The sequence below is a fragment of the Vibrio sp. 2130-1 genome (assembly GCF_033339515.1).
This window is the reverse complement of the sequence record NZ_JAWOUT010000004.1, coordinates 57,672-115,342: the sequence shown is the minus strand read 5'-3', so window position 1 is coordinate 115,342 and position 57,671 is coordinate 57,672. Positions and strand designations below refer to the sequence as shown.

Annotated in this window: 49 protein-coding genes (2 of these 49 cut by a window edge); 25 read left to right on the top strand and 24 right to left on the bottom strand. The window is 45.6% G+C overall.

The window, feature by feature from the left end:
• Positions 1–816 carry the end of a putative bifunctional diguanylate cyclase/phosphodiesterase gene (locus R7Q09_RS07290; protein ID WP_005375494.1) on the top strand. Its footprint begins 1,005 nt before the window's first position, so only the last 816 of its 1,821 coding nucleotides appear in the window; the start codon falls outside the window, past its left edge; it ends in the stop codon at positions 814–816.
• A gap of 106 nt (positions 817–922) precedes the next feature.
• On the opposite strand, the gene R7Q09_RS07285 is transcribed toward R7Q09_RS07290, so the two are convergent.
• A complete protein-coding gene (locus R7Q09_RS07285; RefSeq protein ID WP_064369150.1) occupies positions 923–2,206 on the bottom strand; it encodes a peptidoglycan DD-metalloendopeptidase family protein in 1,284 nt (427 codons plus the stop codon).
• Positions 2,207–2,329: 123 nt separating this feature from the next.
• Complete coding sequence (locus tag R7Q09_RS07280; RefSeq protein ID WP_318070695.1) at positions 2,330–2,959, bottom strand: hypothetical protein; 630 nt, start codon at positions 2,957–2,959, stop codon at positions 2,330–2,332.
• 200 nt (positions 2,960–3,159) lie between these two features.
• Between R7Q09_RS07280 and R7Q09_RS07275 the strand changes: the two genes are divergently transcribed.
• The 4 genes from R7Q09_RS07275 (at position 3,160) to R7Q09_RS07260 (ending at position 8,514) form a co-directional block, all read left to right on the top strand.
• Positions 3,160–3,561 carry a GFA family protein gene (locus R7Q09_RS07275; RefSeq protein ID WP_158173158.1) on the top strand — a complete coding sequence of 134 codons (402 nt, stop codon included), beginning with the start codon at positions 3,160–3,162 and terminating at the stop codon, positions 3,559–3,561.
• A 153-nt stretch (positions 3,562–3,714) separates the two neighbouring features.
• The gene (locus tag R7Q09_RS07270) at positions 3,715–4,386 is read left to right on the top strand and encodes a YoaK family protein (protein ID WP_005375484.1); all 672 of its coding nucleotides are present in this window, start codon (positions 3,715–3,717) and stop codon (positions 4,384–4,386) included.
• A gap of 455 nt (positions 4,387–4,841) precedes the next feature.
• On the top strand, positions 4,842–6,206 hold the full coding sequence (locus R7Q09_RS07265) for a YjiH family protein (RefSeq protein ID WP_017635848.1): 1,365 nt from the start codon (positions 4,842–4,844) through the stop codon (positions 6,204–6,206).
• 436 nt (positions 6,207–6,642) lie between these two features.
• Positions 6,643–8,514 carry a methyl-accepting chemotaxis protein gene (locus tag R7Q09_RS07260; protein ID WP_025768473.1) on the top strand — a complete coding sequence of 624 codons (1,872 nt, stop codon included), beginning with the start codon at positions 6,643–6,645 and terminating at the stop codon, positions 8,512–8,514.
• Positions 8,515–8,658: 144 nt separating this feature from the next.
• Here R7Q09_RS07260 and R7Q09_RS07255 read toward each other — a convergent pair whose 3' ends face one another.
• The 3 genes from R7Q09_RS07255 to R7Q09_RS07245 form a co-directional block, all read right to left on the bottom strand.
• Entirely contained in the window at positions 8,659–9,000 is a 342-nt protein-coding gene (locus R7Q09_RS07255) for a hypothetical protein (RefSeq protein WP_080276968.1), read from the bottom strand.
• Between the two features lie 232 nt (positions 9,001–9,232).
• Positions 9,233–10,390 carry an amino acid permease gene (locus tag R7Q09_RS07250; RefSeq protein WP_005385167.1) on the bottom strand — a complete coding sequence of 386 codons (1,158 nt, stop codon included), beginning with the start codon at positions 10,388–10,390 and terminating at the stop codon, positions 9,233–9,235.
• A gap of 723 nt (positions 10,391–11,113) precedes the next feature.
• Positions 11,114–11,425 (bottom strand): hypothetical protein, encoded by a 312-nt coding sequence (locus tag R7Q09_RS07245; protein WP_005375472.1) that lies wholly within the window; start codon positions 11,423–11,425, stop codon positions 11,114–11,116.
• 141 nt (positions 11,426–11,566) lie between these two features.
• Here R7Q09_RS07245 and R7Q09_RS07240 point away from each other — a divergent pair, with 141 nt between their 5' ends.
• A complete protein-coding gene (locus tag R7Q09_RS07240; protein WP_005375470.1) occupies positions 11,567–11,899 on the top strand; it encodes a helix-turn-helix transcriptional regulator in 333 nt (110 codons plus the stop codon).
• Positions 11,900–12,008: 109 nt separating this feature from the next.
• Here the strand turns inward: R7Q09_RS07240 and R7Q09_RS07235 are convergent, their stop codons facing one another.
• The 3 genes from R7Q09_RS07235 to R7Q09_RS07225 form a co-directional block, all read right to left on the bottom strand.
• A complete protein-coding gene (locus tag R7Q09_RS07235; protein ID WP_005375467.1) occupies positions 12,009–12,389 on the bottom strand; it encodes a hypothetical protein in 381 nt (126 codons plus the stop codon).
• A gap of 167 nt (positions 12,390–12,556) precedes the next feature.
• The gene (locus R7Q09_RS07230; RefSeq protein ID WP_017635842.1) at positions 12,557–12,943 is read right to left on the bottom strand and encodes a GlcG/HbpS family heme-binding protein; all 387 of its coding nucleotides are present in this window, start codon (positions 12,941–12,943) and stop codon (positions 12,557–12,559) included.
• A 9-nt stretch (positions 12,944–12,952) separates the two neighbouring features.
• Entirely contained in the window at positions 12,953–13,921 is a 969-nt protein-coding gene (locus R7Q09_RS07225) for an aldo/keto reductase family oxidoreductase (protein ID WP_262658782.1), read from the bottom strand.
• 141 nt (positions 13,922–14,062) lie between these two features.
• Here R7Q09_RS07225 and R7Q09_RS07220 point away from each other — a divergent pair, with 141 nt between their 5' ends.
• Positions 14,063–14,938 carry a LysR family transcriptional regulator gene (locus tag R7Q09_RS07220; protein WP_017635840.1) on the top strand — a complete coding sequence of 292 codons (876 nt, stop codon included), beginning with the start codon at positions 14,063–14,065 and terminating at the stop codon, positions 14,936–14,938.
• A gap of 9 nt (positions 14,939–14,947) precedes the next feature.
• Here the strand turns inward: R7Q09_RS07220 and R7Q09_RS07215 are convergent, their stop codons facing one another.
• Positions 14,948–16,705: an SgrR family transcriptional regulator gene (locus tag R7Q09_RS07215; protein ID WP_262658780.1), complete on the bottom strand. Its 1,758-nt coding sequence runs from the start codon at positions 16,703–16,705 to the stop codon at positions 14,948–14,950.
• Positions 16,706–17,270: 565 nt separating this feature from the next.
• Between R7Q09_RS07215 and R7Q09_RS07210 the strand changes: the two genes are divergently transcribed.
• Positions 17,271–17,810, top strand: a complete 540-nt coding sequence (locus tag R7Q09_RS07210) for a redoxin domain-containing protein (RefSeq protein WP_318070696.1) — start codon at positions 17,271–17,273, stop codon at positions 17,808–17,810.
• 513 nt (positions 17,811–18,323) lie between these two features.
• Entirely contained in the window at positions 18,324–19,013 is a 690-nt protein-coding gene (locus R7Q09_RS07205; RefSeq protein WP_262658779.1) for a hypothetical protein, read from the top strand.
• Positions 19,014–19,201: 188 nt separating this feature from the next.
• Here the strand turns inward: R7Q09_RS07205 and R7Q09_RS07200 are convergent, their stop codons facing one another.
• Together R7Q09_RS07200 and R7Q09_RS07195 are read right to left on the bottom strand one after the other, a co-directional pair.
• On the bottom strand, positions 19,202–19,567 hold the full coding sequence (locus R7Q09_RS07200; protein ID WP_005375456.1) for a winged helix-turn-helix transcriptional regulator: 366 nt from the start codon (positions 19,565–19,567) through the stop codon (positions 19,202–19,204).
• A 167-nt stretch (positions 19,568–19,734) separates the two neighbouring features.
• Positions 19,735–20,319: an NAD(P)H-dependent oxidoreductase gene (locus R7Q09_RS07195; protein WP_017635228.1), complete on the bottom strand. Its 585-nt coding sequence runs from the start codon at positions 20,317–20,319 to the stop codon at positions 19,735–19,737.
• 270 nt (positions 20,320–20,589) lie between these two features.
• Between R7Q09_RS07195 and R7Q09_RS07190 the strand changes: the two genes are divergently transcribed.
• Both R7Q09_RS07190 and arsB read left to right on the top strand, forming a co-directional pair.
• Positions 20,590–20,931: an ArsR/SmtB family transcription factor gene (locus tag R7Q09_RS07190; RefSeq protein ID WP_005375451.1), complete on the top strand. Its 342-nt coding sequence runs from the start codon at positions 20,590–20,592 to the stop codon at positions 20,929–20,931.
• Positions 20,932–21,016: 85 nt separating this feature from the next.
• Complete coding sequence (gene arsB / locus R7Q09_RS07185) at positions 21,017–22,072, top strand: ACR3 family arsenite efflux transporter (protein WP_318070697.1); 1,056 nt, start codon at positions 21,017–21,019, stop codon at positions 22,070–22,072.
• Positions 22,073–22,108: 36 nt separating this feature from the next.
• Here the strand turns inward: arsB and R7Q09_RS07180 are convergent, their stop codons facing one another.
• Positions 22,109–22,888, bottom strand: coding sequence for a helix-turn-helix domain-containing protein (locus R7Q09_RS07180; RefSeq protein WP_213876028.1), 780 nt, complete (start codon positions 22,886–22,888; stop codon positions 22,109–22,111).
• A gap of 19 nt (positions 22,889–22,907) precedes the next feature.
• Positions 22,908–23,441, bottom strand: coding sequence for a YbhB/YbcL family Raf kinase inhibitor-like protein (locus R7Q09_RS07175; protein ID WP_213876026.1), 534 nt, complete (start codon positions 23,439–23,441; stop codon positions 22,908–22,910).
• A 187-nt stretch (positions 23,442–23,628) separates the two neighbouring features.
• On the opposite strand from R7Q09_RS07175, the gene R7Q09_RS07170 reads away from it, so the two are divergent.
• Positions 23,629–24,420 carry a PhzF family phenazine biosynthesis protein gene (locus R7Q09_RS07170; protein WP_213876024.1) on the top strand — a complete coding sequence of 264 codons (792 nt, stop codon included), beginning with the start codon at positions 23,629–23,631 and terminating at the stop codon, positions 24,418–24,420.
• 117 nt (positions 24,421–24,537) lie between these two features.
• Here R7Q09_RS07170 and R7Q09_RS07165 read toward each other — a convergent pair whose 3' ends face one another.
• The 8 genes from R7Q09_RS07165 to R7Q09_RS07130 form a co-directional block, all read right to left on the bottom strand.
• Complete coding sequence (locus R7Q09_RS07165; protein ID WP_213876022.1) at positions 24,538–24,900, bottom strand: RidA family protein; 363 nt, start codon at positions 24,898–24,900, stop codon at positions 24,538–24,540.
• Positions 24,901–24,914: 14 nt separating this feature from the next.
• Positions 24,915–25,961, bottom strand: coding sequence for a lactonase family protein (locus R7Q09_RS07160; protein ID WP_213876020.1), 1,047 nt, complete (start codon positions 25,959–25,961; stop codon positions 24,915–24,917).
• 79 nt (positions 25,962–26,040) lie between these two features.
• Positions 26,041–28,494 carry a beta-N-acetylhexosaminidase gene (locus R7Q09_RS07155; protein WP_213876018.1) on the bottom strand — a complete coding sequence of 818 codons (2,454 nt, stop codon included), beginning with the start codon at positions 28,492–28,494 and terminating at the stop codon, positions 26,041–26,043.
• 356 nt (positions 28,495–28,850) lie between these two features.
• Positions 28,851–29,480, bottom strand: a complete 630-nt coding sequence (locus R7Q09_RS07150) for a bifunctional 4-hydroxy-2-oxoglutarate aldolase/2-dehydro-3-deoxy-phosphogluconate aldolase (RefSeq protein WP_105065785.1) — start codon at positions 29,478–29,480, stop codon at positions 28,851–28,853.
• Positions 29,481–29,496: 16 nt separating this feature from the next.
• Positions 29,497–30,441 (bottom strand): sugar kinase, encoded by a 945-nt coding sequence (locus R7Q09_RS07145; RefSeq protein WP_318070698.1) that lies wholly within the window; start codon positions 30,439–30,441, stop codon positions 29,497–29,499.
• 103 nt (positions 30,442–30,544) lie between these two features.
• Positions 30,545–32,068: a sodium:solute symporter family protein gene (locus R7Q09_RS07140; RefSeq protein ID WP_005435470.1), complete on the bottom strand. Its 1,524-nt coding sequence runs from the start codon at positions 32,066–32,068 to the stop codon at positions 30,545–30,547.
• A 234-nt stretch (positions 32,069–32,302) separates the two neighbouring features.
• Positions 32,303–32,695 (bottom strand): RidA family protein, encoded by a 393-nt coding sequence (locus R7Q09_RS07135; RefSeq protein WP_005425100.1) that lies wholly within the window; start codon positions 32,693–32,695, stop codon positions 32,303–32,305.
• Between the two features lie 51 nt (positions 32,696–32,746).
• Positions 32,747–34,192 carry an N-acyl-D-amino-acid deacylase family protein gene (locus R7Q09_RS07130; RefSeq protein WP_095760469.1) on the bottom strand — a complete coding sequence of 482 codons (1,446 nt, stop codon included), beginning with the start codon at positions 34,190–34,192 and terminating at the stop codon, positions 32,747–32,749.
• 179 nt (positions 34,193–34,371) lie between these two features.
• On the opposite strand from R7Q09_RS07130, the gene R7Q09_RS07125 reads away from it, so the two are divergent.
• From R7Q09_RS07125 to R7Q09_RS07100, 6 genes are all read left to right on the top strand, one after another.
• Positions 34,372–35,643, top strand: coding sequence for an amino acid deaminase (locus R7Q09_RS07125; RefSeq protein ID WP_318070699.1), 1,272 nt, complete (start codon positions 34,372–34,374; stop codon positions 35,641–35,643).
• A gap of 89 nt (positions 35,644–35,732) precedes the next feature.
• Positions 35,733–36,596 carry a MurR/RpiR family transcriptional regulator gene (locus R7Q09_RS07120; protein WP_005425077.1) on the top strand — a complete coding sequence of 288 codons (864 nt, stop codon included), beginning with the start codon at positions 35,733–35,735 and terminating at the stop codon, positions 36,594–36,596.
• Between the two features lie 421 nt (positions 36,597–37,017).
• Complete coding sequence (locus R7Q09_RS07115; protein ID WP_038895513.1) at positions 37,018–38,649, top strand: methyl-accepting chemotaxis protein; 1,632 nt, start codon at positions 37,018–37,020, stop codon at positions 38,647–38,649.
• Positions 38,650–39,014: 365 nt separating this feature from the next.
• On the top strand, positions 39,015–39,965 hold the full coding sequence (locus R7Q09_RS07110; RefSeq protein ID WP_411913105.1) for an HlyD family secretion protein: 951 nt from the start codon (positions 39,015–39,017) through the stop codon (positions 39,963–39,965).
• Between the two features lie 4 nt (positions 39,966–39,969).
• Positions 39,970–40,896 (top strand): ABC transporter ATP-binding protein, encoded by a 927-nt coding sequence (locus tag R7Q09_RS07105; protein ID WP_318070700.1) that lies wholly within the window; start codon positions 39,970–39,972, stop codon positions 40,894–40,896.
• Positions 40,896–41,993 (top strand): ABC transporter permease, encoded by a 1,098-nt coding sequence (locus R7Q09_RS07100; RefSeq protein WP_009706212.1) that lies wholly within the window; start codon positions 40,896–40,898, stop codon positions 41,991–41,993. The genes R7Q09_RS07105 and R7Q09_RS07100 overlap by 1 nt, the downstream gene beginning before the upstream one ends.
• A gap of 76 nt (positions 41,994–42,069) precedes the next feature.
• Here R7Q09_RS07100 and R7Q09_RS07095 read toward each other — a convergent pair whose 3' ends face one another.
• The 3 genes from R7Q09_RS07095 to fdhF form a co-directional block, all read right to left on the bottom strand.
• A complete protein-coding gene (locus tag R7Q09_RS07095) occupies positions 42,070–42,441 on the bottom strand; it encodes a hypothetical protein (protein WP_027726579.1) in 372 nt (123 codons plus the stop codon).
• A 192-nt stretch (positions 42,442–42,633) separates the two neighbouring features.
• Positions 42,634–43,560: an endonuclease/exonuclease/phosphatase family protein gene (locus R7Q09_RS07090; RefSeq protein WP_213969327.1), complete on the bottom strand. Its 927-nt coding sequence runs from the start codon at positions 43,558–43,560 to the stop codon at positions 42,634–42,636.
• Between the two features lie 93 nt (positions 43,561–43,653).
• A complete protein-coding gene (fdhF, locus tag R7Q09_RS07085; RefSeq protein WP_318070701.1) occupies positions 43,654–47,892 on the bottom strand; it encodes a formate dehydrogenase subunit alpha in 4,239 nt (1,412 codons plus the stop codon).
• 315 nt (positions 47,893–48,207) lie between these two features.
• On the opposite strand from fdhF, the gene R7Q09_RS07080 reads away from it, so the two are divergent.
• The 7 genes from R7Q09_RS07080 to R7Q09_RS07050 form a co-directional block, all read left to right on the top strand.
• Positions 48,208–48,630 (top strand): hypothetical protein, encoded by a 423-nt coding sequence (locus tag R7Q09_RS07080; protein ID WP_005375429.1) that lies wholly within the window; start codon positions 48,208–48,210, stop codon positions 48,628–48,630.
• 135 nt (positions 48,631–48,765) lie between these two features.
• Positions 48,766–50,157: a TolC family protein gene (locus R7Q09_RS07075; protein ID WP_318070702.1), complete on the top strand. Its 1,392-nt coding sequence runs from the start codon at positions 48,766–48,768 to the stop codon at positions 50,155–50,157.
• A gap of 146 nt (positions 50,158–50,303) precedes the next feature.
• Complete coding sequence (locus R7Q09_RS07070; protein WP_318070703.1) at positions 50,304–52,022, top strand: efflux RND transporter periplasmic adaptor subunit; 1,719 nt, start codon at positions 50,304–50,306, stop codon at positions 52,020–52,022.
• A gap of 2 nt (positions 52,023–52,024) precedes the next feature.
• Positions 52,025–55,234: an efflux RND transporter permease subunit gene (locus tag R7Q09_RS07065; RefSeq protein ID WP_318070704.1), complete on the top strand. Its 3,210-nt coding sequence runs from the start codon at positions 52,025–52,027 to the stop codon at positions 55,232–55,234.
• 76 nt (positions 55,235–55,310) lie between these two features.
• Positions 55,311–55,877: a copper-resistant cuproprotein CopI gene (copI, locus tag R7Q09_RS07060; protein WP_256901007.1), complete on the top strand. Its 567-nt coding sequence runs from the start codon at positions 55,311–55,313 to the stop codon at positions 55,875–55,877.
• Positions 55,878–56,203: 326 nt separating this feature from the next.
• On the top strand, positions 56,204–57,055 hold the full coding sequence (locus tag R7Q09_RS07055; protein ID WP_005375420.1) for a carbenicillin-hydrolyzing class A beta-lactamase CARB-42: 852 nt from the start codon (positions 56,204–56,206) through the stop codon (positions 57,053–57,055).
• Between the two features lie 282 nt (positions 57,056–57,337).
• On the top strand, positions 57,338–57,671 hold the 5' end (the start) of the coding sequence (locus R7Q09_RS07050) for a sensor domain-containing diguanylate cyclase (RefSeq protein ID WP_256901008.1). It continues 716 nt past the right edge of the window; only the first 334 of its 1,050 coding nucleotides appear in the window; it begins with the start codon at positions 57,338–57,340; its stop codon lies off the right edge, out of view.

Sequence of the window (57,671 nt, the reverse complement as noted above, 5' to 3'; positions counted from 1 at the left end):
AGTGCGTTATACCACCGTAGGACGCAGCTTATTGAGGCAATGCGAATCCAGCTAAGTACTGATATACAAGACAGCGATGAGTTATATGTAGTGGTTCAACCGATCGTCGATATCACGAGCGACCGCTGGAATTACTTTGAAATTTTGACTCGTTGGAATAGCAATATCTATGGAAATATCTCTCCAGCGGAGTTCATTGAAGCTGCCGAGCAATCAGGCCTGATTATCGAGTTAGGTGAACGGATTATTGAACTCGCGTGTATCGCAAAGCAAGAACTCGAAGCGAACCTAGGCTATAAAGTCAAACTCTCCATCAATTGCTCAGCGTATGAGCTGGTTGATTCCAACCGTTATATTAATCACTTAACCAACATGGTTGAAAAGTATCAGCACGAAGCAAAAGACTTTGTTATAGAGCTCACCGAGACCGTCTTACTCTCACAAAGTGGCCGTGAACAGATGGTACTTAACTCGTTGCGATACTTGGGTTTTAAAGTCGCACTGGATGATTTTGGTACAGGATACTCAAGCTTGAACTATATACACAATTATCCGATTGATAGCATCAAAATCGATGCTACCTTTGTGCAGAACATGCTCTCAAATACAACCTCTGAACAAGTAGTGTTTTTGATAGCGCAATTGGCAGAGCTGCTTGATGTGGATTTGATTGCCGAAGGCGTAGAAGACGATAGAGCACTACAAAAGTTAATTGAAATGGGCTGCCACTACATCCAAGGTTATTTTTACTCTCGTCCACACAGTGTTGAAGAAATCGTACACCTGATAAATGAACGTGAAGTGCGGAGTGCCTAACGTACTGAACAGACTGCTGTCATAGAATTCAAATCTAGTTAATGCACAAAGTAAAAGAGACCAAGCTATGCTTAGTCTCTTTTTGTTTTTTAAGCGAAGTACTTTATTACAGCACTGCTTTCTCTTTATCGCGTAATAGTCTATCCATTTCATCTCTGTTCGCGACAAAAGTAGCCATCTCTTTCTTAGGAACAGAACTCGCCATTGGGATATTTGCTCGCATAGCGTTAACTGGACGGCCGTATTCAATCAACTCATAGTGAAGGTGTGGCCCAGTCACTCGACCTGTTTTACCAGAAAGACCGATACGCTGGCCTCGAGAAACCTTTTGCCCTTTCTTCACCAAAATCTTACTTAGGTGTAAGTAACGGGTTTTGTATTTGCTGCCGTGCTCAACAACCACGTAGTTACCCGCATATGGGTGTTTACGAGTCATGATCACTGTACCATCACCAGTAGAAACGACTGGTGTACCGGTTGGTACAGCAAAGTCAGTGCCGTTGTGCGGCGCAACACGCCCCGTTACTGGATGTAAACGATTAGGGTTGAAGCCAGAACTGATACGCCAACGACTACTTACAGGGTAACGCTGGAATGCGCGCTGTAAGCTTTCACCTTTGGCATTGTAGAATTGACCATCAGTATGAAGGTAAGCGGTGATCTCGCGGCCGCGATTATAAATCTTAATCGCCTCAATTTCGTTCTTACCTGTTGGTACACCATTGATGCTTTGTGAGCGGCGAACAACTTCAAATCGATCACCTGCACGAAGATCACGTCCAAAGTTAAGTTGTTCTTTGAGTAAGCTTACGACTTGACTCACTTCCGCCGACGTTAAACCTAAACGACTGGCAGAAGAAGAAAAACTGCCTTGAATAACGCCAACTAAAGGTTCTTGGCTCCACACGCCAGGAATGGAAATATCAGTAAAGTCATAGCTACCATCACTATTCAGCTTGTAGACCACTTTATCTGCAATAGAAAATTGCAGTTCCATTTTCGCTAACTCGCCTGTTGCATCATCACGCCAGAAACGGAGCGTATTGCCCGGCTTAAGTGTATCAAGTGCCAAGTAGTTCAAATCCGTTTCCATTACTTTCATTAACGAGCTGTAACCGAAACCGAGCTGACTAAAAATAGTGCTTAGGTTGTCACCTGTTTGGATTTGATATTCGAAGTTCGGGGGAGTGACAACTTCGGCAGTTGTCGCATCAAGAATTTTTTCAACGACCTGAGATTCAGGTAGGTTCAATGCGATGGTTTTGGTTAAAGATGACTCTTTGAGAGAGTGAGAAACACCAATCGCAACTAAAACTGGCAAGGAGTATAACAGCAGCGCTCTACGACTTGTCAGATTCGGCAACCGTCTTGTAATTTCATTTGTAGACACGGGAATTACTATCTCCTTTCAAACAAGGCTCATAGCTTATGCATTCCCGAATAAGAAATCACTAGGAAATTTCGAGATCTAGCGCAGAAAATACTGAATTTTTACAGAACTCAAAAAAATTCATCACTGTTGCATATGTAAGTTATTCCCTACACGCTGTAATGTGGATGAATTGAATTGATTTGGCGTGTCTGCCATTGCTTGATCGTCACCGTGCGCTAAATATGAAAGCGTGATAGTTGTATCACTTTTCCATTCGAGCTGAGTAAATTTCACGCGGTCACCAACAAAAATACTGTCTAAAAGGACAACTCGGCTCGGCAAGGGGTCAAACTTGAACAAGCCAACATAGTTAAACGAACCGCTACCTTGTGTCGTTACAATCATCGGTGCAACAACCCATGAAACACCTTCAATCTCACGCTGACTAATCGACGCAGTTGGAACAAGTACCTGACCTTTCGTCGCACCTGCATCATAGTCACCTATCAAATAGCCGTTTTCTTTATCCCACTCATCAAGAAAAGTGACCGCACCCTGCTCGGGGACTTGGAGCGTCCAAGGATTACGTGCAGTGATACCAAGCGTCTCTTGCACAATAACGTTCGTTTCTACTTCTGTTTGAGGAAACTTAGCCATGATCTCGTCATCAGACAAACTAAAACGATAAACACCCGCGATCACAACCACAACCAATAAAACGATTGGAATAAGTAGAATAAGTGGTATCGGCAGGATTTTTTTGTGAGTCATGAAGAGTTCCTTGTTTCAAGGTATAAACGAAAAGCGAGTATACCATTGTATACCCAAATGATTTCACCTCTTCAAGTGTTTCAAAATTAAACTAAACTGATTGTATCCAAATAGTTTCAAGTCCAGAGCTCATAACGAGCCAGTGACATAAGCTCTGTGCTCTAGGTCTATTGGTGTATTGGGACAAATAGGTAATCACGATGACAAAAACCATTCATACATGCGAGTGCGCCTGCGGTTTAGTTGAGATCCGTTGTAAGGGAGAGCCCACCCACACGTCTGTCTGCCATTGCTTCGAATGCCAAAAACGAACTGGCAGTGTTTTTGGGGTACAAGCTCGCTTTGAAAAAGAGCACGTCACTTTAAACGGTGAATTCACTAGCTATACCCGAATTGGCGATGATGGCAGTGAGGTTCAGTATGACTTTTGTCCATCCTGCGGCACGACAATGAGGTTGTTCGTTTCTGCATACCCAGAAATCATGATCATTCCCGTCGGTCTATTTACTGATAAAGAGTTCCACCAACCTACGGTTTCAGTCTATGAACAAATGAAACACGGGTGGGTGAGTTTCGAATGCACAACGGAACACATCTGCTAGCGGGCAATCCACGTTCACGTATTTACTTTGGCTCGGACAAACACCCTATAAGTGAGATTTTTTTGAGAATGATCAATCGAGTTTTACTGTAAAGGGTTTCGTAACTCGGTGTGAGCGTTATAATCGGCTCCTAATATTTGGTGGGGGTTTATTGTGATTTCCAGACTTCCTCGTTGGGTGGAATATGGCGCGTTTCTACTAGCTCTTCTCGCGGGCTGCGTCAACGCCGTTGGTCTTCTCGGCTTTCAACACCAAGCGATAACTCATCTTTCGGGAACCGTAACTCAGCTAGGGAACAGCTTGCTAACAGGTGTGGATAGCTCCATTCACCTGCTCTTCATCGTATTTAGCTTTTTGATTGGCGCTGCCTTTAGCGGCTTTTTTATTGAAAGCAGTGCGTTAAAGCTAGGACGAAGATATGGTGTTGCACTGTGCATAGAAGGAAGCTTGCTCTTACTCAGCTTGGGCTTTTTGGTGCAAGGGGATTTGTACGGCCAATATCTAGCATCAGCAGCATGTGGATTACAAAACGCAATGATCACCACGTTTAGCGGCGCAGTAGTCAGAACCACACATATGACCGGAATCATCACCGATCTAGGGATTATGATTGGAGAGAGCTTGAGAGGTCGTCAATTTGACCGACGTAAAGCAAAATTATTCCTATTCATTTTCTTTGGCTTTTTGTTTGGCGGCGTCGCGGGAGCGGCTCTATTTACGGTATATGGTTTATATACGCTAGTTTTCCCAGCAATATTGGCTTTTTCTACAGCTCTGATTTACTGGAGTTACCTATACATACTTAGCCGTCAACAAAAAGCATAAAATTTCGATCCGATTGAAGTGACATGCTTCAATCGGATTTAGCTCAACAGGTTCACACTACCACGGTACAAGAAACGCTGAACGGTATTTTGACACCACTAAAAACCTTAAAATAGATAAGGCTAACTGAATTTCTGGCAAAGAAGTTAGTTAGATCAAAATCACATTTGTTTACCATTTTATTATTCCAGTCACAATGCGCCCCATAATTCACTGCGCAATTCGCCTCTCGTGCTACAATTTTCTAACACAGGCAACATATTCGCATACACTTAGACGTTATTTGACCAATTACCCGACAAATCGGCTGAATAACTAGATGTATTTAATGAATAGTATTGCAATGGATGCAGTTTGCGGGTACCCTCCGCAAAACTGTGATTAAATACGGATGTTTAGTGAATATTTATGTCATGGAAATGGCAAGTATTGACTAGTAGTAACACGAGACAACTATGCATAACACCACTAATGCTACTGAAGCTCCTAAGGGCAACTTTTGGATGTTTTTCATCCCTTCCCTAATTGGTCTTCTACTCTTTATGGCTCCGATCTCTTACGATGGCGGCCTAACCATTCCCGTTGCCGTGATGGCAAAAGTCATCCCAGCGGTGTTAGGCGATACCTTGATTGCTATCGTCACCAGTATCATCGCTTTCATGGCCGTTGCTTCTGTTCTTTGCAAAATTTTTAAGCCAGCTGCAATTTTACGTAATGGTTTTTTAAACGGTCTCTTCAACCCATCTCCACTTTGGCTCGTTGTTCGTTTAATCGGCGGCGCTGCCGTGTTAATGACGTTCTTCCAAGTGGGTCCAAAAGCAATTTGGGAAGAGAACACTGGCGGGCTTGTTCTTACTGGTCTTCTACCTACTCTGTTTGCCGTTTTCATTTTCGCGGGTTTACTGCTTCCGCTTCTTTTGAACTTCGGTCTTCTGGAGCTATTTGGTGCGTTACTCAGTAAAATAATGCGTCCGGTATTCAACCTACCTGGCCGCAGTGCAATTGACTGTATGGCATCTTGGTTAGGCGACGGAAGTGTTGGTATCTTGCTAACCAGCAAGCAATACGAAAATAAGTTTTATACTCAGCGTGAAGCGGCTGTTGTCGGGACCACTTTCTCAGCAGTATCGATCACGTTTAGCTTAGTTGTTATCGCTCAGGTAAAACTAGAGCACTTATTTTTGCCTTTCTACGGCGCTATCTGTCTAGCTGGTATCGTAGCTGCGATTATCATTCCTCGCCTGCCTCCGCTTAGTCTGAAGAAAGATCGCTACATTGACGGCAGCAACCCAGATAAAGACGCAGATGCAGTGCCAGAAGGCCACACCACATTCTCTTGGGGTATGGATCTAGCTCTTAAGCGTGCTGGTCAAGTCACATCGGTTCAGTCTGTATTTAAAGAAGGCGTACACAACGCAGTCGACATGGTATTTGGCGTACTACCTGTAGTTATGGGTCTTGGTACCGTTGCATTGGTGATTGCAGAATACACGCCTGTATTTGCGATTCTGGGTCAACCGTTTATCCCATACCTAGAGCTACTGCAAGTCCCTGAAGCTGTTGCAGCATCACAGACAATCGTTGTTGGCTTTGCGGATATGTTTATTCCAGCAATTTTAGCGGCCTCAATCGATAACGAAATGACACGTTTTGTTATTGCGGCAATGTCAGTAACTCAGCTTATCTACATGTCGGAAGTAGGTGCCCTACTGTTAGGCAGCAAAATTCCAGTAAACATTGTAGAGCTCTTCGTAATCTTCATTTTACGTACGCTAATCACGTTACCTGTGATTGCTGGCGTTGCTCATCTTATTTTCTAAAATCGAGACGTCAATTAACAAAGGCTCCGCATCGTCGGGGCCTTTTTTATACCTAAAACTCCGTCCACATTAGGCTTTTAGTAAAAAGCTCATAATTTACAAAGACAAAACTTCAACAAAACACCTTTCAGCACCAACAAAATTTTCATCACCTCACCTGTAAAGCCAGTTAATGCCACTGTTTGTTAAGCAATTCTTTTCATTATGACAATTTCACTAATCGAGCTCGCAAACATGATCACACTCACAAGTTTTAACGTAAATTGTCGGTTTGTTTAAATTTAGTTAAAAAAGACGACAAATGAGTTCATGTTTTTGACAAAGATGTCGATAAAAATATAACCAAACACAATAGGTTTCTCTTTATGCCCAATTCGCTCGGTTTAAAAGAGGCGAAAGCAAAGTGGAACCAACCGGGAGAATCAGAGGAAAGCTCATGAAATTCAGACATAAGGTTGTCACAGCCTCTTCATTTTTGCTGCTAATTACTGTGTCGTTATTGTCGACACAACAAGTTATGACCATCCGCTCCCAAACTCAGGAGCAAATCGACTCAAGTGTAAACGAGATATTGACCAGTGTTGGTAACACTGTGCAATCAGAAATGAATGCAAAGAAGGATCTCGCTCGCTCCATTACTGAAGTGATTGAGCTTGATCCCAGTTCACATAGCTATGTTCAAAACATACTTGAAAGACCGACGCCAAAAAGCAGCTTCCTTGCCATCGGTTTTGGTTATGAAAGTAATGGCTTTGTGATTGAAAATGACGACGGCTGGGATGCGGGTCCAGACTACGACCCACGTCAGCGTCCTTGGTTTATTGCAGCTAAGAGCAAAGGCGATTTGGTCGTAACCGATCCGTACGTCGATGCGTCTTCGAAAAACGTTATCATCTCTGTTGGTACGCCAGTAAAAGAAAATGGCCAGTTTTTAGCCGGTATGTTTTATGACCTCGAATTAACTACCCTTTCTGATCTGGTCAACCAAGTGAATCTGTTTGATGCTGGTTACTTATTTCTGATCACCGCTGATGGCACAACTATTGCTCACCCTCAAAGTAAGTATAACGGCGAGAAGGTCGGTAGCTACCTCCCGCAAATCGAACTTACGCAATCAGCACAACATGTTGAGATTGATGGCAACCGCTACATGGTTAACCTGACTCACATTCCTGGCGAGAACTGGTACGTAGGTTCGGTGATCGATGAAGCTGTTGCCTATTCTGCCGTAGGAGAGCTTCGTAACAACGCTATTATTTATTCAATCATTGCCGTGATTGCATCTATTATCGCCCTAACTCTGTTGATTCGCACTCTCATGCGTCCTTTGGACACGCTAAACAATGCGATTAAAGATGTAGCATCAGGGAAAGGCGACCTTACACAACGCCTCGAAACAGATACTGACCAAGAGTTTTCTGAGCTTGCCACAAACTTCAATACGTTCATGGAGAACTTACAACAGCAAATCATTGAGTCGAAACGTATTTCTGATCAAATTTTAAACGGAACTCAAATCACCGCTGAGGGCGCAAAAGACTCGGCAGGCGCAATTCACACTCAGCTGCAAGAGCTAGAACAACTTGCTACCGCGATGCATGAGATGTCTGTCACCGCGACAGAGGTTGCTAATAATGCGCAAGGTGCGGCAAGTGCAGCCAAAGAAGCCGACCAAGCAACGGTTGAGGGGTCTTCTATCGTTGGTGAATCGACACAAACGATAAACATGCTTTCCGATAGCATTGACCTTGCAGTCGAAGAAGTACAAGTGTTGGAATCTGCTACCGCCAATATCGAAACGATTCTAAAAGTCATCAACGATATTGCGGACCAAACGAACTTACTCGCGTTGAATGCCGCAATCGAGGCTGCACGTGCGGGAGAATCTGGCCGAGGCTTCGCCGTTGTTGCAGATGAAGTACGTACACTGGCACAACGTACTCAAGAGTCGACAACAGAGATTCGTACTATGATTGAGCAACTACAATCTGGCGCTTCATCTGTGGCAAATGCCATGCATCAAAGCAAAGGTAGTGCTATAGAGGCCGTTGAAAAAGCGGGTTTAGCAAATAGTGCGTTACAACGCATTCGTGATGCGATTCAGCGTATTTCCGATATGAACTTGCAAATTGCCTCAGCAGCGGAAGAGCAAAGCCTTGTCGCTGAAGAGATCAACAACAATACGGTGAATATTAAAGACCTATCGACTCAAGTCGCCGAATCGGCAAATCGAACCAACGACGCGATGCAGGCGCAACAAGAAGATGTACATAAACAAGATCAAATCTTAAATAGATTTACTGTCTAACACTCATCTAAGCAAAAACAGCGAGCACCGGCTCGCTGTTTTTGTTTTTAACCCTCAACCCTAGTATTGGTCGATGTTACATGTGCCATGTTGTTGCTATTAGCCTCAACATTACAAGAACGCCGATTATGTGCCCTTTCAAGTTTAATTGAACTCGACATGGATATAGCGATCATTAGAACGACGATAATAGCGGTCGTCCACTTTTAGATAAGTGAAATCTCCAATCTTTATGTAGGTACTATTCCGAGGAATTCGGTCATGGTAATAGTAACTGCGCCTTGGTCGTCGGGTCTCCACATAAATAACGTCACGATGTTTGTGTTTATGCTTGTGCTTGCGCTTGTGTTTATGATGGTGGTGATGCGCATGATGGTGATCGTACCGATGTCCATGCTTATGCTTCGGGTCAGCCACCGCTTCTGTACTCAACACACCTAAAGACAACATAACGCCAACCATGGCAAAAGATAATTGCTTTGACACAACAGAGCCTCTTATTCATATCAACATCGATATAATAGAAGGGTGAATCACTGTACATGTCAGCCTTTCGCTAAGGAGTTTTACTAAAAAGTCAGCGCTAACCGTGATTATCAGAGAAACGTCAAACATCACAAATGCTGATGACTTTGAGTGGCCTGGGTTCGGCTATGAATACAAAAAAGCCGCCCGTTTGAATACGAGCGGCTCAGTTTTTAAATAAGCTAGCGTGGTTTTATACTGCTTGGGCAAACAGCAAGAAACAGCCGAATAGGAAGATCATGCTCATTCCCATTGCGCCGCCACCAGCTTCATAAATATTGTCATCTTCTACCGGCACTCGGCGCACTTTCATGGTCATTGATAATGGGACAAAGACCGCGAGAAACACAAGAATAATCCCCGCGTAGCTGAGAATAGCTAGGAAGTGTTCTGGCGCAAATACAGCACCTAATAGTGGTAGCACAAAAGTAGTAACAAAAATCACTGGCTTACTTGCTTTCAGTAGGTCTGCATTTTGATCGTATAGCGCCATTGCAACACCTAAGAACGACGTTAGTAGTGCCAAACCAGTAAACATGGATAGGATGAACTCTAAGCCCTCGTATTGCTGACCTAGTACCGAGATCAACTCTGTTACGTTGGAGTATTGAACAAGCTCATGAGGTGGTAGATTGCCGACAACCGCTAACAACCATAATAGGTAACAAACAAGCGGAATAGTTGAGCCCACGATAATCATATTACGCAGCTGTGTTTTACTCGCTTCTTTGTTGTAAGTTACAAGCGATGGGATCACGACCATAAAACCGAAACTGGTGAAAAGCACCGAACTGGTTTTGATAAGTGCCATTTTATCGTCGCTCACAACCTCATCAAGTCCTTCAAACGAGACGCTTGGTGCAAGCGCAAAAAGTGTCAGGATCAGCGCTACGATCATGCCTAGGAACAAACCGCGATTAAGCTTATCTACTACCCCTGTACCTGCCGAAACAATGATACCAACTAAAAGAGTAAAACCGACTTGGCTTGCGATCGTGGATGTTGGAAGCCCAATTGAGGCTGTTACTTTTTGTACCAGATCACCCGCACCAATGATGTAAGCCATTAATAGACAAACTAACAGGGCGTAAAGCAAGCTGTTGGTTACCAACTGGCCTCCTTTACCAAGCGTTTCGCGAGCAATTGCATTCATGCTCACACCACCACCTACTTTGCAACTGGCTTCAAGAAGGAGCAGGGCAGCATAAGTCGTTCCAGCCCAGATGAACAACATAAGAAGAGTGCCCCAAAGGAGGCCAAATTGAGCAAGCACCATTGGTATAGCAAGCATACCAGCGCCAAGAGCAGTACCTGCAACGATCAGGGAGCTGCCGACAAGTTTTAGGTTCACGGTTAATACCTCTAAATTCAATCCGTTAATTTCTCACCAGTTGTGCTTTATCTAAAGCACACAACAAAACGCTCCGACTTAGTCAAAATTTGGTTACAAGAGCACTATGTTACAAGAGCCCTGTATGGCTAAGAAAACACGCAACAAAAGGTGGTTAATCATTTGCACATGAACACTTGAGAGTCGTTTTTGGCGATGTCATCGTTGATGAAATGTGCGCAACTTTGGGTTCGAAGCAAAATTGTTCATCTTAATTCATCAACCCCATTCGTTATGAATGGATTTGGTTCGAAAAGATTGTAAGGCATAAGCAGGACGATTGAAAAGAAAAAGGTCAATCTTATAGCGATATATTTTAACAACTCTTATCTTTTACCTAAGATGTGTTGTTTTTTTCGTCACTAATTAGTCTTTTATCGCTTAAAGAGAAGGAAGAACGTGCTCAATGGCTCAATTTGGCTGGGTGTACAGATTAATTTACAGTTTAAGTGAAGGTGTTAGATTCCAAGGACGTAGCCTAGATCGGACAATATCGCTATTATTCGCTGCGTACCGACACTGTTCGGTTCACATACCTCTAAACACTGATTTACGGTTCGAAAATATAGGTAAATGAGTGTCCGAATGCTGGGTGTGGTTCCCCAGCATTTGCATCCTTTCTTTTAGATGTCATCAATTGATCGAAATTGCGTAAATCTTGTATCGCCCGACTTTACGACTGTGTTAATACGCTTTATCTAGAGCGCCAATGATATAAGTTAACACTGGAATACCCATATCGGCGACCTGCTTCTCAGTCTCACTCATATTTTCATGCGCCATCCGCAGCTCTACTTCACTTATCGATTCTTTGTGAAGGTAAAGCTCTTTGTAGTTCATCAATCGCTGTTGTGACTGTTGAATCAGTGTCACAACATTCTCTTTAGTCTCACGATGTTGCTGATCAATTTCACTAAATAAATGATCTAAAATGCGTTGCATTTTGCGAATAGAAGCTTTCGTTTCTATTGATTTGTATGATTGATACTTTTCCATTGAGTTAATAACTGACTAAAATATTTACGTTTTTATAAGACAGTTATTTTTATACTGATTGCAAAGCAGGTAAATATGTGGTGGTTAAACTGGTCCACTTCTTGCTCCGTTTAGGTCAAAACTGTCCTTTCAGGAGAGCACATGCAGGTAGACCCTATAATTCAAGCACTGATCGCAAGACGAAAATCGAATGGCCTCTCCCGTGAGCAAATGGCAAACATCGCTGGAATGAGCGTAAAAACATATCAAAGGATCGAGCGCGGAGAGTCCGATCTTAAACTCTCACAATATCGTGCCATATTGCGTTCGCTTCATTTGACTGACCTAGATATTGCTTTAGATGTACGTGATGTTCAGCATGTCACAGCAAATGACTTAACGGCCGTGGCGCGATTGCTCTCACCGGAAGCTCAGTCCCTGCTCGTTCGCCTGTTATCGTTAATCCTTGAACAAAAGAACAAGAAAGGTGATTAACGACATTACTCATACCCAAACGATGAATGCCCTGTTGAGCGTTGAAACATGAATCATTTAGACAAAAAAAACTCGTCAAATGACGAGTTTTATTCTTTATATCAGTCCGTTACTCTAGGCTTTTCAATTCCGATGTATCAACGCCTTTTATTGCATCTTTTGCCACTTTATCAGGATCAAAGACATCACGTTCTTCATATGAATTATCAATCATGCCTTGTCCTATCGCGGTCGCCTGCTTTTGTAACTTGTTACCCTCTACCTCACCAGCATCCCAGCCTTGCCGATAATCTGAGTCGGTTTGATACCTTGTTTCGTCCTTAATATAGTGTTCAAAATCATTCCCTGCCTCTTGCATACCACTATGCCGACCGTCATGAAAGCCTTGGATATAAGCTTCATCATAACCGCTCTCTTTTAACGCGCTGTCACTCGTACCACAGCCTGAGAGGAGAACAAAAAATAGCGAAACGAATACCTTATGAAACATATTTAGGCCTCAAAGCTTTCAAATAAATTAATCATAGTTCGCGATTTCAACTTCTGCTTACTTCAGGCTATTAGATAGCATTGTGACTCGACGAAGCCTGTGAACTTGAGTCCCTACAGTGAGTACAAAGCTGGACAAAGCATCACACCTACTGATAAACATTATACTCAACGCGCGTTTAATACTTCCATCGCAAGTGCTTCATCATCTTGCTCAGCCAAACCGCTAATGCCAATTGCACCGACGATTTTCTCCTCTTGTTCTACAGGTACACCACCCATAAAGCCAGTGATCTTTGGGTCAGTCCAATAACTCAACTGCTTACCTGTCTCACGAGCCCAAGCGCCCAGATTGCCACTAGGCTGACGGTCTCTAGCCGAGGTGTAAGCTTTGTTCTGTGCCAACAAACCTGCTTGCACACTCACATCATCCATTCGGGCAAAACCGAGCAATTCTCCATGTGTATCAACCACGGCAACCGCAATGTTTTGCTTGCGAGCAGTCGCAATTTCCAATGCCGTTTGAATCAGAGTTTGAACTTGTACGTATTTCATTTTTCTCTCCTACGGGATCTCATGACCAAGGGTTTTCTCGAACAAGCCATACCAATGGCTACGTGATAGCGTGACGTTCTCTACTTGAGCACAAGCGCGAATACGCTGTGGGTTTGCAGTACCAATAACAGGCTGAATTTGGTTTGGGTGACGCGTCAGGAAGGCTAAAGCAATCGCCTCAGACGACACACCATATTCAGCTGCTAGCGCCATTACCATCTCCGCCGTCTGTCTGGTGTTGTGATCATCAGAATGTAAACCACGCTCTGAGAATCTTCCCTGCGCCATACTGCCCCACGCTTGCAGTTGGATATTGTGCTTACGGGCATGTTCCAGTATTCCTGCAACGTAGTCAGATGCAGACGAAGGAAGCCCCATGCCTTGCTTGATGAAGTCAGACTTAGCCAGACTCATTTCCAACTGGTTCGCCACAACAATTTCGCCCGTTGCTTGTTGAAGAAGATCAATTTGAGCACTGTTCATGTTAGAAACACCGAAGTGGTTAACTTTGCCAGCTTGTTTCAGTGCTTGGAGCGCTGTGCCCAGTTCTTCAAATTCAACCAGAGGATCAGGACGATGCAGCATCAAAACATCAAGGTTTTCCACGCCAAGGCGCTCAAGAATGCCCTCAACAGAAGCCGTCACCCATTTGGCAGAGAAGTCATACTGCTTAACACCTTGCTCATCTCCTAGACGGATGCCGCACTTGGATTGCAGATAAATTCGCTCTCGTAAGGTTGAGTCATTGGTTAAGATGCACCCAAACACTTCTTCTGCCTTACCGAATTTGTAGATATCCGCATGATCAAAGAGATTGATGCCAACCTCTAATGCAGCCTCGACAGCGGCATAAGCTTGGTTTTCATCTTGGGCGGTTAATGGGTTGCGATTCCACTCCCCTCCAAGTCCCATACAGCCGAAGACCAAGCGGCTAACGTTAGGTAAGGTTTTGGCGAGCGGTAGTGTTGGATTGTTCATCGTTATTCTCACTTTTCCGATTTCTGCATCTTCAATTTCTTAAATTAACTCGAACCATCTTACCGTTCGTAAAAATTAGTTTAATACCGTAAAATCGAATTCATTATCCTCGTTACCGAACAATTAAAGCGAGCAATAAAGATGGCAGATTATAAGAGAATCGAAAAACTGATGCTGTTTGCTGAAGTGGCTCAAACACTCAACTTTTCTAGAGCAGCAGAGCAACTTGGTATCTCTAAAAGTTACCTGTCGGAACAAATCAAGCGATTGGAATCGGAACTCGCAACGCCTTTGATTGTTCGAACCACACGCAGCGTGAGATTGACGGCAGAAGGTGAATCGATCTTTGCACAAGCGGAAGATCTCAAACGCCGCGTAATGGAAATGGAAAAGAGTTTAAGTCAGCGATCTGAACAAATAGACGGTCTGATTCGTCTTACCGCTCCCAAGATGTTTGCTGAAGCGGTGCTGCATGATTTGTGCGTAGCGTTTCGCGCTTTACATCCAAACGTAGAGTTCGAGATCCTTTCTAGCTATCAAGCGTTTAATCTGACAGAAACCAGCGTTGATTTTGCGTTTCGAGCGACAAGAACGCCGCCAGAGAATATGATTGCTCATCACCTTTTGGACTACCACCACTGGCTGGTTGCCTCTCCTCAGTATCTGCAAGAAGAAGGTACGCCGGAGACATTAGATGATTTACAAGAGCATCAATGCTTAACCACATTGCATCAAAAAGAGTGGCCGTTAAAAACGGGAACAGTTCAAACCCAAGGTTGGCTTTCAAGCAATGAAAACCGCTTACTCAAAGAATCAGCCCTGTCTGGCAATGGCATTGCTCGGTTAGCAAGTTACTTTGTCGAACAAGACGTTGAGCACGGCCGTCTAGTGCAGGTTTTATCGGAAGAAACCGACCACCAGCACAACGCGGTGTACTTGGTGTATCCGCAGCTCATCTATCAATCGGCGAAAACCAGAGCCTTCATTGAATTCGTGAAGCAGCACTTTGCTATATAACTAAGGCAGTTAATCCGCAGACCACACCGAGCGAATATCTGGCCAACCCCAGTTAGTAAGAGCGACGTCTTCTAAAACACCTTGGAAACGCAAAGTTTGTGTATGGTGGAACATGGGTGCAATCCAATACTCGCTGATCAACGTCGATGCAATTGGCTCCAATGCATTAAGGTAGTCCTCAAGTGGAACGAAAGATCTGACTCTCTGTAGTTGTTCATCCAACCATTGTGCGTTCTTCTCTCCCAAAGTGTGGAATAGCACAGCGTTGCTGAAGAAGTTCGTGAACGCTGAGGCATGACGATTATCATCTAGGTTTATGTTCGTCACGACCATCGTCTCATTTAGCTCACCATTCTTAGCTTTCTCGTTCAGCTCACGATAGGAATACATAACAATTTCTACTTTACTGCCAACACTCACCAAACGATTAGAAATAGCCCGCGCACAGCGACGCAACGCGGTATAGTTATATCCGGCTATCGTAATGTGTTTAGGTAACTTAAGCGGCTCACTGAACGGACGGAGCACTGGCTTCCAACCTGGTAGCAGGTTGTAAGCGGGTATACTCCCAAATACAATATTCTCGCGACGCATCACTTCGGCCAAGTGCTCAGGTTGAATTAGCTCACTAATATAACGGCGCTGCGCTAAAGAGAGTTTGTGCTTAGCGTGCTGATTAAATAAGGCGAATAAGCAACCATCTTCTATTCGGCTACGCTTGCTCGCCGATGAGTTTTCTCGGTTTTGCGTCGACATATAGTGTCCACACAAATCCTCCTCGGGCGAAGTATCCCTTTGCAACGTATTTGCTGCCAATGACGGGTTCTCCATCTGCTCGTCATTAACAATCCAGATAGTCACCAAATCCGTTAGAACTCTACATGCATAGTAACCATTAAATGCTTGCAGTTTTAAACGACTTTCATTGTGCTCGACAACAGAGAATGGGCCACTTCCGACCACCAGCTTGTTATTCGCTACGTTAACTTGGCTTACTGGTTGAATGCCGTATTTCACACCAGAAATAAGTCCAGCAAAGCCCAAGTCAGCTCGATTAAGCTTAAAAACAACCTTCAATGGCGTTGGCGCAGTAATGTTAGCAACATGTGCCAACTCTTTTTCGTAATACTGTAGTGAACTCAATTTTGCAAACAAGCTAACCACTGTTTCTGCATCAATGGAATTACCATTATGAAAAGTCAGACCTGGACGAAGGTAGAAAGTCCATTCGTAGGTGTCTTCGTCATAACGCCAGTGATGTGCGAGTTCTGGTTGCACTTTCCCATTGTGATCACTCGAAACTAAGCAACAATAGATTTGCCTTAATAAGAAACGTTCGCTGCTACGCTGAAGTTGATGTGGAACGACGCGCTCAAACATTCGCTTATAGGTTAATTGAATATTGAGCTGTCCTTCTTGCACAGAAGCACCAGACGTTGTTTTTAACAAACGGCCAAATGCCACTTCGTCTTCATCTAATATCGCCAGCGCTTTTTCATACTTGCCTAACTTGATACGTTCAAGAGCCAAGCTCTCTTTTAAAACGTCTAACTCCATATTCAGAATGAGAGTCGATCGTTGGTTCCGCCCAGCTTTCGGATGCCAGCTCAACCACGCCTTCTGCTGCATTTGCGTTAGCAGGCTACGAGCATGCCGAGAAGAAGTGAACATGATGTCGGCAATGTCCTGTAACGTGGTTTTTGTTTCATCACCAACGCTAAACGAGAGTAATCGTTGGTAATAGCGAAACAAATTGAGATCAGACACTGAATCAACCTTAGAGCTGTGAAGTTTGTGGATAGGAATAGTTTACTTAAGTTGGCGGTAATAAAATAAGAAAACTTCCTAATTATCTGTTCCCCTTTTCCACAATTAACCTCCAAATTCGGCTTTAAAGCCCCATATATTTACGTTATTAGGAAAAAAGCCAACAAAAGCACTCTCTTTTTTATATCCCCTTTTATACACATAATTTACTCGTCAGCTAAAGGAGGAAAAAATGAAGAAGCCAATGATGGCGTACTTTTTTCAGCAACGCCTAGCTCAATCGAGTAATAAAATAGAAGTGATGACTCTGGTTTATCTTAACGATATGTTCCAGTGGTCATAGCCTAACCTCAAGCAGAACTTAGCTCCTGATACTACACCCCCACTTCGTTGTATCTTAAGTTCTGCTTTTTCATCTTTTGCACTCTACTACCTTATTGCAGGTTACTAAAAGTTGACTAGTTGAAACACCGCAAAACAGAGTCTACATTGAAGTCTCATCCCCCCAATCGATTTGTTGAAAAAGGGGCATTCATGGATATACATCACCAATTCGGGAGTCAATATGGCAACTTCAGTGAAACTTAAAGCGGGCGACAGCTTCCCTCATCTTCAAGCCACTTTTCTAGATGGTTCAAGCGTAACGTTGGGTCAGCCGCAAGGTGATGCGACTTGGCAAGCAGTATTCGTTTATCGTGGTAAACACTGCCCTCTTTGTACTAAGTACCTCAACGAGCTTGAGAGTTACAAACAGGCTTTCGCTGATGCTGGCGTCGATATTCTTGCCGTTTCTGGCGATTCAAAAGCACAGCTAGAGGGGCATCTAGAGAAACTTGAAATCAGCTTCCCTATCGCTTACGGCCTGACCGAAGAACAAATGAAAACGCTAGGCTTGTATGTATCTATTCCTCGATCTGAACAGGAAACCGATCATAATTTCGCAGAACCAGGTCTGTTTGTGGTGAATGAACACGGCGACTTACACGTGGTGGATATTTCAAACAACCCGTTTGTTCGCCCTGAGCTTGGCGCGCTATCACGCGGATTGGCATGGATTCGCGATCCAAACAATAACTACCCTATCCGTGGCACATTGGATTACTAATATCTTCTACACCCAAGTAAACTTTCTATCCTTAAATAAGCTAGGATTCTTGCCTTAGTGAGAATAACTTGGAATGCATATCAGATCCGTGAGATCTGATATGTATCAACAAGTTGGAAATAGAGTCCTTGTTCATTATACAACGCCTTGATGAAAAACAAGATCAGTGAAGCCCAGGCTCCCCTCAAACAACGTTAGTTATTTACTTCTAAGTCACTTTCACGATAAATACATGAAATTAAGACTAAAAACTTAGACTTAACGGATATATAAATCATAACGGTACCTACACAAGTAGTTGGCTAGCGATTATTATCCTATTGCAACTCACAATTGTGCAAATCTAATAATTCATACCATAAATGAAAACATAGATACCGTAAGAGACAAAATAAAAGCAAACGATTAAATTACCAATAAAACACCGTTCAATTAAAAATAAAAAACATTTCACTTTATAAAAATGTAATTAATCGTTATTTGCAATCACACATCTTAATTGAGAAATACAGTATGAATAAAATCTCTTTGCTTTATATAGCCGTTTGTATCGGATTAGTTGGATGCGGTTCAGGAGGAAGCGACAACGATCCAGCAAAAGATATACATCCCACCATTTCAAATCCGGAACAAGTCAACGCAATGACGGTAGACAAAGGTCATTTCTATTGTTCTGTAAACCAACAAAAACTGGAACACGGAGGGACATCTGCAAGCATGTCCTACCTGATTGAAAAGACAAGAAATTCTACGGTTGTCGATGATTATGAATGTACCGAATACGGTTTAAAGAAAGGTGAGTCAATTATCGTCACTAAAAGTGCAATTGAAAACTTTTCATACTCAAAACATTATAAAAGCACGAAGAAGAATGACATTAATGGGTTTAAAATCATCTACCCTACAGGGCTTACGACTCCGATTAATAAAGATTATGAAAAAATTACGATCACGTATAATACGGAGAGACCTGACGTTAACATTAAGATAATTCAATATTTTGACGAAAAATCTAAATTATATACCATCAAAAAATATGAAAGCCACGTTAACGAAAACTCACCAATAGGTTTAGTTGATAAAGAGGATTTCGATAAATATTCCGATTTTGAAAAGAAACTGGAATTAAATAGTGCTTTTTTAAATTCAACTGAAGTGAGTGATTTATTCTACAACTTACTAAGTATGATAAATAATAACTAAAAATCAAAAACTTAAAAAGTACGATTATGCTCAAGTAGCCTCGATATGCCTGACTCGAAAGAGTACGTTGTTTTACGAAACAAATTACGATTTGAATGAAGCACATCTAAGTTACTTGGGTAAAAACGGCGATGTATTGTTAATCAGCTTTCAAAAGAGAGTAACGTTTGCGATTAACTACTTTGGTCTTAACGAAGCTCAATTTGATGCTTTTCAGACCAAATTCGCAAATCATCAAGAATCTTAAGTGCGGTACGGCCGAACTCTGTTAGTTCATAGCTTACGGCAATTGGGCGGTCGCTGATCACTTTGCGCACCACCATACCTTCCGCTTCTAGCTCTTTAAGGCGTTGGTCGATCATCTTTTTACTTGCACCGCCTAGCATGCGTGCTAAGTCATTGAAACGAACTGGGCCGTCTTTCAAATGATAAATCAGAGAACCTTTCCATTTACCACCAATTAGACGCATCCCTTTCTCGATAGCACATGGCTCCGCACATACGTTCGCCACTGACTTACGACCTTTGCTATCTACACTGATTCTGCTTTCCACAATACACCTCAAGATACGCACCTAATCTAGGTAACGAAAAGTAAGCTAGATACATTTAGTGCTTTAGAGTAATAAAAACGTCACCTCACCGCAAACAAATAAAAATGGACCGCATGCAGCAGTCCATCTCAATTCATCATTCAGTTCGCACTATCTTTCTAAAAGGATTAGAAGTTTTCGTTAATGTGAGCTTCGAAACGAACAAAATCGTTTTCGATATCTGCGTTCTTCATCACGTCGTAACAAGCGAATGTAGGCAGTGCTGACATACCAAAGAAGCGGAAGTTAGCGTGCATGTGGAACATCAAATCATCCACGCCTTTACCTTGGAATAGGTATTCGCTCTCATCATCAAACGATTCTTCTGGCGCGTTGAATGTCAGTGAAAGCATGTATTTGCTGTTGGTTTGAGTACCGCCTGTACCATAGTTTTTCTTTGGTTCTTCTGCGCTACGGCCATCAAATGCACACAGTGCGCCGCCCATACCCGCAGTAAACACGTCGTCCATGTATTTTTTGAATGACCAAGGCACAGACATCCAGTTGATTGGGCTTTGGATGATCACGCGATCAGCCCATTCAAAGTGTGCGAGTTGCTCATCTACGTTGATCTCATCTTGCATTGTCACAACGCGAACCTCATGGCCTTTTGCTTGCAGAAGCGTCTGTGCTTTGTCGACAAGAGAAGCATTTAGACGACCTTCTGAATATGGTGATGGTTCGTGTGCATTGATGATCAGTACGTTGCTCATGGGATTACCTTTAAATAAGTTCACAAGATGACGCAGTAACCATTGTGCGTCGGATGTGGTTTATTATGGTAACCTAGAAATATAGTGCAATTAGTTAACTTTTAGTAACCTACTTAATTTTTAATTATATCACTGTTTTTAAAAGATATATTTTTTCAACTTTTTATCCATCGTTATTTCACGATTAATTTCTTCATCGACTTGTTGCATCTTCCACAGAGCAGGCGTACACTTTATCGTAATTCGACGATTAACTATTAAGGCCAGCGAATGAGTGATAAGTGCAAGGACACGTGCGAAGTCGTTTTTCAGACAACGCAACAACAGCTCGAGAAAGAACAAACTCTAGCAGCGCAAGCAAAAGCTTTGTCGCATCCAGCACGTTTGCGCATTCTGCATATCCTGCACACGCTCGATACCATGGGCGGTTGTTTGAACAGTGATTTGGTTTCTGAACTGGGTCTTGCGCAATCTACTGTTTCCGAGCACTTGCGTATTCTAAAGCAAGCAGGCTTTATCAGCGCCGAGCCAAACCCACCTAAGGTGTGTTACCGCATTCAACGCGACGCGTTTGATCAGTTCAATCTAGGATTTTCCAAGTTATTTGATTAATGCCCTTTGCACGCTGTTCAGGCGTGCAGAGATAAACTATACCTTTAACTATCGCCTTTCGACGATAAACGAATAAGAGAACACTATGACTACTCAAGTTTTAAATAGTGCCAGCGACAAAATGAGCTTCTTGGACCGTTACCTAACGGTGTGGATTTTTGTGGCAATGGCAATCGGTGTAGGTATTGGCGCAGCATTCCCTCAAGTTGCTGAGTGGAACGAGTCAATGTCAGTTGGTAGCACAAACGTACCGCTAGCGATTGGTTTAATTTTGATGATGTACCCGCCACTCGCAAAGGTGAACTACAACCTGCTAGGCACAGTGACGAAAGATAAAAAAGCAATCACGCTGTCTTTGGTCATGAACTGGATTGTCGGCCCTATTTTGATGTTCATCCTTGCATTGACTTTCCTAGGTGATCATCCGGGTTACATGGTTGGTATCATTCTGATCGGTCTTGCTCGTTGTATTGCGATGGTATTGGTATGGAACGATATCGGTGGTGGTAACAAAGAATACGGCGCAGCCCTAGTTGCATTAAACAGCGCTTTCCAAATCGTGACTTACAGTGTGATGGCATGGTTGTTTATCACTGTGTTGCCACCAGTCTTTGGTTACGAAGGTTTCGTAGTTGATATCTCGATGATGGACATCGCGGAAAGCGTTCTTGTTTACCTTGGTATCCCATTCCTAGCGGGCTTCCTAAGCCGCAAATGGCTGGTCGCTGCGAAAGGTGAACAATGGTACAACGACGTATTCATCCCACGCATTTCACCAATTACGCTTATCGCCCTGCTTGCGACCATCGTACTGATGTTCAGCTTGAAAGGTGAAATGATTCTTGAACTGCCAATGGATGTATTCCGTGTAGCAATTCCACTGGCTATCTACTTTGTGTTGATGTTCTTTGTCAGCTTCTTCGTTGGTAAGAAAATGGGCATCGACTACGACAAAAACGCGTCAATTGCTTTCACGGCAACAGGCAACAACTTTGAATTGGCTATTGCGGTTTCTATCGCGGTGTTTGGCCTAAACTCAGACCAAGCTTTTGCTGGTGTCATTGGTCCGCTGATCGAAGTGCCTGTGTTGATTGCTTTGGTGAATGTAGCATTGCGAATGAAAGCCAAATATTATGGCTAACTTAAAAAGCACAAAAAATACAAAAGCGGTAAAACATTAACTCACTACCGTTTTAATATACTCGCTGGGCGTTAGGCCGAACTTACTTTTAAAGCGTTGGCTAAAACGCCCCTCTGACTGATAACCACACAACTGTGCGAGCATAGCAACGTTATACGAGCCATTTTGCATCAAGTAAAGTGCGTGATTTAAGCGCACTTCTGCCAATACTTCACGATACTGGGTACCTTCTTGTTTCAGTTTTCGTATCAATGTTGCTCGGCTCATAGCAAAGTGCCCCGCGACCATATCTAATGGATGCTCCTCCCCTGGAGAGCGCGATAAGTAACGACTAAGTTTCTGACTAAAAGAGATATGTGAACTCGAGAACAACCGATGCAATAACCCTCTCTCAGCTAGCTGCTGATATAGGCCCATAATCCAATAGCGTTGTGTCGCTTCACTTAAGCTTTCCCGCTCAAACGAAAACAAAGCATTTAACGTCGCTTGCAATGCTTTATCTGTCGCAACAACGGGTACATAGTTTCCTAATGCGTTGCTCATGCTTAGCTCCAACATTTCATCGCTAGGCACACAGTGAAAACTGAACATTCGAGAAAGAAATCGCCCTTGTAGAGGAAGGTTTTCAAAATTTAGGGATGCATTTGCTTCACAAAGCATGATATTTGGATGATGGATGTCGAGTACTTCATCTTTCCAGAAAAGATGTTTACTCCCCTTAACAATCTGAATAAGGCTTGGGGAGTGAATCCTGACATTACGAAGCTTCTGCTGCTGCTCCGCACGAAACAGCGTAACCTGATATTGGTGACCCATTCTCTCCCCTTATATTCAATTATCGCGTGTAAGTCGTGGTTAATGTCGCTTTACCCAAAGCAACACTATTCAAAGTAAACCCTACAATGGCTGGTGGCGTGTTTTCATCCAAATTCAGTTCGTCAGTTGGCAATGCCCACACCGTAAACTGGTAACGATGCATCCCATCATTCTTTGGAGGACACGCGCCGCCGAACCCCGTTGTGCCGTAGTCAATACGAGATTCTTTGCCGCCTAACTTGTTCATATCAATGCCTCGAGGCAGCTCGCTAACGGTGGATGGAATATTAAACGCTATCCAATGCCAAAAACCACTGCCTGTTGGCGCATCGGGGTCATACACGGTGATCGCAAAACTTTTTGTGCCCTTTGGAGCTTCTTTCCACATCAATTGTGGTGATTGATTCCCGCCATCACATCCCCAACCAGAGTATTCAAATGTCTTCGCCATCGGGTGGCCTTCTTGAATATCTCTACTCACGAGTTCAAATGCATGGGCAGAACCGACCGCAAAAACACTCAATGCCAAAACTGATTTGTAGATCGCTTTCATGTTTTTCTTCCTTTCAATGAATTCAACACTAGTGTAAGTACCCAGCAGTCCGAATCCTTGTCAGTAAGTATCAAAAAACACAAAATAATCTATAATTTTGACACTTTAAGATTCTAACACAAATTTCTTACTCTCTTAATTGCACTTGGTTTATGCTAATTAATCGCTCACGGAACAAGGAAGGAAAATGGAATTGGATATCTACGTGGTGGACGCCTTCACCGATACGCAATTCAAAGGCAACTCAGCAGCGGTGATACCGTTAGAGGAATGGCTAGCCCCAGAATTGATGCAAAATATCGCGACAGAAAACAACTTGTCGGAAACGGCTTTTCTAAAATCCATTGGCGCAAACCGATATGAGATTCGTTGGTTCTCTCCGATTACTGAAATCGACTTTTGTGGACACGCCACGCTGGCCTCGTCGTTAGTTCTGTTTGATGAGCTTGGCATTGGTGGCACGATTGAATTTCATACTCTGGAAGTAGGAACCCTCACCGTAGAGAAGAATGCGCAGGGTAAGATCGAGATGACGTTCCCTGCTCGTCCTCCAAAAGCCGTTTCTGATATTCCCTCGGCATTGATTGAGGGCTTAAGTTGCGATGTGGAACGCGTACTGCTTAGCCCTCAAGCGTATTTCGTGGTGGTCGACAGCCAACAGGAGGTACTTGAGGTTCAGTACCGTTCTGAGCACCTTAAGGCACTCGCTCCTTACGATGTGGTCGTTACTGCGAAAGGCGATCAACAAGACTTTGTATCGCGTTACTTTTGGCCAGCAAATGGTGGCGACGAAGACCCCGTAACTGGCTCGATTCACGCTGGATTAGCACCATTCTGGGCAGAAGAATTAGGCAAAACATCACTGGTTGCTTATCAAGCTTCTCAGCGCGGAGGCATTTTGCACTGTGAGGTAAACGGCGAACAAGTAAGAGTATCTGGCGATGGCGTGCTCTACATGAAAGGCAAGATTTTTGTGTAGCCCTTTAGCCTGTCTTTAGCATTAGCCCAATAGGACAAAGCCCAGCGTTATTGAGCTATATAACGCTGAGCTTGAGGATAACGCTGGACTTGATGGTTTGAGTAGAGTGATATCGAACTACTGGAACTTCTTACCCGCAGCGGCAACGAACGCCATTTCTACCAATAGTTCAGGGTTCGCCAATTCGACTTTGACGCAAGCGCGGCTTGGTGCGCAGCCCTCAGAGAACCACGCATCCCACACTTCGTTAAGCGCATCGAAGTTAGCAAAATCCGTCACGTAAATCGTCACAGATAGAATGCGCGATTTATCGCTATCAACACTGGCTAGCATTTGTTCGGCTTGGTCGAAGATCTGCTGCACTTGCCCTTTCATATCTGCAGTTGTATCTGCTTCTGCCACCTCAACAAAGTTGGCAATACCGTTGAACACCGTTACATCAGACCAACGTTTACATGGATTAATACGATGAATTGTCATGTTATTTCTCTTAATTACGGCTTCTCAACCAAACACACAGGCGCACCGATGTCGCACGAATATCCGGTTGGAGTGATAACGCCAGTTTCCGGATTCCTATGGAAGCTAGCGACATTATGTGAATGTTGATTGGCAACGAGCATCCACTGCCCGTCACGGGATAAAACAAAATCTCTTGGGAACGCGCCACCACAATCGGACTCGGCAATTTGAACTGGAGTATTGCTCGTTACATCAAATGTACTGATCAGATTTTGCGCACGGCATGAGACATAGACAAAGCGCTCATCCACGGAGAGACGAATAGCAGACGCCGCTTCTTTGTTCTCTTCATCGGCTAACAGTTTAACTTGTTGAGTCAGATTCCATTGTCCGTTTTGCTTGCGAAGTACCACCAGCGTTTCAGACAATTCGCAAACAACGTACGCGACAGATTCATCACGATTGAAGATCAAATGACGAGGCCCTGAGCCAGCAGGCATCGCGATGCTTTGAGAAAGTGGAAACTTAACTGTCTCACCATCATTGTAGTAGTCATAAAAGTGAACACTGTCTGTGCCTAAATCGACCACAGCCAATTGAGCGGAGTATTTTAGAAAAGTGACTTGATGGGCATGAGGGGAAGTCTGACGGTCAATATTCGGCCCATTGCCTTCTACATACAATTCTGCAATGGATTTCAACGGCTTACCTTGTTCATCAAGTTGGTAAACACTTACATTGCCGGAACCGTAGTTTGCAACAGCGAGTAGCTGTTCTTTAATGTCGATATGGCAAGGGTAGTCACCTTCAATTGGCAATCCATAGCTGTCTATTTTTTCAGCAAATATCAGCTCTGCACCTGCCAAACGATCGACTTCATTAAAGGTATATAAACCCTCTCCTCTGAGCGCAAGGTAAGAAGGGTTACGAACCGTTTTTACTGCGTCTGGAACAAGTTCATTGATGAGCGTTAATGCGCCAGTAGCAGTATCAAGAGAAACACACGCAATGCCCTGACTTTGGCTTGGTGAATCGGTATAGGTGCCTACATAAAAATGTAAGTGACCATTTACTATCATGGGAAACCTTTAGGAGATAAAAGAGTGCTTAACCGATAAGATGCCGCCTGCGTTACCAGACGGCAATCCCTTTTAGTTATCAATCGGTTAAAGTGTGAAGCAACTGCTCGGTTGGTACTACGATGGCGACAATCGTTTCATCAAAAATAATCGCATTTTCATCGATAGTGCGTTGATACGCTTCAGTGTCAGATTGGCTAATGTCACTGCCCTGCTTGGCGAGCTCAATCAAAGTTAAACCTAAATCGGCAACTTTGATTGCGGCTTCTGCAACTGGCACCGTTTCTACCGACGCCACGTTTGCAGCGAAAATAGGTTTGGCTTGCTGCGCCGCTAACTTAACGCTCTGATAATGCATCGCCAACGCATCCAACGCGGTTTTATCACTTTGAGCATAAGCTGCGACCAAATCTTTCATCTCGTACACTGCTAGGCTTTCTACTGGCAATGCATCCGCAAAGCGGTTTAGTCGCTCATACTGGTTGTACAAATCACCTTCATTTGGCGTAGAGATCCACTTCTCCCAATGACGAGCGTAGTATTGAGCCGGCTCGATGTACTTCGCTAATGTTTGTAGCGGCGTTTCATCTGCACCATTAGCAAGACGTTTCAACATCATATTGGCATCGGCATGATGACGCAGACCAAGCGAAATCTCAGACCATGTATCCATCACCTTCATGCGCTTGTACATGCTGCGCTCATCGGTCAGGTCTTGGCTCGACCATAGGCGCTCAGCAATTGCGTAGCTTCTCGGCCATAAGCGTTGCTCGATGGTCATTGAATCGAGGTTCTCACCCCAAATGGTGATTTCTCCGCCTAAGATCAAATGCTGTTCTTTCTCGGTCAGTTCAGCTGGATAGCCGCCATTCGGCTCAGGAATGACACTCCCCTGCATGTCACTGCTCGCGACCAATTCTCCAATCGCAGGCCAACGAACATTGCCAATCAATTGGTAACTGGTGTCTTTCAACTTGCCATCCGCAAAGTCATAGTTGAATTCGGTGTAAGACATAAAGTTATCGAAGTGCCCTTTAAACTTCACACCCGGCACGTACTCGATGATGAACACCTCTTCACGAGACTTACCGTTGTAATCGGTAAACGCACGGTAGCTGCCGTCTGTCGCTTCAATAATGGTTAGATTACCTGTACGTGGACCACCTTTGTTGCGTGGTTTCACCCAATCATAAGTCGCGAATTTCTCACCTTGATGAAGTTGGTCATCAACCGTGATTCCTTTCGGCATTGGATCATTGCGGTAGTGGTAACTGGTTGGTTGTGGCTGGTCTAGGTAATAGCCTGTTGAGAGAATGCCTTGATAGCCCTCTTTTGCTGCTCGACCTATACTGTCGTGCCCTTGCCAACTTTGAATCACAATCGAGGTTGGAAGGTCTTTGTGCCAGATTTCATCCCAGCCAGTCATCTTCTTGTCGCGCTGTTTCAGCATCTGTTCAACCTTGGTGTTCAGATACGATTGCAGACCGCGCTCACCATCCAGATTGTTGTCTTTGATGAATTGCTGAATCTTCGGGTTGTCTTTCCACTGTTGGTAATTTGGTTCATCCCCGCCGATATGGAAGTACTCATCTGGGAAGAGCTCAACCACTTCGTCAAACACACTCGCCAGCATCTTATAGAGTTCAGGATTGGTCGGGTCCATTAACGGCTCAAACACACCCCAGCCACGTTGATGCGGATAAGATTGCTCACCCATACCAGACATTAATTCAGGGTAAGCGTGCGCTACTGCCGAAGCATGTCCCGGCAAAGAAATTTCAGGGATAACTCGAATGCCAAGGTTACGCGCGTAATTCACCACATAGCGGATTTCATCTTTGGTGTAGTAATCACCATCTGCGGTGTCTTGCCACAGTTTTTGGTAATTATCGAGCTGGATACGAATCGCTTGATCATCCCAAATATGCCAATGGAAGACGTTCATTTTTGCTGATGCCATCGCATCGAGTTGACGAAGAATCACATCAAGTTCGATAAAGTGACGGGAAGTGTCGTAAGAAACACCACGCCAAGGAAAACGTGGCTCATCTTGAATCGACACCGCAGGCACAAAGTAGCCAGTCGCGTCCGTAGTCACTAACTGTAAGAAGGTTTCTAAACCATGGAAAGCACCGTAAGGGCGTTCGGAGCGAATGATGATCTGACCATTGCGCGATTCAAGTTGGTACGATTCATCGCTGTTAATGTCTTGCACCTCTGACTTGGGCGCATTACGAATATCAATCACCAGAGTCGCATCTTTTTCCGACTCAGCATGCCAGTTCAACATCGGTAAGCCGGTTTGACGATATAGACGATCCATGGTGCGCTTAGCGTTGAACTGCACGCGCGGGGAATCGTAGCCTTTGATGTAAATGCTGAAGGATTTATCCAGTGTGATTTTACCCTGCCCCAACTCTACATTTTGTGGGTAAGGCATTAGGTTAAGATCGGTGTTTGGAGTCATCGCCATTGCTGCCGTTGGAATTGTGATTAAGCCTGAAATGAGTAGTGCTAATGTACCTTTGTTCATCCGCGCCATCCTATTGTTACTAGGGTCTGTTGATCTTTCGCGGTTAAATTTTGTTCGAGATAAAATCGTTTTAGGCGCGACAAGGAGTGTGTAGCCTAGTCATTCTAAGCAAATACTCCTTAACAAAGCATAAAACGATTTTAGCCGAACCCTCTGGGCAGCGTTTGTTGGTCATTTCTACTGCGTTATCGACTTCTCATGTAGGCTAGCTACATAGCAAAGTCTCTGCCTTGTATAAATATCCAACAATTCGCTGCAAAAATCAGCTCGGAAGTTCAACAGACCCTATAATTATTCAACCCAAGTCACGCTATTTAATGGGGTCTGGTGACTTGGGTAAAAGAGCTCTGTTTGAGTTACGCAACCAGCTCTACTGCTTCACGAACCAGCTTGCCAATTTCTTCCCACTGCTCGTTTTCAATTAAGCTCGGTGCCACCATCCAAGTACCACCGCAACAAACCACACGGTCGATAGCCAGGTAATCATTGACGTTGCTTTTACCGATACCGCCTGTCGGCATCAGACTCACATCAACATAAGGTGCGAGTAGCGACTTCACCATCGCGATACCACCGCTGGCTTCTGCCGGGAAGAATTTGAGGAAGTTCAAACCCAGCTCAAGAGCTTGTTCAACCTGACTTGGGTTATTCACGCCCGGTACGATTGGCATGTTGATTTCTTGGCAGCGACGTACGGTATTTGGGTTCAACCCCGGCGCGACAATAAACTCTGCACCCGCGTCTTTTGCTTGGGTAATTTGCTCTGGCGTCAGTACCGTGCCAGCACCGATGCACATTTGCGGGTAAGCATCGCGCATGGCTTTAATCGCATCGGCAGCGGCTTCTGTTCGAAACGTTACTTCTGCGACTGGCAAACCGTTTTCTACTAACACTTTCGCCAGTGGAATCGCGTGCTCAACCTTATTGATTTGAATAACAGGAATAACTTTGAATTGCTGAAGTTGCTGAATCATTGCTTGGGACATAATACGTTCTCGGAAATTATCGAATTAGATGAGTCATGGCGTCGTTTGGAATGATCGCGCCAGGATATTGAATAACGGTTGCCGCTAGTGCGTGACCGAGTTGGGCAGATTGCTCGCAACTTTGTTCGGTCAATCTGCCAGCAAGGTAACCAGCAGCAAAAGAGTCGCCGGCGGCACAAGTGTCGAGCACTTTGACGACCTTTTCGGCAGCTACGTAAGCGCTTTGCTTGTCGTCACCTTGCGACCAAACCAGTTTGCAGGGCTCACAGCCACGTTTTATCACGATTTCTTGGCAACCAAAGCGGAGGCAGCGCTGCTCAGCACTTTCCTCTTCACCCCATACCAAGACATCATCGTCTTCTGTGATAAGCGCAATGTCGACTAAAGGCAGAATTTGGCTATACCAATGTTTCGCCTCTTGTGCAGACCAAAGTTGAGGACGGAAGTTGTTATCGAAGATAACCTTGCCTCCACCTTGTGAGAACTGGCTTAACGCCTTTTTAAGCCTTACTTTGCTATCGTCATTTAGAATCGCGATGCTGATGCCACTTAGGTAGAGGTAGTCCAGCTCTCGGTTCGCAATCGCGGCTTCTAATTTGTTGAGCGAAGAGGTAGAGAAATAGCTTTTAACGGCTGCGCTATCACGCCAGTAAAGAAAGCTGCGTTCGCCTTCTTGGTCGGTCTGTACCATGTACAAACCCGGCAGTTGAGCTGGGAAGATCTCGACAAGGTCAGTCGCAATGCCCTCTTGTTGCCAGTTTTCCAGAAGCTCTTGAGAAAGTACGTCTTCCCCAAGACCGGTCGCGTAAGACACTTGGACAGGTTGTTGAGCCGTTAGTCGAGAGAGGTAAAGTGCGGTATTGAGCGTGTCGCCACCAAAGCGTTTGCGAATTGGGTCGCCGCTCAGTTCAATCATGCATTCGCCAAAGAAAGCAATTTTAGTCTGGGATGAATCGGTCATCGTTCACCTACTTTGGATAGATTTAGAATGGTGGCTCGGGGGAGGCACCAGTTTGTCAGGAGCTTATGAGCGAGTTTCTGTTCGAGCCGGAAACTCTCTGCTGTTAAGCGTTTTGATTTGCCGCCGTTGCGCGATTTTGTAGAGAAGCGTCTTCTTCCAGAACACCTTTGTCAGACAGTTCCATTTCCATCAGCGCGCGCTCATCATCAAGGATTGCTCGTGCCATTTCTGGTGATACTTGGTTAGCTGGAGTCACTAGGCTCACTGCCACACCAGCAGTTAGAGCAAACAAGCAAGATGGAATCACTGGGTTGCCCCAGAAAGCGGTCAGGTCAGGGCTCAGCATTACTGCAAATGAAGCAATAGACGCACCTGCCAATGTTGCCAATGCACCTTGCCAGTTGTAACGCTTCCAGAAGCGACCCAACATACCGCACACGAACATGCCAGACATAACTGTCGAGATCATCTTAGTGATGTAGCCGATGATGTCGTTAGAGGTTAGCGCGAACAGCAATGCACAACCGATCACTACAACCAAAGCCAAGCGAGAGTAATTCAACATGGATTCTTTGTTTGGCACGCGACCGGTGAACATAACGTACACATCACGCAGTAAGATAGACACGCCCGCAATCGCATCGGAACTTGCACTCGACATGGTTGCCGATAGACCTGCAATAAGAACGATAAGACCAACACCTACTGGCAATACTGTTGCCGCGATGTATGGGAAAGCAAAGTTTGCGTTGTTCAGTTCAGGGTCAATCGCATGCGCCGCCATACCAATTACTGCTGGGATGATGGAGAAGAACAAGTACAGCACACCAGAAGCCACGAACGAACGGCGGATGGTTGATACGTCTTTACCTGAGTAGATACGTTGGCGGAATGAAGGCGTTGCAAGTACACCCACACCAATCACAACAGCAAGAGAAACCGCTGGGATTAAACCAAGCTTATCAATCGCAAGGAAGCTAACCGCTTCTGGGTCCATGGCTGAGTACAGGTTATCCAAGCCACCAATGTGTTGCACAGACAGTACCGCCATTAGGATGAAGCCAACAAACAAGATGATAGCTTGAATGGTGTCTGTCCAAACCACCGCAGTGTAGCCGCCAATAACGACGTAAATGGTAAACGCTGCTGCGATGATCATCTTCGCAGTGCTCAGCTCAATATCGGCAATCCACGCTAGGTACATACCACCACCAAGGATGTGTGCGCCCAACCAGCCGATAGAAGCGATAAAGATAAGCAGACCAACCACGTTCTTCACGATGCGGTTTGCACCTACGTAGTATGCGAGCTCTTCACTCATGGTCATAAAGTTGAGTTTACGAACTGGCGCGAACCACAGTGCCAATAACAAGATACCAATTGCGCCGCCAATGCCGTAAAGCGCACCAGCCCAACCGTTTGAGTAACCAAAGCCAACCGCGCCCATACTAGAGCCCGTGCCAACCATAGTTGCTACCGTGGTACCTAATACGAGGAACAGAGGTAAGCCTCGACCACCGAGTAGAAAGTCTTCACCTGATTTTTGGTTGCGAGAGACAAACCATCCCAACCAAATTAAAAATAAGACATACGCACCGAAGCCGGTAAGAAAAAGTGTACTGTTCATTGAACACCTCTCATATCAAAATCCATCTTTCAGATTGATATAATTCCAGCAGCAAGTATTAGATTTTATTCCAGAAATTATCTAATTTTATTTTTATAGCTTTTGCTAAATATATTAGGCACTACTGCTTTATGAAATTATATTTATGTAGGGAGTGAGAGTGCCAAAAAGATAATAACAGGAAAGTAATTATTTCCGGCACTCTATTTTATTTAATTAGGTAAAGTGTGATTTCTATCGGCGATCTTCGCGGTAGCAAGTCACATCGACTTCGACTTTCACGTCCACCACCAGATCACACACCATACAAATACGTGCAGGTGGGTGGTCACCAAAGAACTCTCTGAACACTTTATTGAACGATTGGAAGTAACGAGAATCCGTTAGCACCACCTTTACGTGTACCACGTCAGCTAACGTGTAACCTGCTTCTTCCATAATATCGACACAGTTTTGAATCGCTAAGCGAGACTGGTCAACGATACCGCCTTCTACCACTTCGCCATCAGTCATTGGTGTTTGACCCGATACGTATAAGAAGCCGCCCGCTTCTGTTGCACGTGCAAATGGTAAATGTTGACCGCCAGTACCTACGCCGCCTTCTACACCATAACGTTTAATTGACATAATATTCTCCAGTGATAATGCTTAATCTATAAAATTAATTTATTTAATAAGTTATTGATGGGTATTATTTCGATAAATAAATACGCCATTTCTATTTTCGGTGACTTTATCTTTTAAATAAGATAGTTCGCCATTTACAAATACAGATTCAATACCTTGCGCGACGGAAATTGGATTTTCGAACGTTGCAGTATCTTTAATTGTATTTGGGTTAAATAAAACCAAGTCTGCGTAAGCGCCTGTTTTTATTTCCCCACGATCTTTCAATTGGTAGCGTGTTGCTGACATCCCCGTCATCTTGTGAATCGCTTCTGCCAATGGGAAAAGCTGTTCTTCACGGCAGTAATGCCCCAAGACTTTCGGGAATGTGCCCCACAAACGTGGATGTGGATGCGGGTCATTTGGTAATCCATCCGAGCCCACCATGGTCAACTTATACTTAAGTACCCGTTTGACGTCGTTTTCATCCATGCAGTGATAAACCGCACCCGCAGGTTGCAACGCTTTTGCTGCTTCCATAAGAGGCAGTTGCATCTCGTCAGCAATGTCTTTCAGCATCTTGCCAGCGTGTTCAGGTTTACGTTCAGACCAAGTGATGAAGATGTCGATTTCATCCGTCACCTGTTTTAAATCCAGCGTTGAAGAACTGGCAGAATATGGGTAGCAATCGCAAGACACGTCTTGATGCTCAGAAACCTTGTCCATCAAATCCAGCACTTCTACGGTGCGTCCCCAGTTGCCTGCACCTGCGCATTTCAGATGAGAAATCACCACTGGCACTTTGGCGTACTGCCCAGTTTCAAAGGCTTCTTCCATTGCGCTGATGATTTCTTCAAACTCAGTGCGCATGTGTGTGGTGTAGATACCACCGTGATGACCGAGAATTTCCGCTAGGCGCATCACTTCATCCGCATTCGCTTGCTTGGCACTCGCATAAGCAAGACCCGAGCTCAAACCCAGTGCGCCCTCTTCCATCGCTTGTGCCAGTGTTTGGCGCATTTGCTCGATTTCTTCATCGGTTGCCGTGCGCAGTAAGTCATCCATCACGTTGTTACGTAAAGTTGTGTGACCGACCAACGCAGCGACGTTGACCGCAGGGTTCGCCGCTTGTACCGCCTTCGCATACTCCGCAAAAGTTGGGTATTTGAAGTCTTCCTGCTTGCCCAATAGGTTCATTGGGTCTGGCGGAGTATCACTGAGTACCGCAGGGCTCGCGCTAATTCCGCAATTGCCTACGATTACTGTCGTCACACCTTGGCTGATCTTTGGCAAGCAGTCAGGGTAACGAATCACATTGGTGTCATCGTGCGTGTGCACATCAATAAATCCCGGAGCCAACGCAAGACCCTGACCGTTGATAACCTTCTTTGCAGAAAGCTCGTCTAGCTGCCCTACTTGCTCAATACGATCTTGACGAATCGCAACATCAGCAATGAATGGTGCTGCACCCGTACCGTCAAATACCTCTACGCTTTTGATAATGGTATCGAACAACATACTTCACTCTCTTCGTCCGTCGTTAACATGATTCCATCTTAATAATTCTTGAAATTTAAACAGTGAAGAAACACACAAAAAACTTAGATTTGTTTGATACTTTCTAACATATTATTTATGGTAGTTAGCAACAAACAATTAATATCAATCACTTAGACCATGTTAGAAGTAGGTACGCCATGAAAGACAATCGCCAAAAGTGTGATAAAAACTATCATAATGAGTGTGTTACCACACCAGGTTACGGAGAGAAAGCTCAACCTGTTGCGTGTAATTCCGATGGGTTACACAGTTTGATCCATGAAGAGATCACCTTGCCCGCTGCGGTGATCAAATCTTCTTCATTGAAGAACAACCTCGATTGGATGCAGCGTTTTGCCAATCAGCACAAAGTGAAGTTGTCACCGCACGGTAAAACCACCATGACTCCCGCTTTCTTTCAGCAGCAATTAGAAAACGGCGCTTGGGGCATTACCGTCGCAACGCCAGCTCAGGCAGAGATTGCGGTGCTAGGCGGAGCGAAAAACATCATCATGGCGAACCAACTAGTCGGGCGCGCTAACATGACCATCATCGCCAACTTGATTGAAACCCATGGAATCAACTTCTATTGCTGTGTGGATTCAAACCGAAACGTCAAAGCGCTAGAGCGTGCCTTCGCTGAATATCAGTTGCCGCTTAATGTACTGATTGAGTTTGGTGTCGAAGGCGGTCGCTGTGGATGCCGAAACCAACAAGATGTAGTTGAGCTCGCCACACTCATCCACCAGCAACCTCACCTTACGCTCAAAGGTATCGAGGTTTACGAAGGTGTCATTCATGGTGACAATGCTGAACAAGACATCCGTGACTTCCTCAACGCCACATTAGAAATCGCAGCCCAACTACAAAACGACAAGTTGATTGAGTCCAAGCCTCTGGTCACAGGCGCAGGCTCTGCTTGGTATGACGTAGTTTCTGAATGCTTCGCCAACCTAGAAGATTTTGACGCCATCATTCGCCCAGGTTGCTACGCGATTCATGACACAGGCATTTACCTAGACGCACAAAACAAAGTCATGCAGCGCGCTGAAAATAACCAAGGTGCAGCGTGTGATTTAGGTGGTGACTTGGAATCGGCACTAGAGCTATGGGCTTATGTCATTTCTCGCCCCGAGCCAACCAAGCTAGTTGCCGGCTTTGGCAAACGTGACGTGGCGTTTGATGCTGGATTACCAATCCCCGAGCGTGCTTACCGCGATGGTGAGTCAATCTCTATTGAAAGTGCGGTAACGACCGCGGTGATGGATCAGCACGCGTTCATCGAAGTAGACGCAAACAGCGACCTTCAAGTGGGTGATATGATTGCCTTCTCAACCTCTCATCCATGTTTAACGTTTGATAAGTGGCGTGCCGTGGCGGTTTGTGATGATGAGTATCAAGTTACTCATTGGGTGAAAACCCGTTTCTGATGATGAGCTTAGTGAGGCTTTTCGTTATACTTCATGCCAAACCAGTGGAGGCGGCACAATCGTCTCCATGTAAAAGATAGGAACACAGCTTGAGTTTAGAAGTCGATATTATCTCTCAAATCACTGAACGTTTCAGTGCGCTGCGCGATGCCGAAAAGAAGGTCGCGAAGTTGATCATGGACGACATTCAAACTGCCGCCAATGCCAGCATTACTGAACTGGCAGAAAGCGCAGAAGTGAGTGAAGCTACCATCACCCGTTTTGCTAAAGCTGTTGGCTGCAAAAACGTGCGTGATATGAAGATCAAACTGGCACAAACCTTAACGGTTGGGCAACGATTCATCCTTGAGCCACCTGATCAAAGTGGCTACCAAGGCATCTATGAGTCGATCAAGCAATCCCTTGATGTAAACCGCAGTTTGATTGTTGAAGAAGATATCGACACTGCCGTGAACTGGCTGCACAACGCAAGACAAGTGATCTGTATTGGTATGGGTGGCGGCTCAACCATTGCAGCACAGGAGATGCAACATCGTTTATTCCGTCTAGGCTACCCTGTTGTGGCTTACAACGATGGCTTGTTATCGCGCATGATTGCGGCTACTGCAGACGCGAACGATGTGTTGGTGATGATCTCAGCCACCGGCTATACCCCTGCCATCATAGAAACCGCGCAATTAGCCAAGCAGTACGGTGTAAAAGTCATTGTGATTACTCCAAAAGACACGCCTTTGACTGAGCAAGCCGATTTGGTTCTGCCTATTGAACACCAAGAGACGGATTTCATCTACAAGCCATCCGCTTCTCGCTACGCGATGTTGGCTTTGGTTGACGTACTTTCGATGGCATTAGCCGTTAATCATAAGCGACGCTCACGCGATAAACTTCGCCGACTCAAAGTTGCCCTCGACTCTTATCGTGGCGGCTTAGAAAGACAGCCTCTTGGTGATTAAACCAACGTGGTCTAGATAACTAAAAACTCGCTCATAAAACTCAAACAATGAAGCCCGATGTTCAGCATCGGGCTTTTATTTTACCGAGATAATACTTCAATTCGGTACGATGTCTTGTTTTAATATTTGGGGAAAACTTGCTAACACATAAATAACAAAATTCATCAATAAGAAAATTCTGATTGAATGTAGGGTTATCAAGATTAATACCAATTCGTACTCGAAATAATTTATAAGTTAATTAATTATTTTTCCCATCAATATTGATTAACTATTAACTTATTTTCAAACGAAATATGAACATTAAGTTTCCATTTTATTTTCGTTTCCGATAAAACTATTTGAGACTTTCATCACACTAAATTTCAAATCTCAGGAATAGACTCCGAGCCTTTCAAGCCCCCCAATTTGCAGTGAGTCTATGAAACTTTCTAACCTAAGTATTAAAAGTAAAATCAGTGCGTTGATACTTGTTATCTCCGCTGCCGTCATTGCGTTATCTTTCTTCTTTACCTCTCAAATAAAACTTATTGATGGCAAGATGACAGAATTTTCTGACACCACAGTGCCAAGTATTTTATTGGTAAAAAATATTGAAATCGAAATTGGCACCTTAAGAAAAGACGAATTCTCTTTGCTGACTAATGTAAACCATGCTGAATTTAACACTTGGCTTAAAGGTTTGGATGAATCAGAAAATAAAATCGACAACTATATTGAACAATACGGTAAATCACTTTGGGATCAGCGCGACCGTGATGCTTATAATGAAGTATCGAGTGCATGGTCAAAATACCGTAGCTTCAACGACAAATACTCAGAGCTATTAACCACGAAACGTATTGACGAAGCCAACGCCATGCTGCTGGATGGTTTTTCAACCTTCCAAGCACTTTCTAACTCGATTAAAGATCTGGTTGAGTTAAACCAAACCTTCATCAAAGAAGACATCAACAGCACTCACGATGTGGTAGCAGACGCCATCACTTATAGCATTATCGCGATTGTTGCTTTATTGGCATTGAGCTTTGTACTCGGCCTATTCCTCACAAAACAAATCTGCTCTCCACTGCAATACGTGGTTGAAATGGCCTCTAAGATTGCTTCCGGCGACCTTACCTACAAACTTCCACGCAATAAAATTGGTAATGACGAGCTCGGTTTATTGGCAGACGCCTGTGAAGATATGCAAGCCAAACTACTGAGTCTGGTCGACAGCATCTCTTCTACTACCGCTCAGGTGAGCACTGCCACCGAAGAAGTGAGCGCTATTTCAGAACAAACCTCTTCAGGCATGGATGAACAACAGCAACAGCTTAACCTGATTGCGACCGCTATGAACGAAATGCAAGCAACAGTGCATGATGTAGCAAGCAACACAGAAGCTGCTTCAGAAACTGCAAACAGTGCCTCTCAAGAAGCCAAAGAAGGCTTAGAAGTGGTTCAAGAATGTATCGAGCAGATCAACGAAGCCTCGGTCGCGATTCAATCTGTTGGCACCATGGTAAGTGAGCTAGAGCAAGACGCATCGAACATCAGCGTGGTGGTTGACGTAATTCAAGACATCGCAGAGCAAACTAACCTGCTTGCTCTCAATGCCGCAATTGAGGCAGCCCGAGCGGGTGAACAAGGCCGCGGATTTGCGGTTGTGGCTGATGAAGTCCGTACGCTAGCGAGCCGCACACAAGCATCCACAGAAGAGATCATTGCCATCATCAGCAAGCTTCAGAATTGCTCGAAAACCGCTGTATCGGCTACAAACAACAGCAGCGATTTAATTCAAGTGTGTGTTGAGCAAGCTCAGCGAGCGGGAACGACGATTGGTCACATCGAACAAAGCGCTGACAACATCGCTGAAAAGAGCATCCAAATCGCGAGTGCCTGCAGTGAGCAAAGCTCTGTGACTGAAGAGCTGCATCGCAATGTCGAACACATCAACCAGTTCTCTAGCGAAGTCGCAACAGGCTCTCGTCAAACCGCGATTGCATGCCGAGACTTAAGTGAACTGGCGGTTGGTCTACAAGAAATCGTCAGTCAGTTTAAAACGGCTTAAACAGCCATTAAAGGTTGCGTTAACTTTGTCCTAGCGCGCTCTGTAAAGCCCGATGCTCAACCATCGGGCTTTGCTTTATCCAGCCGTTTCTTTACCCGTGCACAGTAAACCTGATCCTTGTCTCGATTCTTTAATTTATCTTTCCTAATCCCACCAACATCACGGTAACCCACTATATTTGAATGAGAATATTCTTAGAGATGCATTCAAAGGTGAGGCCAGCTTCAATAATTAATCAATTGATGAATATTGAAGGAATTAACTTCCTAGCCGGACAAAACTGACTCACGTTACACTGAATGCAGTCCCACACTCTTCTATAGCTTGATACGAATTCGAGCTCACCTTCTTAGAGGAAGCGTCGCATGATGAAGCGAATCATTCTTGGCACCCTAGCCCTGACTCTTTTAACTGCCTGTTCCAAAGATGACGGACAGCAAGCCCTTGGCACACTAGAACGTGACCGCGTAACCTTTACTGCAACCTCTAGCGAGATAATTCGTGCCCTACCCATCAAGGAAGGCAGCCAAGTCACCGAAGGAGAAGTGCTGGTTCAGCTCGATACAAAGAACCAAGAAGCCGTTTTAGCTCACGCAGTAGCCGAACAAGCCAAGGCTGACGCTTATCTTTTGAAATTGACCAATGGTGAGAGACCGGAAGACATTGCCGCAGCGCAAGCTCGCGTTGCCAGAGCAGAAGCTCAATTGGTTGAAGTGCAAAAGAACTACCAACGTAAAGCGGAGTTAGTTCGCAAGAAACTCATCAGCCAATCAGAAAAAGACACCGCTTTAGCAGCCAGAGATTCTGCCCGTGCAGAGCTAGACTCCTCACAAGAAGAGTTCAGTAAACTGACGGCTGGTTCTCGCCCTGAAGATATTGAACAAGCGAAAGCCGCTCTCATGGCAGCCAAAGCCGATGTGGCACTGCAAGAACAGAAACTGGCAGAACTCACCATCACGGCCACGCGAGATGGCTTGTTAGATAACCTACCGTTTAACCTTGGCGAACGCGTCCCTGTGAATGGCGTGGTTGCTGTAATACAAGCCAGCCGCGTCCCATACGCTCGCGTTTACGTTCCTGCCAACTACCGAGTCGACTTTGTGCCGGGTAAAGCGGTTAACGTGCATGTAGATGGCGTTGAGCAACCTTATAGCGGCACCGTTCGTTGGGTTGCGACTGAGCCTTCATTTACGCCTTATTTCGCGCTTACCGAGGAAGAACGCTCGCGTTTGATGTACCTTGCAGAAGTCGACCTTCAAGACTCAGCACAATCCTTGCCTTCAGGTATACCAGCGCAAGTGGATTTGGTGGAGTAAGCCAATGACCGAATACGCGATTCAAGCTGAAAATGTAGTGAAGAAGTTTGGTGACTTCACCGCCATCAACAACATCACGCTTAATGTGCCCAAAGGCAGTATTTATGGTTTTCTTGGCCCCAACGGCTGCGGTAAATCGACAACCATTCGTGTGTTAACAGGCCTACTCAGCCCAAGTGAGGGCAATGTTGATGTACTAGGACTCGAGATCCCAAAACAATCTGAGCTTCTGCGCCTCAAGATTGGCTACATGACGCAAAAGTTCTCGCTTTATGATGACCTGACGGTTCAAGAGAATCTTGAGTTTATTGGACAAATCTTTGGTATGGAAACCAAGGCCCTAAAAGCTCGCATCGAAGAACAACTAGCCACCTACGGTCTCGACCAACTACGCAAACAGCGCGTAGGCGGAATGAGTGGCGGGCAGAAACAACGCTTGTCTCTCGCCGCAGCGACCATGCATAAACCAGAACTGTTGTTTCTTGATGAACCCACGTCTGCGGTTGACCCAGAGAACCGACGCGATTTCTGGGAGCAATTGTTTGATCTCTCTGACCAAGGCACGACGATTTTGGTCACAACACACTACATGGATGAAGCGGAACGCTGCCATCGTCTGGCGATTATGGAAGCTGGGGAAATCCGCGCCGATGGTGAGCCAGAAGAACTCATGGCGCAAATGGGCGTTAACATCGTCGAAGTCAAAGCGGATAACTTACGCGAGCTCAAAGAGAAAGTCATTCAGCGTGAAGAGGTACGCTCAGCCGCACAGCTCGGCATTCGCTTACGCATTTTGATCCACCGGCACATCGAACAACCGATCGAGTGGTTAACCCAAACCTTTCCAGAGCTTGATGGCTGCGAGATGAACATTGCTCGCCCGAGCTTGGAAGATGTGTTTGTCAGCGTTACGGGAGAAGGTCGCCAATGATGAAATCTATTGCCCGTATGAAAGCGGTAATGATCAAAGAGATCCGTCAGCTTTCACGTGACCGCATTACCTTTGGCATGGTCGTGATGATCCCGTTGATTCAGCTCCTGCTGTTCGGCTTTGCCATAAATACCGATATTCGCAACATTCCCGTTGGCGTCGTCGATCAAAGTGGCAGTACTGCCGGGCGCGTGATCACTGAGTCCGTCAAAGTAACGCAAGTGGTCGATGTGGTTGAAACCTTTGCTACCGCTTCAGAAGCCGAGCAAGCCATTCAAGACGGTTTGGTGCGAGCGGCTTTAATTCTGCCTAGCGACTTAACCCAACGTATGGTGCAAGGCAGAGAGCTTGGGCAGTGGATTGTGGATGGTTCAGACACCATGATCAGTTCTGCGATTCTCTCACTGCAAACCATGCCGTTAACGGATTTTGATTTTGAGATACGCCCTGCCCCAACCAAAACCTTTGAAGTTGCGCTGTATTACAACCCGAGTCGGCGCTCGGCGGTGAACATTGTCCCCGGTTTATTGGGCGTGATTCTGACCATGACGATGATCTTGTTCACCAGTGCAGCCATTGTTCGTGAACGGGAACGCGGCAATTTGGAGTTACTGATTACTACGCCAATTCACTCCATCGAACTCATGGTGGCGAAGATCATTCCGTATATCTTTGTTGGTCTGATACAGGTGTTTATCATTTTAGGATTAGGGCACTGGATATTTGGCGTGCCGATAAACGGCGCCATTAGTCAGATACTGTTTGGCACGCTGCTGTTTATCGCCGCGAGTTTAACCTTAGGTTTGGTGATATCCACCATTGCGACAACACAGCTTCAGGCCATGCAGATGACGGTGTTTATTCTTTTGCCATCGATTCTTCTGTCCGGATTTATGTTCCCTTATGAAGGAATGCCCGTCGCGGCACAATGGATATCAGAAGCCCTACCAGCTACTCACTTTATGCGCATTATTCGTGGTGTGGTGCTGCGTGGTGCAGACTTAATGGAGCTATGGCGAGATACAGTCTGGCTACTGGGCTTTACGGTGATAGGTTTAGTTGTTGCGTCTTTACGTTTCAAAAAATCACTCGATTAACCCATCAGATTCCAAAACTAAAAACACCTCCGGATTTGGAGGCGTTTTTATTGAATCATCAATTATCGTAGCGAGATCAGTAGTACTCACCCAGAGAGCAATCATGTAGATCTGAAATGCTATAACTTCTTAGCGAATTGATTTTGAAATTGAAAACCACTTGTTTGCATACATTTCGACTGCGGTCGCTATAGGTAATGTAACCTTCGCTGTATGCACGTTTGCCGCTGGTTGAGGTGATATCTGCGTTCAACTCCAGATGCGCCTTGTGCGCTTCTACACGTTCCATCATCTCATGTACGTCAAGCCACTCTTCACGGTTGGCCATTTGGATCAGCATCGATTCCGCCTGTGTTTCTAGCTTTTGCGGATAAACGTAAAAACGGTTATAGGCAAAATAGGCGCTCATTAAAATAAGTATTAACACTGCTGAGGTAGTTCTTGTCATACAAGTTGCCTCTTATCATTATGAATTTCTGCTTTTCTCTATATTCTCAGTATAGGAAGCGGATGGAGTTTAGGTTAAAGAATTCACCCAAATAACAACTTAAGGTCAGACTCCGTCAATTCCATGACAAGCCACACCGCGATTTAACCTAATTCTAAATAACTAGACACTTTGCCAATAAAAAGTACTAACTCATTGCCCGATTAGAGTCGTCACCAACCTGTGATCAGAGCCATTCGGTTGATCTGTCGATGCTCTTGAACAGATTCTCCGATTTGAGTTTTCTGACTTAAGCCAGAGGTGATCAATACCTATCATGGCAAAAGCAGGAACCGGTAAGCCTTTCACTGATGTTGGCCAACTGGCAACAGGTTGAGTTTGGAAACGAGAAAACAGCCCATTAAACCTTGGGCTTGCAGCAGAAAGATTGAAATCCCCTATCACGATCATTTCCGGTGTTGGGTACAAATCAGTTAGGGTTTCTATGGTTCGAATCAGGGCATTGCGGCGTTGCCATAACGGCTCAGTTCTTGGCGAAGGAGGATGCGCTGTCATCAAGGTAATAGGGTTGTCCACTTGCCATGTTGCTCGAATCACCTCTTGACCATCTGGGGTATGATAAATCGAAACTGGCTCCAAAGGATAACGGCTCAAAATCATCTGATTTGACGGGTAACCAACGCCGCGCTGGCCGCCGTAATAGAAAGGATAAACATCGTCGAGAAGGTGAAGTTTCTCCCCCACTTGAGGCGAGAGCTCTTGCATCACCACCAAATCCGCAGGGTGTTTAAGCAAGTAATTGATGAACTGATTGATGTCCGGGTTTTCGTAAAACAGATTGAATTGGACGATCGTCAGCGGATTTTCGCAGGTTTGGTTGTTCGTGATCTGAGTGGGTAAGAGATACGCAATAGAAGCGAAACCAATCAAAGTGGCAGCAGTGGCTTTCGTCCAGTGACGGCAAACCAAAAGTGCCAAAGCAAAACCTAGGTAGGCGAATAAAAGAAGAGCGGGAATCGAGGTTAGATTCTCCGCCCACCAAATATCATGATATTGCCTTGCCACCAGCCAAATTGAAGCGGGTAAAAACAACACAATCCATTGAATGACTCTCAGCACACGCACAGCTCATTTAGCGATTACATATCATAAGCTTATATGTAATTGCCCAACTCGCCAGTGCGCTGCTGAACTGTATCTAAACAGATTGGCTTAAATGGAATGAACCGCTTCCGTTGCTGGCTCTGTGAGCTGCGCTTTTTCGCTCACTTCCACTTTAACCGCAGCGACCTTGAACTCAGGGATCTTCGCATGCGGGTCAGTAGCCGTTGTCGTTAAACGGTTAACCGGCGACTCAACAAAGTGGAATGGAATGAACACCACACCTTTTTGAATACGCTTAGTCACAAAGGCATCAATCTCAATGCTGCCACGACGTGTAGACACTGTCAGACGCTGACCATTACTGATGCCAAGTGCTTCTGCGTCTTCCACGCTCACCATCGCGCGAGGGCCAGCAAGGTTATCCAACCCTTTGGTCTTACGCGTCATGGTGCCAGTGTGGAACTGCTCAAGTACGCGACCCGTCGTTAACACAAGTGGGTACTCTTCATCTGGCAGCTCAGCCGCATAACGGAACGGTACGCCCACCATTTGCCCTTTACCACGAGTAAACTGAGTTTGGTGCATGATGCGAGTACCTGCTGGGTTGTTCTTGTTACTCGGCCATTGCACTCCGTTTGGCGTAATGGCATCCCAACGAAGACCCGCGTATTGAGGTGTCACACGTGCGATTTCATTGGTGATATCAGACACGCAGTGGTAATCCCAATCACTACCCATGGCATTGGCGATTTCTTGGATAATCCACCAATCTTCTTTCGCTTCACCCGGCGCCGTTACGACCGGATTCACACGCTGAACACGACGCTCCGTATTGGTGAAGTGACCCGCTTTCTCTGCAAACGAGCAAGAAGGCAGCACCACATCCGCGTATTGTGCAGTCTCCGTTAGGAAGATGTCTTGAACCACCAAGAAGTCGAGTGCTTCTAAACCTTCAATCACATGCGCTTGGTTCGGGTCACTCAACACTGGGTTCTCACCCATGATGTACATACCACGAACGTCACGATGGCAAGCCGCATCAATGATTTCTGTCAGGGTTAGACCTTGCTCAGAAGGCAGATTTGGTGCATTCCATTCAATCGCGAATTTCTGACGCACAATTGGGTTGTATACCTTTTGGTAGCCCGGGAAACTGTTTGGCAAAGCGCCCATATCACACGCGCCTTGCACGTTTGATTGACCACGCAACGGGTTGATACCACCACCTTCAATACCGATGTTGCCACACAGCAATTGCAGGTTAGCGATAGAACGGACGTTGTCATGACCTGTCGTATGCTGAGTAATACCCATCGAGTAGTAAACAGCCGTACGATCTGCTGTACCGATCATGCGCGCCATTGCTTGAATGTCTTCGGCTTTTACGCCCGTAACCAACTCCACTTTATCGAGGTTATAAGCTGGCGACATCACTTCTTGCAGTAAGGTATCAAAGCCGTCAACACGTTCTTCGATGTACTCTTGATCGTACCAACCGTTCTTGATGATCTGCTGCATGACACCGTTTAGGAGCATCACATCCGTACCCGGACGGTGCGCCATATACAGCTCAGCATGCTCTGCCATATCGACACGTTTCGGGTCAGCCACAATCAAACGAGCGCCGTGGTGACGAATTGCTTGTTTAATGTGTGAAGCGATGATCGGGTGTGCTGATGTGGTATCCGAACCAATAATAAAGATCACATCCGAGTGCTTAATACTTGGGATGTCGTTGGTCATTGCACCACTACCCAGTGACGCTTCAAGACCGGTTACACTCGATGCGTGGCACAAACGCGCACAATGGTCGACGTTGTTAGTGCCCAGTTCACGACGGACAAATTTTTGGAACGCGTAGTTGTCTTCGTTAGTGGTTTTCGCTGAAGAGAAACCCGCCAATGCGTTGCTGCCAAAATCTTGCTTGATGCCAGAGAACTTGCTCGCAATCAGTTGAATCGCCTCTTCCCAGCTTGCAGGCTGCAACCAACCATCTTTACGGATCAATGGCGTGGTAAGACGCTCTTCACTGCCAATGAAGTCAAAACCAAAGCGCCCTTTCACACACAGCATGCCTTGGTTAACCGGCGAATCACCGCCTTTCACGTAACGAATCGTATTGGTTGCTTCGTCCACGAACATGGTCAACTTACAGCCCACACCACAGTATGTACAAATGGTGTCGACCGCTTTCAGATCTTCAGTACGGCCTTGCGAACGGTCACGACTATCGACCATTGCGCCCGTTGGACACACTTGAACGCACGCGCCACATTGCACGCAGTTCGAATCACCCATTAGGGTTAAGCCATTCTTGTTACTTCCAAAGTGTGGACGATCGTCAGGACGTAATGCCGGACGACCTTGTTTATCGCACACGAAGTTCAGTACACCGTGTACGGCTTTGTCGCGGCACGCTTGGATGCACTGACCACAGCTAATACAGCGGTTAGCATCAAACTCAATAAACTCAGAACTGCGGTCAACTTCGTACTTATGACGCAAGTCTTTCGCACGAAGATCTAACCAATCTTGATGCGATTTAATCTGCAAGGAGAAGTCAAAGCTTTGCTCAGCCTCATATTCGGTGGAGTAATCACGCAGCGCACAATCGGTATTTGCCTGACAGCCACATTCTAGACAGCGCGCTGCTTCTTTCATTGCTTCTTCGTTATCAAAGCCTAACTCCACTTCAGCGAAGCTTTGCTCGCGTTGTGCTGGAGTCAGTTCAGGCATGATAGAACGAGCGACTTTTTGGATGTTCTCGAAGTGAAGCGGATCGACTTGAGAGAGTTTCTTCTCTTTTCGTGAGTTGAACGCCGCCTTTGGCATATCCGCCATATCACCATTCAAAAACAGGTCAATCGCTTTTGCCGCAACACGACCATCACCCACCGCTTCAACTGCCGTTGCTGGACCACGGCGGAAATCACCAATACTGAAGATGTTACCCGTGCCGGTGTGCATGGTCTTTTCATCGGCATCAGAGGTGTTCCAGCGCGTAAGCGGAATCGACAAATCTTCGCCTTCGAGGAAGCTCAGATCAGGCTTTTGCGATACTGCCGCAATCACGGTGTCGAACTCTTCGGTAAAGAACTCGCCGGTTGGTTTAGGGCTTCGACGACCAGATGCATCCGGTTCACCCAACGCCATGCGCTCTAGACGAATCGCACTCACGCGTCCGGTTTCATCGGCAAGGTTTTCTGCAGGGTTGGTCAAGAAGTGGAATTTCACCCCTTCGTGTTCCGCTTCGACAATCTCGTAGTCTTCTGCTGGCATTTCGTCACGGGTACGACGGTAAATCAACGTGGTGTCTGCACCAGCACGACGCGCAGTACGAGCACAGTCAATTGCCGTGTTACCACCACCGATCACCGCGACTTTCTGACCCGTTACATAGTTTTGCTTGGTAACGTAATCTTTTAGGTAATCAACGCCTAAGTAGCAACCTTCAAGGTCACTGCCTGTGTAATGCATTTCGACCGCTTGAGACGCACCGACAGCCAAACACACTGCGTCGTATTCTTCGCTCAATTGAGAAAGCGTGAAATCCACACCCAGCTTTTGATTGGTGTAAACTTGCATGCCATTACGGCACATCAGTTCGATTTCTTTATCGAGAATGTCTTTTGGCAAACGGTATTCAGGAATACCGTAACGCAACCAACCGCCCGCTTTTGGCATGGATTCAAAGACCGTAACGTCGTAGCCTTCATTCGATAAGTAGTAGCCAGCCGTTAGACCACCAGGGCCACTGCCGACGACGGCAATGTTCAAACCTTTGCTCGGTTTTTTTTCTGGTACGTAGGCTTCATGCGCAGACAAATCCGCATCCGCGGCATGACGTTTTAGCTGACGAATTGCAATAGGCTCATCGACTAACGAGCGGCGACATTCACTCTCACAAAATGCAGGGCATACGCGGCCAATCGATAGCGGCATAGGAAGCGTACGCTTAATCACTTCAATCGCTTTTTGATGATCGTTCTGTGCGATGTGATAAAGGTACGATTGGATATCAACGCCCGCAGGACACGCGGTTTTACATGGCGCTTCACAATCGGCGTAATGGTCCGCCATGATGCGGTTAAGTGCTTTTCTGCGGTGCTCGCTTAATTGTTCTGATTGCGTGACCACATTAAGGCCGCGGTAAACTTCAAGTTCACACGCACGCTTAGTACCGCCACTTTCGACTTCAACCACACACAAGTCACACGGTACTTTTTCATTACTTTTGTTCATTCCGCACAGCGATGGGATCTCGACCCCACACACTTTTGCTGCTTCTAAAAGGGTTAGACCCTCTTCTACAATTCTATATTTTCCATCGATGACAATTTCTATCATGCAACCCCCGCAGCGAAGCAAATCCAAATCTGCACAAGTAAAACCATACATTCTATAAGGATAATCATTTGTAAGACAAGTTAGTGTGATGTAAAACTTATAAACCACATTTTTCACGTGTCATAAAAAGCGAGGGCTTCTTTCGCTAACTTTCAACACTCGGTGTTTAACAAACGTTTTACTCCCTCGAAAGTGCGCAAACTGAAGGGTTGGACTATTTTGATAATAAGAGTAATAAATGATTGACCTTACCCTTAGGTTAACCTTTAGAATCGAAGGGTTTTCATCATTTTCATCAAACACATGGGAAAGGGTATGCACTTAAAATCGCTGCATACAATCTGGTTAACTCTCTTCACGACGCTAGTGCTATTGGTATCTAGTGTGGCGAACAGTGAGCCGTTGATGAATATTCAAATGATGTCTACTGGCATGGCTCACCATCCTTCTATGATGGGTGACAGCGAACACTGCAGTATGCCTGGCATGATGGACGTCTCCATGAATGACGCTTCTATGTCCGAAGATGGCGATGCAAGAGAAACCAGCATGAACTGTGGTGGAGGCTCCGGCATGGTTCATACCTGCTGTACTGCCGCGTGTACGATAGTTTTCGTCCCCCTACCGAATCCTATCAATAGCCCAATGCCCGTTGTCTATCGCGCAACTATTACTCCTGAAGTTGCTTCCCCTGTCGTACACGTAAGCCGCGACCTATACCGACCTCCTATAGCCTAAATCCGTCCTAGCATTCGACCCTGCGCGTGTATCGCAGGTTGTTTTAATGCGCCTGAACGATGAGGTAATAAGGCTTTACTGTTCCCGCAATAAAATCCGCACCTCCATCGATCCGGCGAACACTGGATTTAGATTATGGATATCAAACCATACCGCTTAGCTGCACCTATTTTTATGGTGGCTCTGGTCGCTGCGCCTACCTTGGTTAACGCCGCAGGAAAAGAGACGCACGCAGCGCAAAATTCCGCATCAACTGAGCGAGCTTCAACGACCAAGCTTGCCCAACTGATCAACTTCGCTTTGAGTAACGATGGCAATCGTAAGCAATACTCTGCGCAATCTTCTGCCATGCGTGAAACGGGCGTCGCGAGCGCGACCTTAATGGACCCAAAACTGAAAGTGGGTTTTGGTGGCTTGCCTGTCGACAGCTTCAAATTCGATGAAGACCCAATGACCAACATCTCCGTTGGTTTAATGCAACAGTTTGAGCGTGGCTCGACGCTTGATTTGCAACAGAAGAAAGCCAATCAACAAGCTGACGGCCTTGGGCTTCAAGTGCATGCTCGTGAGCTTGAGGTAGCCAACAGCATGACTCAACTTTGGTTAGAACTTGGTTACCAGCAACGCGCTGAGCAAATCATGCTTGAGAACCGCAAGTTGATGAAGGAGATGGAAAGCTTTATTCAAACCAACTATTCGATTGGTAAGAGTGAAGCGCAAGATCTGCTTAACGCCCAACTTCAAGTCAGCAAGTTGGATGAGAAACTGCAAGCCAACGAACAAATGCAACGTCGTCTTATCTCTCAACTCTCCGAATGGTTGGGGTCAGATTGGTTGGCGAATGAACAGGCCCTGCATGCGAGCAATCAACTTAATTGGGACACACTGAACAGCAAACTTGCTGCGAGTCAGAATTCCACCAAGCATTATCAGCAACTCAGCCAACACCCGATGGTTAAGATGGCCGACGTCAGCATTTCTGCCAATAAAACGCAGGTGGAAATTGCTGAGCAAGCCTACAACCCACAATTTGGCGTCGAAGTAATGTACGCCTACCGCCAAGCCGACAACATGATGGGCGAACCCGCTTCTGACTTGGTCAGCGCTTACTTAACCATGGACATTCCGCTGTTCACAGGTGACCGCCAAGATCGCAATCTTGCTGCCGCTCAATACCAAGTTGCTGCGGCACAATCGCAAAAAGACACCTTACTAACGCAGATGAATGCCAAGGTGAACACTTTGCTGGTTGATCGCGGCAACTTAACCCAGCGTTTAGAACGTTATCAATCCACCTTATTGCCTCAAGCGAAAGCGCGCATTCAAGCCGTTGAGCGAGGTTATCAAAACAACACAGCGCAGTTTAACGATGTGATTTCTGCCACCACAGACGAGTTGGCTCTGCAATTAGAGCAACAACGTCTGCTGACCGATCTCAACATCGCAAACAGCAATTTAGCCACCCTACTCGGTGGTTTCGACTATCAAGTGGCTTCACCGGAAGCTCGCTCTATTTCGACATATTAATTTGTGAATCCCCAAGACAGTTGGGGCTACAGCTAGGCGGCAAACGAGAGAATCCCATGAGCATAGTTCTGCTATGTGATTTGGGTGAACGAGAGCAGGCAACAACGCTGTAGCGTCAAATGTGAAGGGGAAAATAAGGTAAAACAATGAAAACATTACAAGTTGCAACCATCGCGCTGATTGTTGGTGGTGCTTTAGGGTTTGGTGCTAATCATTTTCTTGCGGGCTCAGCTCACGACATGAGTGCGATGGGTGGAACTTCCGCAGCAAGTTCTAATGATCCACTCTATTGGGTTGCTCCAATGGATCCCAACTACAAACGTGATAAACCGGGTAAATCTCCAATGGGCATGGATTTGATTCCGGTTTACGCAGAAGACCTCTCCGGTGAACAAGAGGCGCCCGGTACGGTGACTATCGATCCTTCAGTAGAAAACAACCTCGGGGTTAAAACCGCAAACGCGACACTACAACAGCTATCACCACGCATCGAAACGGTTGGCTATATTGCCTTTGATGAAAGTCTGTTATGGCAAACCAACGTTCGTGTGGCGGGTTGGGTAGAGAAGCTTTACATCAATGCTGTGGGTGAGAAAGTGAAGAAAGGCGATGTGCTTTTCACGCTCTACTCTCCAGAACTGGTTAAAGCACAAGAAGAATTGCTGAACGCTTACCGTACTGGCCGCAAAGGTCTTGTAAAAGGGGCGACCGAACGCTTGGTAACACTTGGTGTTGACCGTGCTCAAATCAAATCCATTACTCGTAGTGGTAAAGCATCACAAACCATTGAAATCAAAGCGCCTGCTGATGGCGTTATCGCGAGCTTAAACGTGCGTGAAGGTGGCTATTTGTCCCCTGCTCAAGCGGTGATCAGTGCAGGTCCCTTGGACAATGTTTGGGTTGATGCGGAAGTCTTTGAGCGTCAAGCACACTGGATGAAAGCAGGTTCTCAAGCCACGATGACCCTTGACGCGATTCCGGGCAATGAATGGCAAGGCGTCGTAGATTACGTGTACCCAATCCTCGATCCGAAAACACGTACGTTGCGTGTGCGCCTTAAATTCCCTAACCCAGATGGCGCATTGAAGCCAAACATGTTCGCCAACATTGCCCTTCAGCCTGTCACTGATGACGCAGTATTAACGATTCCTAAATCATCTGTTATCCGCTCTGGCGGTATGACTCGCGTTGTTCTGGCGGAAGGTGATGGCAAATACCGTTCTGCTCGAATTGAAGTTGGCCGCGAAGCTGGCGAACAAATCGAAGTATTACAAGGACTTAAACAAGGCGATAAGATCGTTACTTCATCTCACTTCATGCTCGATTCTGAATCAAGCCAGTCGGCGGATCTGTCTCGCATCAATGGTGTAGAAGCAGCGGCAGAAACAGCATGGGCCAAAGGTGAAATCACAGACGTAATGAAAGATCACCGCATGCTGACCATCAACCACCAACCTGTACCAGAATGGGATTGGCCGGGCATGGTAATGAACTTCACTTTCGCAGATGGCGTTGAAATGGGTGACTTGAAAAAAGGTCAGGCTATCGAATTTGAAATGCAAAAGACGGAGTCCGGTCAGTACCAAATCGTCGACTATAAGGCTGATTCAAGTGCCATTGCAGCAGAAGTTTGGCTGACTGGTGACATTAGCATGCTGATGGCTGATTTTGGCATGATCACCTTAAACCACCTACCGGTTGCAGAATGGAACTGGGATGCGGGCGAGATGAACTTCTCTGTGGGTGAAGACGTTGATCTATCGGGTTTTGAAGAAGGACAGAAAGTTCGGTTTCTAGTTGAAAAACAAGGATCTGACTACGTTCTTAAACAACTAGTTCCTGCAACAACAGCCGTCGAGGGTTAATTATGATCAATGCTATTATTCGTTGGTCACTGAGCAACCGATTCCTAGTGTTGGTCGCGACCTTAGCCCTTATATTAGGCGGACTTTACAGTGTAAAGAATACGCCTGTTGATGCGATTCCAGATCTTTCTGATGTGCAAGTGATCATCAAGACAAGCTATCCGGGTCAAGCTCCTCAAGTCGTCGAGGATCAAGTTACTTACCCACTCACCACCGCCATGCTTGCCGTGCCGGGTGCTGAGACGGTTCGTGGCTACTCCTTCTTTGGTGACTCTTACGTTTATATCATTTTCAACGATGATACCGACATGTACTGGGCACGTTCACGCGTGTTGGAGTACTTAAGCCAAGTAGCACCAAAGCTGCCACCGAACGCAAAACCAACCCTAGGTCCTGATGCAACGGGCGTGGGCTGGGTTTACAGCTACGTATTACAAGACAAAACTGGCAAGCATGATTTGGCGGATCTTCGCAGCCTGCAAGATTGGTTCTTGAAGTACGAATTGCAAACCGTTGATGGCGTTTCTGAAGTTGCGACCGTGGGCGGTATGGTGAAGCAGTATCAAGTGCAGATTGACCCTGCCAAACTGCGTGCTTACAACCTCACTCTGCAACAAGTGAACATGGCAATCCAAAACGGTAACCAAGAAACCGGTGCGTCCGTTATCGAAGTGGCCGAAGCCGAGCACATGGTTCGTACCACGGGCTACCTAACCAGCATTGAAGACATCAAGTCACTGCCGCTAAAAGTCACCGAGAAAGGCACGCCGTTGCTATTAGGTGATATCGCAGACATTAACCTTGGTCCACAAATGCGCCGTGGTATCTCAGAGCTGAATGGCGAAGGTGAAGCGGTAGGTGGTGTTATCGTAATGCGCTTTGGCGAAAACGCCAGTGAAGTGATTGCGAAAGTCAAAGACAAACTCGCAGACCTACAACGCAGCCTGCCAGAAGGCGTGGAAATTGTTGCAACCTACGACCGTTCTACCCTTATCGATTCAGCGGTAGAAAACCTATGGAAGAAGCTTGCAGAAGAGTTCATCGTCGTCGCGATTGTGTGTGCGTTGTTCCTGTTCCACATTCGTTCTTCGTTGGTTATCGCTCTGAGCCTACCGGTTGGTATTCTTAGTGCGTTTATCGTAATGCATTGGCAAGGCATCAACGCCAACATCATGTCTTTGGGTGGTATTGCGATTGCCATCGGTGCCATGGTGGATGGTGCAATCGTGATGATTGAAAACGTTCACAAGCACATTGAACGAACGCCACTGACCGACAAAAACCGCTGGCAAGTAATTGGCAAAGCCGCAGAAGAGGTTGGCGCACCGCTGTTCTTCTCATTGCTGATCATTACTCTTAGCTTCGTACCGGTGTTCGCCTTAGAAGGTCAGGAAGGCAAGATGTTCTCGCCGCTTGCGTTCACTAAGACTTACGCCATGGCAGCGGCAGCAGGTTTGGCGATCACACTCGTCCCTGTTCTTATGGGCTACTTCATTCGCGGTAAGGTGTTACCGGAACACAAAAACCCGGTTAACCGCGGCTTGGTCGCGCTGTACCGCCCGCTGTTGAACACCAGCTTAAAATACCCTAAGGCCATGATTGTTATCGCATTAGGTCTAATGGCATCGGCTTACTACCCAACCAGTAAACTGGGTAGCGAGTTCATCCCGCCGCTGGATGAAGGCGACTTGATGTACATGCCAACGACCTATCCGGGTATCTCAATTGGTAAGGCGCGTGAGCTTCTACAGCAAACCAACAAACTGATCAAAACCGTTCCAGAAGTGAAAACCGTATGGGGCAAAATTGGCCGAGCTGAGACCGCAACCGATCCAGCACCACTCACCATGATTGAAACCGTGATTCAGTTGAAGCCACGCGATCAATGGCGTGAAGGCGTAACAACCGAGTCACTGCGCAAAGAGTTCGACAAGCTGGTTCAGTTCCCTGGTCTTACTAACGCTTGGGTAATGCCGATCAAAACCCGTATCGACATGCTGGCAACGGGTATCAAAACCCCTATCGGCATTAAGATCGCCGGACCTGATCTGAAAGTGATTGAGAAGATCGGTTCTCAGCTGGAGCCAATTCTTAATGGCGTACAAGGCACGGCATCGGTTTACGCTGAGCGTGTAGCAGGTGGTCGTTATGTCACGATCGACATTAAACGTCGTGCCGCAGCGCGTTACGGCTTGAGCATCAAAGACGTTCAGCAAGTGATCTCCACTGCGGTGGGCGGTATGAATGTGGGTGAAACCATCGAAGGCTTGGAGCGTTACCCAATCAACGTTCGTTACCCACAAGACTACCGTGATTCAGTGGTTAAACTGCAAAACCTACCTTTGGTGACACCAAATGGCGCCCGTATTGCGCTGGCTGATGTAGCGGACATTCGTTACGAAGACGGCCCTCCGATGATCAAGACAGAAAACGCACGTCCAAACGGCTGGGTCTTTGTCGACATCGATGGTCGTGACCTTGGCTCTTACGTCGTGGAAGCACAGCAAGTCGTGGCTGATCAATTGGAACTTCCTGCGGGTTACTCGCTGGCTTGGTCTGGTCAATACGAATACATGGAACGTGCGAAAGATCGCTTGAGTGTCGTGGTACCAATCACTATCGCCATCATTATGCTGCTGCTTTACTTCAGCTTCCGTCGCGTTGGCGAAGTGATGATCATCATGCTTACTCTACCGCTCGCTATGGTCGGTGGTTTATGGCTCATGCATATCCTCAACTACAACTTCTCGATTGCCGTTGGGGTCGGCTTTATTGCCCTAGCAGGTGTCGCGGTTGAAATTGGGGTCATCATGCTCGTCTACCTCAACCAAGCATGGCACTACAAGAAGCTGGATGCGGAAGAGAGCCAACAGAAGCTTGAGGCAAAAGACTTAACCGATGCCATTCGTGAAGGTGCAGGCCTGCGTGTTCGCCCAGTAATGATGACGGTACTGACAGTCATTATTGGTCTGATTCCGATCATGTACGGCGAAGGTACAGGATCAGAAGTAATGCAACGCATCGCCGCACCAATGATTGGCGGTATGGCATCGGCACTGCTGCTGACGCTGTTGGTACTTCCAGCCATCTTCAAGCTGTGGAAACAACGTGAGTTGCGCCCAAACAACTCAACTCCGAGCCAAACAAGCACGCAAACTGGCAACCAAATCGAAAACGCCGACAGCACAGATCGCACTGGCAACAAGGCTTAACCCCTACCTTCCCCTCAATCAATTCGTTTGGGGGGAAGCAACCAAGTTATTAATGAATTAAAACAAGGATATAAAAATGAAAAAGACACTAATCACTCTTGCTCTAGCCCTAACAACAACGACTGCGTTTGCCCAAATGGATCATTCAAACATGGATCACACGAACATGGATCATAGCAACATGAAGCATGAAAATATGGACCACGGCAGCATGAAGATGGACCACAGTAAAATGGACCATTCAAACATGATGGATATGCCGGGCATGTCGGCAGTTGGTATGCCAGCAAAAGGGGCAAAGCCAGACAAGGTGGTACACGTGATCTTGGGTGATGACATGACCATCAAGTTCAAGAAAGACGTTAAAATTGAGCCAAACGATGTGGTGCAATTTGTTGTGATGAACACAGGTAAGATCAACCACGAGTTCACAATCGGTTCTGCCAAAGAGCAGCTAGAACATCGTGAAATGATGAAGACAATGAGCGGCGATCACATGCATGACTCAGGCAACGCAGTTACGGTGGAACCAGGTAAAGCGAAGCAATTACTGTGGCACTTCCACGGTGACAACAAGGTTGAGTTCGCGTGCAACATTCCGGGCCATGCAGAATCGGGCATGGTTAAAAAGATTGAACTGTAAGTAATTATCCAAATAGACAAAGGAGCTGATGATTCAGCTCCTTTTATTTCTCTGGATCAAACTATTCGTTAGCTCATGATAAGAAATTCTGAGCCAGTGTCTCTCGCTAAGATATTTCTGTGACCGAATCACCGACGTAATATATAAGCCAAACTACAGGCCTTGATAGCAACACTCTTCTCCCCATATTGAGACCGTTTAAGCGTATTGCAAAGAATCCTACATAAAATAGACATAGATTTAACAGTGTTTAGAGTATTGGCTCGTTATAGTTTACGTGACATCGCTACCGTGCGAACTAAAACTAAAATTGAAGAACACGATCCATGAAAAAGTTATTTTTGTTGGCTGGGCTAATGGTTTGCTCAACCCTAAGTTACGCGTCCCAACTGAATGAGGACATTTCTCTCCTCGAGCAACAAACCTCAAGCAGAATTGGGGTGTCAGTTTGGGATACCCAAGCAGACGAGCGTTGGGATTACCGTGGCGATGAACGCTTCCCACTCATGAGCACATTCAAAACCCTAGCTTGTGCCAAAATGCTAAGTGATATGGACAGCGGTAAGCTAAGTAAAAATGCGACCGCAAAAGTCGATGAGCGCAGTATCGTTGTATGGTCTCCAGTGATGGATAAGCTCGCAGGCCAAAACACACGCATAGAGCACGCGTGTGAAGCCGCTATGTTAATGAGTGATAATACCGCAGCCAACTTAGTATTAAATGAAATTGGCGGCCCTAAGGCCGTAACAATGTTTCTGCGAACAATTGGAGATAAAGCAACGCGCCTAGACAGAATAGAACCTCGCTTGAACGAAGCCACACCAGGCGACAGCCGCGACACAACCACACCTAACGCCATACTAAACACTCTTCGAACTTTGGTCGAAGGCGAAACGTTGTCTTATGAGTCTCGTGTACAATTAAAAATCTGGATGCAGGACAACAAAGTTTCAGACTCGTTAATGCGTTCTGTATTACCAACAGGTTGGTCTATTGCAGACCGTTCTGGTGCGGGAGGTCATGGTTCGCGTGGCATTAACGCGATTATATGGAAGGAAAATCATCGACCTGTTTACATTAGTATTTATGTCACAGAAACCGAGCTCTCACTTCAAGCTAGGGACCAACTCGTTGCGCAGATAAGTCAGTTGATTTTACAAAAGTACAAAGACAATTAAGTCTCTACTCACCTGACCCCATTTGTATCCTTTTCTAGCCCTTCTCTTCCAGAAGGGCTCATTCTGTACTTCCATCTTAAAAACACCACTTATTGAGTAATGACTTACTTATAAATAGGTATAAGATTTACTTATTTAGGGTGAGTTAACGCCCACATTAAGCAACCAAACGCACACAAACGGCGATAATTAAACCATACTCTTACCAAGAAGCACATTTTCTACAAAATAGCTTCACGTAATTTATTGTTGGTATTTGCAACATTGCCAAGGAGATGTCTATTGAGACTTGAAAGAACTTTTAACCCTGATGACTTATCGATGCAAAACATGGAAAGTCCTATATGTATGCCGATAGGGTTTGTTCACTTTTTAGCTCAATCGGAAACACTACAGCAAGTACTTGATACGGTGGCAGAATGGATAAATCGCATATTTAACTCTGACCGTGCGAGTATCACACTTTATGAAAACAATGATCATTTAAAGGTCTACTCTTTCTCTGGTAGTAAAGCGATTCCCGCTGAATTTTTAGTGCCCATTCATCAAGCGTTTGTTGGCCGAGTGTTCAAAAAGCAACAACTGATGATCTGCGATGATGTTACGCAATCTGATG

Excerpts from the sequence above, each read along its gene's own strand:
- R7Q09_RS07055 (WP_005375420.1), top strand. The coding sequence starts at position 56,204 with ATGAAAAAGTTATTTTTGTTGGCTGGGCTAATGGTTTGCTCAACCCTA.
- R7Q09_RS07275 (WP_158173158.1), top strand. The coding sequence starts at position 3,160 with ATGACAAAAACCATTCATACATGCGAGTGCGCCTGCGGTTTAGTTGAG.
- R7Q09_RS07240 (WP_005375470.1), top strand. The coding sequence starts at position 11,567 with ATGCAGGTAGACCCTATAATTCAAGCACTGATCGCAAGACGAAAATCG.
- R7Q09_RS07170 (WP_213876024.1), top strand. The coding sequence starts at position 23,629 with ATGGAATTGGATATCTACGTGGTGGACGCCTTCACCGATACGCAATTC.
- R7Q09_RS07065 (WP_318070704.1), top strand. The coding sequence starts at position 52,025 with ATGATCAATGCTATTATTCGTTGGTCACTGAGCAACCGATTCCTAGTG.
- arsB (WP_318070697.1), top strand. The coding sequence starts at position 21,017 with ATGACTACTCAAGTTTTAAATAGTGCCAGCGACAAAATGAGCTTCTTG.
- R7Q09_RS07080 (WP_005375429.1), top strand. The coding sequence starts at position 48,208 with ATGCACTTAAAATCGCTGCATACAATCTGGTTAACTCTCTTCACGACG.
- R7Q09_RS07265 (WP_017635848.1), top strand. The coding sequence starts at position 4,842 with ATGCATAACACCACTAATGCTACTGAAGCTCCTAAGGGCAACTTTTGG.
- R7Q09_RS07160 (WP_213876020.1), bottom strand. The coding sequence starts at position 25,961 with ATGATAGTAAATGGTCACTTACATTTTTATGTAGGCACCTATACCGAT.
- R7Q09_RS07195 (WP_017635228.1), bottom strand. The coding sequence starts at position 20,319 with ATGAGCAACGTACTGATCATCAATGCACACGAACCATCACCATATTCA.
- R7Q09_RS07230 (WP_017635842.1), bottom strand. The coding sequence starts at position 12,943 with ATGAAATACGTACAAGTTCAAACTCTGATTCAAACGGCATTGGAAATT.
- R7Q09_RS07180 (WP_213876028.1), bottom strand. The coding sequence starts at position 22,888 with ATGGGTCACCAATATCAGGTTACGCTGTTTCGTGCGGAGCAGCAGCAG.
- fdhF (WP_318070701.1), bottom strand. The coding sequence starts at position 47,892 with ATGATAGAAATTGTCATCGATGGAAAATATAGAATTGTAGAAGAGGGT.
- R7Q09_RS07070 (WP_318070703.1), top strand. The coding sequence starts at position 50,304 with ATGAAAACATTACAAGTTGCAACCATCGCGCTGATTGTTGGTGGTGCT.
- R7Q09_RS07245 (WP_005375472.1), bottom strand. The coding sequence starts at position 11,425 with ATGGAAAAGTATCAATCATACAAATCAATAGAAACGAAAGCTTCTATT.
- R7Q09_RS07145 (WP_318070698.1), bottom strand. The coding sequence starts at position 30,441 with ATGACCGATTCATCCCAGACTAAAATTGCTTTCTTTGGCGAATGCATG.
- R7Q09_RS07235 (WP_005375467.1), bottom strand. The coding sequence starts at position 12,389 with ATGTTTCATAAGGTATTCGTTTCGCTATTTTTTGTTCTCCTCTCAGGC.
- R7Q09_RS07225 (WP_262658782.1), bottom strand. The coding sequence starts at position 13,921 with ATGAACAATCCAACACTACCGCTCGCCAAAACCTTACCTAACGTTAGC.
- R7Q09_RS07100 (WP_009706212.1), top strand. The coding sequence starts at position 40,896 with ATGAAATCTATTGCCCGTATGAAAGCGGTAATGATCAAAGAGATCCGT.
- R7Q09_RS07095 (WP_027726579.1), bottom strand. The coding sequence starts at position 42,441 with ATGACAAGAACTACCTCAGCAGTGTTAATACTTATTTTAATGAGCGCC.
- R7Q09_RS07115 (WP_038895513.1), top strand. The coding sequence starts at position 37,018 with ATGAAACTTTCTAACCTAAGTATTAAAAGTAAAATCAGTGCGTTGATA.
- R7Q09_RS07140 (WP_005435470.1), bottom strand. The coding sequence starts at position 32,068 with ATGAACAGTACACTTTTTCTTACCGGCTTCGGTGCGTATGTCTTATTT.
- R7Q09_RS07165 (WP_213876022.1), bottom strand. The coding sequence starts at position 24,900 with ATGACAATTCATCGTATTAATCCATGTAAACGTTGGTCTGATGTAACG.
- R7Q09_RS07110 (WP_411913105.1), top strand. The coding sequence starts at position 39,015 with ATGATGAAGCGAATCATTCTTGGCACCCTAGCCCTGACTCTTTTAACT.
- R7Q09_RS07260 (WP_025768473.1), top strand. The coding sequence starts at position 6,643 with ATGAAATTCAGACATAAGGTTGTCACAGCCTCTTCATTTTTGCTGCTA.
- R7Q09_RS07220 (WP_017635840.1), top strand. The coding sequence starts at position 14,063 with ATGGCAGATTATAAGAGAATCGAAAAACTGATGCTGTTTGCTGAAGTG.
- R7Q09_RS07125 (WP_318070699.1), top strand. The coding sequence starts at position 34,372 with ATGAAAGACAATCGCCAAAAGTGTGATAAAAACTATCATAATGAGTGT.
- R7Q09_RS07280 (WP_318070695.1), bottom strand. The coding sequence starts at position 2,959 with ATGACTCACAAAAAAATCCTGCCGATACCACTTATTCTACTTATTCCA.
- R7Q09_RS07130 (WP_095760469.1), bottom strand. The coding sequence starts at position 34,192 with ATGTTGTTCGATACCATTATCAAAAGCGTAGAGGTATTTGACGGTACG.
- R7Q09_RS07210 (WP_318070696.1), top strand. The coding sequence starts at position 17,271 with ATGGCAACTTCAGTGAAACTTAAAGCGGGCGACAGCTTCCCTCATCTT.
- R7Q09_RS07135 (WP_005425100.1), bottom strand. The coding sequence starts at position 32,695 with ATGTCAATTAAACGTTATGGTGTAGAAGGCGGCGTAGGTACTGGCGGT.
- R7Q09_RS07105 (WP_318070700.1), top strand. The coding sequence starts at position 39,970 with ATGACCGAATACGCGATTCAAGCTGAAAATGTAGTGAAGAAGTTTGGT.
- R7Q09_RS07190 (WP_005375451.1), top strand. The coding sequence starts at position 20,590 with ATGAGTGATAAGTGCAAGGACACGTGCGAAGTCGTTTTTCAGACAACG.
- R7Q09_RS07155 (WP_213876018.1), bottom strand. The coding sequence starts at position 28,494 with ATGAACAAAGGTACATTAGCACTACTCATTTCAGGCTTAATCACAATT.
- copI (WP_256901007.1), top strand. The coding sequence starts at position 55,311 with ATGAAAAAGACACTAATCACTCTTGCTCTAGCCCTAACAACAACGACT.
- R7Q09_RS07075 (WP_318070702.1), top strand. The coding sequence starts at position 48,766 with ATGGATATCAAACCATACCGCTTAGCTGCACCTATTTTTATGGTGGCT.
- R7Q09_RS07150 (WP_105065785.1), bottom strand. The coding sequence starts at position 29,480 with ATGTCCCAAGCAATGATTCAGCAACTTCAGCAATTCAAAGTTATTCCT.
- R7Q09_RS07205 (WP_262658779.1), top strand. The coding sequence starts at position 18,324 with ATGAATAAAATCTCTTTGCTTTATATAGCCGTTTGTATCGGATTAGTT.
- R7Q09_RS07175 (WP_213876026.1), bottom strand. The coding sequence starts at position 23,441 with ATGAAAGCGATCTACAAATCAGTTTTGGCATTGAGTGTTTTTGCGGTC.